The following is a 57,437-nucleotide window of genomic DNA, read 5'->3' on the forward strand; positions in this document are numbered from 1 at the left end:
ACCCCCCGGCCCCCTCTCCCTGTGCGCGGGAGAGGGGGGACACACGAGACTGTCGTTGCTCCCCCTCTCCCGCGCACAGGGAGAGGGGGCCGGGGGGTGAGGGCCTCCCGCGATGGGGGGTGAGGGCCTCTCGCGATGGGGGGTGAGGGCCTCCCGGGCCTGGGATGAGGTTACTCTCGCTTAGAAGTTCACCACCACGTTTGGCTCTTCGGTCAGGCTCGCGTAGTACGCCCAGCGCACCTGATACCCGACCATCGGCCCCTTGAACGAGGCGATGTCCTCCGAGCCGATCACCGCCGGCGTCCCGAGCTGCCGCGCCAGCAGGTTCGCGCGGGCCAGCCGCTCCAGGAAGATCGCGTTGATCGTCGCCTCTTCGACGGTCCGGCCGACCGCCACGATGCCATGATTCCGCAGGTGGCAGACGTCGCGCTCGCCGAGCGTCTCGGCCACCGCGTCGCCCAGCTCCTTCGAGGTGATCAGGCGCGGCGACTCGTAGATCGGCACGCCGTGCTCGACCAGCGGCGACTCGACGTGCAGCACCGGCAGGATCGGCGTCCCCGTGATGCCGAAGATGGTCGCGAGCGTCTGGTGGGTGTGGACCACGCCGCCGACATCCGGGCGGGCCTTGAGAATCGACGTGTGGATGTATCGCTCCGACGGCGGCGGGGCCGGGCCGTCGAGCATGTTGCCGTCGAGATCCACCGTCACCAGTTGATCGGGCGTGACGCCGTCCATGCCCTTCACGTCCTCGGAGTGGCGCGGCTTGATCAGCGCCGTGTCGGTGCCGGGGATGCGGGCGCTGGCGTGGCCCATGTAGTCCACGAGGCCGAGCCGGTAGAGGATCTTGCCGGCCATGACGACGCTCTCGCGGAGCTTCTGCTCCTCAGGGGAGATCGAGCGGGTTGCGCTCATCGGGAAGCCCTCCTTAGATCGGGAGACCTCTTCGGAACGCGGCCGAACTCTATGACGCGAACATCAACAGAATCAGGCCGTCAGCGGGCCAGCTCGGCGCGGGAGTCCGCCACCACGTGCGGAAACACCAGCGACTTGATCACGACGGGCACGACCTTCGCCTGCACCAGCAACTCGCCGATGTCGACGAAGTCCATCTCCTGCAATTCGATGCCGTCGATGGAGATCACGTCGTTCGTGATGCCGACATCCTCGCGCAGGATCGCCCCGACGTTCTTGCCGACGTCGCCGCTGAAGACCAGCACGATGGGCCGCCCGGCCGCGACGCTCCTGGGCAACGCCGCCACGATGCCATCGGCAAGCTCGCGGAGGCGCGCGTAGCTGGGCGTGCCCGCCCAGGACAACGCCAGCGCCACCGGATCCTCGCCCTCGGTCAGATCGAAGCGGCGGAACGCGTCGGCGATGGCCGCGACAAGCTGCTCCTTGCCGACGTCCTCGCGGACCGGCAGCCGTGGGAACAGTACCTGGAGGTTGTGAATCGGCAGCGTCCTCGGATCCGAGATCGAGATCGTGTTGCCGCTCACCTGGACGGTGAACTGGGACGCCCCGATCACCGTGGCCCGGATCCGCTGGCTGCCCTCGTGGATCGGCGCGGGCAGCTTGCCGCGGGCTGCGTGGCCCTGCATGGCCGCCGCCAGCGGCAGCGCCAGGTCGCCGAAGTCCCTGGTCTCCTGGTCGTACAGATACTCGGAGACGCCGCCAGACCACGTCACCGTGTCGATGGGCAGCGTCGACGCCAGCGGCGGGGTTACCCAGAGCTGCCGCCCCAGGTCAGAGAGCGTCTCACGGCGCATGGCCGCCAGCAGGCACGCCGCGAAGCCCTCGGCGATCCGTGCGCGGTCGGCGTCCGCCAGCGGCTCGTTCAGGTGGAGCGGCACGCCCAGGGCATCGGCCATCATGCGGGCGGCCGGCTCGATTCGGGTGACCCGCCCGTCCTGCCCAATGGCGATCAGCCGGCCGCCGACCTCCAATGAGGCCGTCTCCAGCACCTCGCCGCCGTGCACGATGGCGAGCTTGCTGGTCCCGCCGCCGATGTCGACGTTCAGGATCGTCTGGCCGCTCTCGCGGGACAGCGCGACTGCCCCCGAGCCGTGCGCCGCCATGACCGCTTCGAGGTTGTGGCCGGCCGAGGCGCACACGAACTTGCCGGCCTCGCTGGCAAACAGATCGGCAATGGCGCGGGCGTTGCTGCGCTTGAGCGCCTCGCCGGTCAGGATGATGGCGCCGGTGTCCACGTCGCCCGGCGAGAGGCCGGCCTCGGCGTACGCCCGGCGCACGAACGCCCCGAGCTGCTCGGCGTCGATGGTGTACTCCGGCGTGTACGGCGTCAGCAGGATCGGCGAGCTGTGGATCACCTCACGGCTGACGACGACGTACCGGCTCGACAGGTGCTGCCCCAGGCGGCGCAGCATCAGCTTCGAGAAGATCAGGTGGCTGGTGGACGAGCCAACGTCGATGCCGACGGTCGTCAGCTCGATACTGTCGCCCGAGTAAGCGTACGCCTCGGTGAGGGTGGCCGGGTCAAACCACTCGTCGTCATCCTCGCCGTGGTCGTGGATGTAGCCTGCCGAGCCGCCGCCCCCCAGCGGCATGCCCGGCAGACCATCGACGTGGTCGTGCTCTTCGTCGGTGTCGTGCATCTCGGCCGGCCTACATGTTGACCGTGACGCCGGCCTTCTCGCACGCTTCGAGGTACATCTTCCGCATGATCGGGTCTTCGTTCTCGAAGTCGATCTGGTCAATGCCGCCCTCCTCGCGCTGAATCGCCGTCGAGGCGTGGAAGGCGATGAAGCGGCACGGCTCGACGCCCGTGTTGTAGTGCTGGTGCCACTTGCCGGCGGCCGGCGACACCACCGTGCCCTCGTGCCACGGGAACGACTCCGGCTTGCCGCCCTCGTCCCACATCAGCGTGTAGCCCGTCGAGTCGAGCGTGTACACGTGCGCGCCGGGACCGTGGCGGTGGGCCTTCTTGTAGGTGCCGACCGGAAAGCGCGAGATGTGGGCGAACATCGAGCCCGCACCCATGTGGATGTACATGTTGCGGTTGCCCTTGCCACGCCGCTCGCGAGGCACGAGATTGATGGCGCGGATGTCCGGGATGAAGTTCGCGTGCAGGATGCCGCCGTAGTACTCGGTCAGGTACTGGCCGTCCCGCGAGAAGAACTCCTTGTCCTCCGGATCGAAGCGATCCTTGAAGGCGTGGTTCGTGTTGTAGATGAAGTCGTCGTCGCGGTACAGCTCGACGGCGACCGGCGCGCTGGTCAGCGAGAACATCCGGACCGGCTGGGTGCCGCTGGCGTTGAAGTGCTGGTACCAGGCGTTGAGCGGGATCGCGAAGAGGGCGGCCTTCTCCCACTCGAAGGTGTGCTTCGGGCCGTCGTTGTCGTACCAGATGGTGGTGGCGCCGCGCCCCTCCGAGATGAAGACCATCTCCTCGTACAGGTGGCGCTGCGGCTTGAGCTGGCTGCCTGGCGCGATCTCGACGATGTGGGCGTCGGCAACCATCTGATCGGAGAAGCTGAGGATCGCGCCCCGGCCGCCCTTGCGCTCCCACCAGCCCAGCTCGGCGGTCTTGACGTCCGGCACGTACTCGCCGCCGTGGATCGGCACGTTCTGGCGCTCGAGCCAGCGGCGGTACGGATCGTAGCGGTCCATCATGAACTGGACGTAAGGATGGACCTCGAACTCCTTGGTAGTCCTGGAAGCCATACACTCGCTCCACGGAGAAGGACGTAGGGCACGAGCAGGCCGAGACACGCCGCCGTGCGATCACATGCAAAATACCTCATGCACTGTTCAGGCGTCAACGCGACCGAGTTGTCAGTGGCGAGGGGTCAGTTCACAGTTCTCAGCTCTCAGTCCCCCGTCATCACCGCGCTCCACCCCCCAAACCCGAAACCCGAAGCCCAGAGCCCGCGACCTCGCCCGACCACGCCGACTGGAGCCGCGTGCCCGAACGCTGTATTCTTCATGCAATCCCCTGGTTCGGGCAGAGTCCGCCGTGTTTCCGCCGTGGGCGGCCCGCAGAAACGATTCAGTCGCAGGAGGCTTCTCTGTGAAGGTGCAGTTCGGGGTCCGCGTCCCCAACTCAGGTCCGTTGTCCAGCGTTGAGAACATGGTCCGCGCCGCCAAAGAGGCCGAGGAGATGGGCTTCGACTCCATCTGGCTCCACGACCATGTGGTCTGGAGCGGCGAGATGCACCGGCACCACATCTCCTCCGGCTCCGCCCACGCCATCAAGGACGACCAGAAGCCGGACTTCTTCGAGTCCGTCGCCGCGACCTCCTTCCTGGCCGCCCACACCAGCCGCGTCAAGATCGGCATCGCCTGCTTCGTGATGCCGTGCCGCAACCCGATCTTCCTGGCCAAGCAGACGGCCACCCTCGACCACCTGACCAACGGTCGGCTGATCGTCGGCATCGGCCTCGGCTCCAAGGCGTCGCTCGAGTCGAACGAGTTCGAGGTCTTCCAGGTTCCCTTCAAGAAGCGCGCCCCGCTCACCGACGAGTACACCGAGGCGATGCGGGCGATCTGGACTCAGGACAAGGCCACCTTCCACGGCCCCACCATCCAGTTCACCGACGCCGAGATGTTCCCGAAGCCGCTCCAGAAGCCGCACCCGCCGATCTGGGTCGGCGGCTGGACCGACAAGGCCGCCGAGCGCACGGCGAAGCTGGGCGACGGCTGGATTCCCGGCTGGCTCTCCCCGAGCGAGATGGCGCGCGGCGCGGGCATCCTCCGCGAGACGGCGAAGAGCGTGGGCCGCAACCCCGACGACATCACCATCGCCGTCGAGAAGCTGGCCTCCATCGCCGTCGACCGCGACACGGCGATGGCCCGCGCCCTGCCGACCGTCCGCACCAGCAGCAACACCTACGAGCGCGACGTGGACAACATCCAGTTCGCCCTGGACCGGCACATCTTCGGGTCTGTCGAGGATGTCCAACGGCGGGTCGAGGAGTTCGTGAACGCTGGCGTCTCCCACTTCGAGCTGAAGCTGATGTACAGCACGATGGACGAGCTGTCGGAGCAGATGACGCTCTGGGCCGAGCACATCATCCCGAACTTCAACTGACGACGGACCGGGCCGCCACCTGAACCCGTTCGTGGTGGCGGCCCACATCCCACGCACGCCTTGTTGTGCGTCGTTGCCTTGTCCAGGCCCAGACATCGCGGTAGGCTTCCCCACATCCTCATGACCGTCCCGGCCCCCGCCTCTACCCGCCTCCTCTTCGGCATCCCCCTTCCCGCGCTCCTCGTGGCCCTGGGGATCGTCCTCACCGTCTGCGGCATGAACGTCATCACGCCGCTGATCCCCGCCATTCAGGAAGAGCAGGGGATCGACTACGTGACGGCCGGCATCCTGGTGTCGGCGTTCGGGCTGGCGCGGCTCGCCGCCACGTTGCCGGTCGGCTTTCTCGAAGCGCGGATCGGCCGCCGGCGACTCGCGATCCTCGGGACAGCCATCCTGGTGGTCGGCTCGGTGGCGGCGGCGGTCGCCCCGACGTTCCAGGGCATCATCGTCAGCCGCGTCGTGATGGGCTTCGGCTCGTGCGTGCTGATCGTGATCAGCCTGACGGCCCTGGCCGATCTCGCCCGTGACGGCGCGCGCGCCCGCGTGATGATGCTGTTCACCTTCTCCAACAACCTCGGCATCGCCGCCTACCCGATGATCGGCGGCTTCATGGGGCAGGCGTTCGGGTGGCGCTCGACGATGCTGCTCAGCGGCGCGCTGGCGATCCTGGCCGGCCTGATCTTCCTGAAGGTGCTGCCGGAGGCCTCCGAGCGGACGCCGCGCAAGAGCAGCGGCGCGGCCAGCACCGGCCCCGAAGAGGCCGTCTCGCCGATGCGGATGGCGGCCATCATCGCCATCTACTTCGGCGTCGTGATCTACGTGACCAACCGGCTCGGCTTCCGCAACGCCGTGATGCCGCTGCTGGCGAACGACTCGATGGGCCTGACGCCGCTCCAGATCGCGACCGGGATCACCGTGTCGTCGGTGCTGGCGCTGACGGTGTCGGTCGGCGGCGCGATTGTTGCGGATCGCTGGAGCCGGCGCGGCGTCATCGTGGTCGGGTTCCTGGCGTTCGGGCTGGGCGAGCTGGCGTTCCTGGGCGCGTCGTCCTACACCACGTTCCTGCTCGCCTGCTTCCTGCTGGGCCTGTCTGACTTCTTCTCGGCCAGCCAGACGGCCGCGCTGACGGAGACGGTGCCGCCGTCGTGGCGGGGGCGGTCGCTGGGCATCTACCGCTTCTTCGTGGACCTCGGCGCGACGCTCGGCCCGACCGTCCTGGCGACGATCCTCCAGTTGAGCGGCCCGACCTGGACGATCCTGACGATGGTCATGCTGATGGCCATCGCAGCGGCCGGCGCGCTGCTCGGCGCGCTGGCCGACCGGCAGGTGCGGCTCCAGCGGGCCGGCCTAAAGCAGGCCGACGCCGTCAGCCGCTAGTCGGACCAGGCCATGCTGACCACGCACGAGAAAGCCTCCGCGCCATCGCTAGCCGCAGTGGCTCATGGAAGGCGACGGACGGATACAACCAAGCCGTCAGCTAGATCCCTTCGGCACTTCAGAGGGTCGGAGATCCTGAGTCTGGTTCAGGGTGCCCATCACCCGACTCCCGTGCTGGCGCAGGGTGAGAAGGTTGCGCGGCGCGCACTAACGCACTGCCGAGGTCAAGGCACCTGCGAAACCAGTTGACTGGCTGGACCACGTATAGCCGTTGTCGGATGAGTGACTGACACTGCCACCCGTGGGAATCCACCAACTCGACGGACTTGCCGACTCGAAACCCATACCGGCTGTCGGATTGACTGTCCCGGCCGCAGTGTATGTGACACCCCCGTTCTCTGACACATTGAGTCCCGCACCAGACCCGCCAGCGGATCCAGGACTATAGAAGACGAGGTGAGCCAATGAGTTACTGGCGAAATTTCCGTTGCCAGCATTACCGTAGCTGACCTGCGTTCCGGCCAAGGATGTCGGCGACGTTACGTCGATGCGATGGACTGGCCCGGAAGAATAGCCCATATACATGCGCGACTGGTCATAGCTCGGCCACAACCGGTAGCCTGGCCCGCCAGCGATGAAGGCGTAGCCGCCCCACCATGTCGCGCCGTCGTCGTCGGTATAGTGCATCAGCGTGTCACAGTTCGAGCCGTTTGAGTTCGATGTGGGGATCGTGCGACGGAACCAGACTCGAGTACTCCCGGGACCAGTCGGAAGCACGAAGCTATGCACTGAGCCCCACTGGTTCTTGTACCAGAAGCAGTGGGCTGGCACTTGGTACGATCCCAGCGCTGTCTGCGCCCAATTCCCGCCGTTCACCGACTTCCACAAGATGCCACCGGACAAGGCATATCGGGTATCAGAATCCGGACGAATTGCTATGGTGTTGGTTGATCCTGGTGTGTCAGTGATTTGCGTCCAGGTCAACCCGCTATCGGTCGATCGATATTCTTTCCGCGTTCCGGGAGATCCTGCTGTCCGTCCGATAATGTAGACCAAATGCGGTACTTGGGACGGAGCGAAGACCACGTCGACCTTCTGTAGATCGTGTCCGAGATTCGACTGGATCCATGTCGAAGAACCGTCCACGCCGCCGCGTGAAATGAGGCCGTCCCCATTTGTGCCGATGTATACAATACGATTCAAGCTACTCGGCGGTGGGCTAAGCCTGAATCGACCATTGCCGACGCGGAAGGTTTCACTTACACTCACTGGAACCGTGCTGTTCCGCGCTGCTGCGGCCAGTTGAGATCCGGTGAGTCCTGGCTGGCCTTGACGTAGTAAGGCAGCACCACCTGCCACCACAGGTGTCGAGGCCGAGGTACCCGTAAACGTTCGACCAGTGACGCTTATTCCCGTCAGCGTTACAAGATCCGGCTTGGGCCTGTTGTCAGTGGTCGGTCCACTTCCACTGTATGCTGCTACCTGATCAGTTGGCCCCTTTTCAATGGCACCGACCATCACGGCCCCGGATGCACTGGTGTCAGCAGGATGGAGTAGGCTGCCTGCAGGAAACTGAAGCTCCGGCACCATATAAGTGTCAGATGACGTGGAAAAGGCTAGATCGAAAACCATGTTGGCCGTTGGCCCTGCTTGCCATTTAATTTTGAAGAACTTTGCGAAGATGGGACTCGGCGGAGCGATATCTGGAATAATCTCAAGCGGATGCATCGCCGAAACTCCATCGACACAGTATTGTTGATCAATCGAACTACCAATCTCATTGAGTAACACATCATAGACGTACAGATCAAAGTCCGTGCAAGCAGCAGTCCAATCTGACATACCGTCAGAACCTGAATGGCGCCATCGTATCGCCATTGTGATCTTACCAGCCCCACCAGCCGTCAGACCAAGTTGGTTCCCATGATTTAATCCATCATTACCGGTAAAGTTCATCCATCCATCACTGTCGCTATCAACCCAGGGACCACTCCAGTGCCTTTGACCGTTGTTCGAAGTTCCTCCTACAAATGTCATCCCCAGAGCACTCGCCAAATTCACGGCATGGAGCGATCCGCCCACTGCGCCGTATCCATTTCCGGGTCCCTCGCCCTCGTCGTACAAGAATGCCATGGACATATTTATGATCTTCACACCCTTGCTATTTAAGCAATTTACGGCGGCCTCTAGCTGGCTTCTTCCTTCCACATACGCCAGGTAAAATTCAGCATCCGGGGCTATGGAATTGATTATCTCTGCTACGTCAGTTCCATGACGCTCACTCCCCCAAGATGTGGTCTCGCTACAACTCGTCATCTCTGTAGATATCGCGCCAAGATTTCTTGATCCATTAGTATAGTCATGAAATCCGCCATCGATTATACCTATCTTAACGCCAGTACCGGTAAAGTTATTGCCACTCCATATAGGGGCACCAATATCATTGAGCATCGCCTGATCGACCGTAGAAAGAATGGGGCGACTGGCACGATTGATCGAGACAATCGCGCTCTCCATTCCCAGCACCTCGATCTGGCGAAGTGGAACCATCGCCTCCAGATAGTCTTGCGTCCTGCCCACGACTCGAGACGAATACGCCTTTATGAGGCGCTCGACTTCAATTCCCCGGGTGGCTTGAGCACGAACCGAAACAAACACTGGTGAATTAAATGGAACGCCAAGAGACCGGGCCTCATGAGCCGGTATGAGGCCCTTCTCGGCCTTTATCATCTGCTCAAGCGTATGGCCGATTCGGTTTCGAACGGGCTTTCCAGATAGGAGAAGTCCGTTGCTGGCCTGACCTGGTACGCTCGGAGAGAGCGGCGAGTTAGGGGCTGGCACAGGCGACGCAAGTGGTCCGGTTGGCGCTGGCGATGCAAGAGGACGATTGGGCGATGGTGACGGACTTGGTGGAGTGCCCTGCATGATTGACCGAGACGAATCCTCCACTGTCTGAGGCCCGGCGTACGTTGACGGGACTGAACTCAAACAGAGCATGGATATGGTCAACGAGCCTATGACAAGCTGCCGCAGTTCGTTCCACCTACTCAACACGGTCAATCCCTTTATGGCAGAATCGGTGGTGTTTCAACCCTGACGCTGAGCACGTCTTCGTCGTTCGCAAGGTCACATAGGTCGCCGATCTGAACTCGACCGACGATGAATTGGTTTCGCGAGAAATGCACCTCAATATCGAACCGTTCAGTCACCGATGTATCAGTGCTCCTCAGTTGTATCCCTACGCGCGTTCGCTCGGCCTGGCTTTTTGAAAGCCGATACCGCGAGTAGAGGGCACTCTGTAGCCGTGGGCAGTCGCGAAAGTTGTCCTCACGTGTGGGTCCAGTTCCCGTACCCAAAAGCCGCATCAGAACATCGAATGCGCCGCCAAAATAGAGGACGCAAACAACAATTGCAGCACAACAGATCGTGACCACCGTCGGTCTAGTTGACATGATGCTTCCGCTCGAGTACGGGGTGCGGCAAGACCGTTCAACAGAGAGCGCACGAGTTCTTAGCCAACGCGAGGCGACTTACATTGCACGACACATAGAAGTACCGCATGACCGCAACGCAACGACGAACGCCGTCGCCTCAGATCACGACCCGGGTGCGTTGTGGACGGTGCCGCGCTGAAGGGGCCACACGCTTGATCACCATCTTCAACTCACCGACGTATTTTACAGAATCGATGGTAACGATACGACAGCGCCGAATCACTATCAATAGTGCAGGCAGGATTCAGGATATTCTTCCCAAGTTTGCACCACCAATTCTACTGTCGTAAGGGTGTCGGCGGGATGGGGCCTTCTCCAACACCAAGCCGGCGCTGAAGCGCTCCAACGCCACCGTAGGCTCACGTCCCGGGTAGATGCTCGCGGGAGAGCAGCCATGCTGACCGCAAACTCCGACCATCCTGCTGCGCCGTTGGCCTATCGCATCGTCCGCTCGATTCGGGCTGCCGAAGCTGGTGCCGTTTGGGTGCCCGAGTGGCGATACTATCCCTAGTGGGTCGGCAGGCGTCGATCGCAGGGTCGCTCGGTGCCCGTCTTCATCCCGACCGTAGCGAGGAACGAGCGGAGTGGAGGGATCCTTTCCAGGTGAGGCGCGACTGACGAGGAGGATCCCTCAACTGCGTTCGCACGCTCACGTCGCTCGGGATGACGCGGGTCGCGTCGGAAGTAGCCCATCTCGGTCGTTCACGACTGACAGGCCGCCAGGGCGCATCCAGGATCGGCCTCGGGAATGGAGCGCTCCCACGGGCGTTCCCCAGCGCGTTGCCTGGAGCAGTTCGCAGTTCTAGGATCTCACGCCAGCGTCTCGAGCACCAACTTCGCCACGATCTGCGCCTCGGCAACGATCTTCGAGAGCGGCAGATAGTCGATCCCCAACGGCCAGTCCCCGCCGCTGGCCCCGAACATGACGGACGGGATGCCATGCGAGGTCGGGCCGCCGGCGTCGTAGGTGCCGCCGGCGTAGAAGGTGCGGGCCGGCTCGCCGGTCACCGCCTGGTAGGCCGCCGACAGGTCCGTGATGAGCGGGTCGTTCGGGTCGATCAGCGAGGGCAGCATGTACACCCCGCGCTCGACGGTCACCTCGTAGGGGGCCACCTCGCCGATGGCCGCGCGGATCTCGGCCACCGCCTCGTCTGGATCGTCGCCCGGCAGCAGGCGGCGGTCCACCAACAGCTTCGCCGTCTCGGGCAGGGTGTGCGGCGCCAGCGGGTCATAGCTCACTTGATAGACCACCGCGTGCTGCCCGCCCAGGATCTCGTGCTGCTTCGTGAAGCGCATCGCCTTGATACGGTTGATGACCTCGTTCGCGCCGTCGATGGCGCTGTGGCCGAGGTGCGGCCGGCTGGAGTGGGTCGCCTTGCCCCGCACCGTGACGATGGCGTCCACCCGGCCACGGTTGCCCAACTGAATGCCAAAGTCCGACTTGGTCAGCAGGATGCAGGCGTCCGGCTTCCGATCCAGCGCCCCGACGATCGTGTTGGTGCAGGCGTGGCTGCTGCGGCCCTCGTTGTTGATCCCCAGGTAGAGCCGTCCGCGCAGGTCGATCCCCTCATCGCGCAGCAGCTTGAGGACGGTCAGCGCCACCGCCAGATGCGCCTTGTTCTGGCTGACCCCCTGCCCGAAGGCGCACGGCTCGTCGAAGCCGTAGGCCGCGCCGTTGGCGATCTTGCCGGGGAACGGGTCTGCCATCAGGTTGTGGTGCTGGGTCACGGTGTAGGTCAGCAACAGCAACGACCGCCCGCTCGTGCCCTGCCCGACCCGCGCCACGAGGTTGTTGCGGCCGGCGTCGATCAGGTCGTGCGCGCCGAGAGCGTACAGTTCCGGCCGCACGACCTCCTGCACGTAGTGCACGAGCTTCGGATCATCGGGCTCCATCAGCGTGGCGAGCCCGAGCGGCACGTCGGTGGGCACGGCCATCAGCCGCGGCAGCAGCGAGGTCAGGTACGCACGATCGATCGGTGGCAGGCTGCTCATCATCGCTCCGGGCCGGCGAGCCGGCTTGCAGTCGGCAACGGCGTTCAGTATATTGCATGCAATCTTCGAAAGACTATTGACGGGAGCGTGGTATGGGTGCAGTCGCGAAGCAGTACGGCCTGCTGCTTCCTCATTTTGGCGATCAGGCGTCGCGGGACAACCTGATCCGCGGCGCAAAGATGGCCGAGAGCTACGGCTTCGACTCCGTCTGGGTGCGCGATCATCTCGTCTTCCACCCACACGGCATGGAGGGCCAGGACCGGACGCACGTCGACCCCACCATCACCCTGGCGCTGATCGCGGGCGTCACCGAGAAGCTGATCCTCGGCACCGGCTCGCTGATCCCCTATCGCCACCCGATCAACATGGCGCTGGCGCTCTCGTCGCTGGAGTTCGTGGCGGGTCCGGGCCGCGTGATCGCCGGCTTCGGCATCGGCACCTTCGATCACGAGTTCACGGCGGCCGGCCTCGGCGGCATCGACCGCAAGGAGCTGCTCGAGGAGCAGGTCAAGGTCATGAACCTCGTCTGGAGCGGCGACGAGGTCAGCTTCGAGGGCAAGTACTACAACTTCACCGACGTGGACATTCACCCGTCGCCATCGGCCCCGGGCAGCATCCCGATCTGGTACTGCGGCAACTCGCCGGCCTCGGTGCGCCGCGCCGTCGAGTACTGCCAGGGCTGGATGCCGGGCCGCATCACCCTTCGCACCTTCGTCAAGCGCGTCGAGCGGATGCAGATGCTGGCCGAGCAGCACGGCAAGCCGATGCCGACGGCCGCCGCCATTCCGATCACTAGCCCGGCCAAGACCCGCGAGGCTGGCCTGGCAAAGGTCAACTGGCAGGGCATCCTGGCTGGCGCGGCCAAGGCCGGCTGGGTCACCCCGGCCTCGGGCGGCTGGACCGGCCCGGACGATCTCGAAGGCGCCATCATCGCTGGCGATCCGGACCACATCATCCAGGAGACGGTGAAGTACCACGAGGCTGGCCTCCAGCACATCGTGTACGACTTCCGCTTCCGCTTCGATGACTGGTTCGAGTGCATCCAGCTCATCGGCGAGGAAGTGCTGCCGAAGCTCCGGGCGATGGAGAGCTGAGCCGATCATGCAGACGATCCCGGTCGAGTTCCTGAGCGATGGCGTCACGCTGCGCGGCTTCCTGCGGACGCCTGACGTGCTCCCGGCCGAGCCGATGCCAGCCCTGGTCCAGGGGCCGGGCTGGCTCGGGATGGCCGAGGCCAAGAGCTACCTGTCCTGGCACGAAGGGCTGACGGCGGCGGGCTACGCCGTGCTGGCGTTCGACTATCGCGGCTTCGGCCGGAGCGATGGCGAGCGCGGCTGGGTCCGCCCCGACTGGCAGCTGAACGACTGGCTCAACGCCGTCACCTACCTGGAGACGCGCCCCGAGGTGAACCGGTACCGGCTGGGCGCGTTCGGCATCGGCGGAACGGGCGGCGGCAACGCCATCATGACGGCCGCCGTGGACAGCCGCATCAAGGCCGTAGTGGCGCAGTCCGTCGTCGCCGACGGCGAGGACTGGCTCCACCGCATGCGCCGCGAGTACGAGTGGGTGGCGTTCAAGCAGCGCGTGGAGGAGGATCGCCGCCGCTGGGTGTTGGAAGGCACCGGCGAGATGGTGGACCCCCGCCAGGATCTGATGGTCGAGACGCCGGAGCGCCGGCAGGTCGGCCACAAGCGCGACGTGGACGGTCTGATCGCTCCCGAGTTCTACCTCAAGAGCGCCGACTTCATCATGCGCTACCGGCCCATCGACGTCGTCGCGAAGATCGCCCCGCGCGCCCTGATGATCACCAGCGTGGTGGACGACGTCGTCACCCCGGAGGATCACGCCGTCGCGCTCTACGAGGCGGCCGGCGCCCCCAAGAAGATCATCCGGCAGGCCGAAACCACCCACTATCGCTCATACACCGAGTTCTATCCGGCCGTGATGCCGCAGATCGTCGACTGGTACAACCGCTATCTCGCCTACACGCCGATCCAGGCCCGTGAGACGGCGATCTCCACCGAGGAGGTCGTCTACCTGGAGCGGCCCGCGAAGGCCGAAGCATCCAGCTAGCGGAGGCGCGTCAGGGACGTTGCCGATGACACGTTCGCACGGATGACGGAGCCGGCGAGGGCAGACGCTGCCTCGCCGGCTCTCAACGCGTTCTGGCGCGTGCCTTGCACCCCCACGAGCGCAGGCCCATCCTGGCATTCCACCGCCTCTGCCCACCACACTCACTACCACGCCTGGGGGTCATCCGTGGCCGTCTCCACCGAATCGGCTGTGAAGCTCGCTACCCGCAACCTGTCCAAGTCGTTCGTACGCGGCGACGACGAGCTGCTGGTGCTCGACAACATCAACATCTCGGTGCGGGCCGGCGAGTTCGTGAGTCTGGTGGGGGCCAGCGGCTGCGGCAAGACGACGCTGCTGCGGATCGCGGACGGCCTGATCCCGCCGTCCGAGGGCGAGGTGCTGCTGAACGGCAAGCCGGTCCACGGGCCGTCAACGGACCGGGGCTTCGTGTTCCAGAGCGACAGCCTGCTGCCCTGGCGGACGGTCCTCGACAACGTGCTGTTCGGCCTGGAGCTGCAGCGCGTGCCGAAGAAGGAGGCCCAGGCCCGCGCCCGCGAGCTGATTGCGCTGGTCGGGCTGGAGGGCTTCGAGCACCATCACCCGCTGGAGATCTCGGGCGGCATGCGCCAGCGGGTCAACCTCGCCCGGGCGCTCGCCATCGACCCTGAGATCCTGCTGATGGACGAGCCGTTCGCTGCCCTGGACGCCCAGACCCGCGAGGTCATGCAGGGCGAGCTGCTGAAGGTCTGGGAGCAGCGGCAGAAGACCGTCATCTTCGTGACGCACCAGATCGACGAGGCCGTGCTGCTCTCCGACCGCGTCATCGTCCTGCGGGCGCGCCCCGGGCGGGTCAAGGAGGAGGTCGCCATCGACCTGCCACGCCCACGCCACCTGAAGGACAAGCGCTCAACCGCGTTTGTCCAGTACGTCGACCACATCTGGAGTCTGATCGAGAACGAAGTGGTCCAGAGCGTCAAGGCCGGCGAAGAGTAGCGCCGAGCAACCGCGCCGCCGCCGTGCGGACGCGCTGCCCGGCGGCTGTCCGGCCCGGCAGATGTCGCTCATCCTGCGTCAATCCTCCCCACACCCTCTGTGAAAACCTCTCTCGACGGCGCATCGTTCCAGCTTCCCGTTCCAGCTTCCTCAAGGAGGTCACCGTGTCCACCGTAGCTGACCGCTCACCCCTGTTCGGCCTGCGCCTGACCCGCCGACGCTGGCTGCTCGGCGTCACGGCCACGGCCGGCGCGATGCTGGCCGCCTGCCAGTCTGCGCCGGCCGCCGCCCCCACCACCGCCCCGAAGCCGGCCGAGGCCACCAAGCCGGCGGCTGCACCTGCCGCCTCGCCGGCCGCTCCAGCGGCCAGCCCGGCTGCCGCCAGCAGCCCAGCCGCGGCAGCCCCGGCCGCAAGCCCGGCCGCCTCTCCCGCGGCTTCGCCGGCCGCCGCCGCGCCGGCCTCGGCCCCGGCCGCCGCTGCGCCTGCTGCCGCCTCGAAGCCGGCCGGCCCGCTGGCAGCGTTCAAGCTGGCGGTCAGCGGCGAGGGTGAGCTGACGAACGGCCAGCAGAAGGCGACCAACTTCAACAAGGTGCCGAACGGCATCGCCATCGAGTCGCTGATCAAGGACGGCGTCAAGGTCGAGGCCTCGTACCTGAACGAGTCAGAGGCCCCGATGCAGGCCCTGATCCAGGGCAGCGTCCAGTTCGCGCACACCGCGTTCTCGTCGGCCATCTCGGCCATCGCGAAGGGCGCGCCCGTCAAGATCATCGCCTCGACGCGCCGCCCCGAGTACGTGATGGTGGCCCTCAAGGAGATGAAGACGGCCAAGGACTACGACGGCAAGCGGGTTGCCATCCACTCGAACGTGTCCAGCGTGGCCCTGATGACCCGCCTCTACCTCAAGGACGCCCCCGAGGCCAAGCCGAACATCATCGTCGTGCCCGGCTCCCCGAACCGCATCCAGGCGATGCTCGGCGGCCAGATCGATGCCAGCGTGGTCCAGCTTGGCGACGACGACGCCATCCTGAAGGCCCAACCGGACAAGTGGGCGGTCACCTTCAACTACGCCAAGGAGATGACCGACCTGCTGGACGCCGTGCTGGTGGTCCGCGACGACTTCCTCGCCGCGAACCGCCCGACGGTCGTCGAGTTCGTGAAGCGGCTGGTGGCGGCCCACAAGCAGGTCAACTCGAACTCGGCGTTCCTGATCGAGACGGCCAAGCGCATGGAAGTCGTGATCCCCAAGAGCGCGACCCTGGAGAACCACGCGCAGCGCTACGTCGATGCTGGCGTCTGGCCGAACGACGGCGGCCTGACCGAGAAGAACCTCCAGTTCAGCATCGGGGCCTCGAAGGATCTGGGCTTCTTCACGGAGGACGTGCCCATCGCCAAGGCCAGCGACCTGACGGTGCTGAAGGACGCGCTGGCGTAACAGGGGAGCGGGGGCAGGGCGATGGCATATTCGTCTGTGTTCCCGAAACGCCGTCAAGCGAGCGGTCGGGGACTGAAGTCCTCGCCCACCATACGGCGTCGCGCTGCGGCGCATCGAAGTGTCAGACACCTCGCAGGCGCCGAATCCCGTCGCAGCGCGACGGGATTCGGCGCGTCAGCGGGTGAGGTTCTTCATTGCGCTCGCAAGCTCGCTCCATTCAGGATGACATGCATGCTGTGACCCAGCCCTACTCCGCCGGCGGCGGACGGTCCATCCCCACCCGCGCCACTTCCGCGCCTGACGCGGCCAGGATGCCCGCCCGCAGCGCCTCCCAGGCCGCCTCGCGGATCTCGGCGAAGCGCGCATCGGCGCGCGCGCGGTACTCCCAGCGCGGCTTCGGCAGATCGACCTCGAACGTCGCGGCGACGGCGCCCGGCCGGGGCCGGAACACGATCACCCGATCCGACAGGTAGACCGCCTCGTCGATGCTGTGGGTGATGAAGACGACCGTCTTGCCCACCCGCGCCAGGATCTTGAGCAGTTCGTCCTGGAGCAATTCGCGGGTCTGCGCGTCGATGGACGCGAACGGCTCGTCCATCAGCAGGATGTCGGCGTGCGTCGCCAACGCCCGCGCGATGCCGACGCGCTGCTGCATCCCGCCCGAGAGCTGATGCGGGTAGTGCCGCTCGAAGCCGGCCAGCCCGACAAGCTCCAGGTATTCCAGCGCCTGCTGCCGGCGCTCGGTCTTGCCGACGCCCTGGATCTTCAGCCCGAACTCGGCGTTCTCGACGACCGTCTTCCAGGGGAACAGGTTGAACTGCTGGAAGACCACGGCGCGCTCGCGGCCCGGGCCGGTCACGCGCTTGCCATGCACCAGCACCTGGCCGTCGTCGTAGGTGGTCAGGCCGGCCAGGATCCGCAGCGTGGTGGTCTTCCCGCAGCCGCTCGGCCCGAGGATGCTGACCAGTTCGCCGTCCGCGATGTCAAAGGTCACGCCGGCGAGCGCCTGGACCTCCTGTGCCCCCTCGCGGCTCTGGCTGACGAACGTCTTCCCGACGCCGTCGAAGCGGATCGCCGGCTCGCTCATCCGAACGCCCGCTCCGATTCCTTCCAGTGTGCGAACCGCCGCTCCAGCCGCTTGACGATCTCCGTCAGGGCGACGCCCAGCAGCCCGATCACCAGCACCACGGCGAAGACGTAGTCCGTCTTGAAGAAGTCGCCGTAGTTGACCAGCAGCTTGCCCAGCCCGGAGAGCGCCAGGAACATCTGCGCCACCACCATGCCGATGACCGCCTGCCCGATGCCGAGCCGCAGCCCCGTCATGATGAACGGCACCGCTGCCGGCAGGATCACCTCGGTGAACAACTGGCGCTCGCTGGCGCAGAACGAGCGGGCCGTATCCACCAGGTTCGCGCTGATGTCGCGGACGCCGGCGTAGCTGTTGATGATGATCGGGAAGACGCTCGACAGGAAGATGACGACCACCTGCGCCTCAAACCCGATGCCGAACCAGATCAGCAGCAGGGGAATCAAGGCTACACGCGGCGTCACGTAGAGCGCGTTGGCGTACGGCTCGAGGATCGCCTCGGCCAGCCGGCTGCGACCCATCAGGATGCCCAGCGGCACCCCGACGATGATGGCCGAGGTGAACCCGAGCGCGATGCCCAGCAGGCTGATCCGCAGCGCCACGAAGATCTGACCGTTGCGGATCATGTCCGCCAGTGCCACCAGGATGCGGCTCGGAGTCGAGAGGAAGATCGGGTTGATCTGCCGCCCGACGATCTCCCAGGCCGCCAGCACGATGACCAGCGTGACCAGCCGCGCGACCAGGAAGCCGCGCGGCCGGGAGCCAGACGCTCCGGCCGGCGAGCCAGACGGTGCTTCGGCGGCGCTCATCGGGCCTCGGCCTGCTGGTGGCTCACGCCTTGTACTCGCCGAGCCGGCCCCGCGCCGCGTCCGAGAACTGGGTCGTCGCCCACTGGTCGAACGGCACGTACTTCTCGACGGCCTCGAACTCGGCCAGCGTCCTGGCGGTGAACTCGCCGCCGGCCTCGTTCTTCCAGCGCGCGGCGTTCGGATCCCAGATGTTCATCTCCTTGAGGATATCGTACGACTGCGAGAGCGTCGCCTCGTCGATCTTCCCCTCGAAGAACTTCTTGCCGTTGGTCATGTACTTGGTCTTGTCCTGGGCGTTGCGGTGCTCCTGCATCAGCGACTCCGCGAACGCCTGGATGACCGTCGGATGCTCCTGGATCATCTTGTTGGTGACCCAGTAGGCGCTGAAGAGGAGATTTGGGAAGTCCTTGCCGATCTCCGCAAACCGCTTGAACTTCGGATCCTTGATCAGCTCCAGCGCCGCGCCGACGGTCACCTGGCTGACGTCGATCTTGCCGGCCTTCATGGCGTCCACGCGGGCCGGGACGCCGCGCACCGTGACCCACTCGATGCTGTTCGGGTCCACGCCGTTCTTCCGGAGCTGCAGCAGCGTGGTGTAGTACGACGAGTCGCTGGTGGCCGTGATGCCGATGCGCTTGCCGGCCAACTGCTTCCAGTCGGTGATGTCGTTGGTGACGACCATCGTGAAGTACGGCGCGTGCGCGGCTGGCACCGCTGCCTTGATCGCCTGGCTCTGACCGACCGCCAGGATGCCCGAGGCCAGCGTCGAGAGGGCGAACTCGGCCTGCCCGGCGATCAGCGCCTTGATCGAGGCGTCCGCGCCGGTGATCTCCTGCACGTCGCACTCGACGCCGAACTCGTCCTTCATGCGCTGGTACGCACTCAGGTCCGGCACGAACGTCGGATCCTGCGGCACGTTGAACAGCACGCGGACCTTCGACATCGTCGGCTTGACGGCCGGAGCCTGGGGCTTCGCCTCGGCAGCCGGCTTCGGGGCCGGCGAGCCAGACGTGGCCGGCGAGGCGGCTGCCGCCGGCGAGCCAGACGGGGCCGGCGAGGCTCCAGCGGCCGGCGATGCCGCGGCGGCAGGCGACGCGGCCGCGGGCGGCGCGGCCGGGGCAGGAGTCGGCTTGGGAGCCTCGGCAGGCTTCGTGGCGGCCGGCGCCGGCGCCGACGATCCACACGCCGTCAGGAGTACCATGGCCGAGGATCCCACCGCGAGCGAGAGAAAACGTCGTCGCGGCAGGCGGCGAGTCGGGGACGTGAATACGTCCGACGAGGTGGCGTCGTACACTGAGTCCTCCGGCGAATCGAAACCGCCGCGAAGTATACTGCATGCAATGTTCAATGCAGCCCCGACACGGACGGGCTAGACGATCTCACCTGGAGTGGGGGTGACGGTGCAGGACGATCAGGACGTACAGATCGGGTCTCTGGCGGGCGCGTCGGCGGTACGGGAGCGCCGCACAACGCAGGAACTGGTCTTCGAGTTTCTGCGAGACGCCATCCTGACTGGACGGCTGACTGGCGGGGCCCGGCTGGTTCAGGACAAGATCGCCGCCGAGCTGAAGGTCAGCCGCGTGCCCGTGCGCGAGGCCTTGCTCCAGTTGGAAGCCGAGGGGTTCGTCCGGATGGAGGCCCACCGGGGCGCGTCCGTCGTCTGGCTCTCGCCGGAGGAGGTCGCGGAGATCTTTGACATCCGTGTCATCCTGGTCTCGGCAGCCGTCAAGCGCTCGGTGCCCCGCCTGACCGACGAGGACATCGCACGGCTCGAACAGATCGCCCATCTTCAGGGCGCGGCGACCGATATGTCCATGCGTGTCCGCCTGAATCATGACTTCTACGCCGTGCTGTTCAGCGGCCTCGACCGCCCCCGCTGGAAATCGATGATGGACAAGCTCGAGCGCGAGGTCGAGCGGTTCATGCAGCCCATCGACCGCCCGCATCTCGGGCACTTCAAGCTGGTCGAGGCCTGCCGCGCCCGCGACGCCGACCTGGCCGCGCAGTTGGTCGGCGACCATCTCGCGCACGTCGGACAGCGGGCCGTCGAGACGCTGGCGCAGGCCATCGAGCGTGGCGACCTCGTCCGCCCCGATGACGACGGCGCAGGCCCGCGCACGACGGACACGCCGCTGGCCCGGGCGTCCGGTTAGACCTCCGCCACGCTCCAGACGGTGGACTCTCTGTCATCCCACCCCCGCAAGGCACGAGCACTCCCCCGCCATCCCGAGCGGAGTGAGCGTGCGAACGAAGTCGAGGGATCTTCCTCTACGCCACAGACGGGGCAGATCCCTCCGCTTCGCTCGTTCCTCGCCGCGGTCGGGATGACGGTGGGGGCAGGTTCCTCGCCGCGGTCGGGATGACGAAGCCAGGCTGCTGGCCCCTCACACCCGTGCGCGAGAGCCGTCAGGCGGGCGGGTCGCGCCGCATGCCGTAGACGGCGATGCCCGTCAGCGGATCGTGCGCCTCGGCCGCCAGCCGGAAGCCGTGACGCTCGTAGTAGGCGACATTCTCGGTGCGGCCGGTGTCCAGGTAGGCCGGCAGGCCGGCCATGTCGAGCCTTGCCAGCATCGACGCCAGCAGCGCGCTGCCCAGGCCGGTCCGCTGCCGCTCGGGCCGCACGCCCAGGATGTTCAGGTACCAGTGCGCCTCGGAGATCGCCTGCGCGTGGACGTCTCCGACCATCCAGCCGATCTCCAGCGACTGCTCCCACACGTCGATGCCGAGCACGGCCGGCCCCTCGTCAAAGCCCACGTAGGATGCCCGCGCGGCGCTCGGCATGACGAATGGCGGCGCCCACCAGATCGCCACCGCGTCCAGGCTGTCCACGGCCCAGACCTCCCCGAACGCCAGCCCATACCGCGCGATGGCTGAGAAGTACCAGCGTGCCTTCGACGCCCGCTTCGACGGGTCCGGCGACAGCAAGCCCGTGAGTGGGTCGTCCGCGAACGCCTCGGCCAGCATCGCGGCGGCGGCCGGGATCTCGCCGTCGAGCAGCGGCCGAATCTCGGGCTGGATCACGGGACGCGGTCCGTCACGTCCGTTCGAGCCAGTGGCGGACCGTCTGCGCGAAGACCTCATACGAGATCGGCTTTGCCATGTAGTCGTCCATGCCGGCGTCCAGGCAGCGCTGCCGGTCCGCTGGGAAGGCGTTCGCCGTCAGGGCGACAATCGGCGTCTTTGCTCCGGGAACGGCGAGCTGGCGAATGCGCCGCGTGGCTTCGAAGCCGTCCAGCTCTGGCATGTGGCAGTCCATCAGGATCAAGTCGTAGGGCGAGCGTGTGGAGACGGCGTCGATGGCCGCCAGCCCGTTGTCCACGATGTCCAGCCCGTAGCCCAGCCGTTCGAGCATCATCGTCACCACGCGCTGGTTCATGAAGTTGTCCTCGACCAGCAGCACGCGCCCGCGCAGCAGCCCATCCGTCGATGTGTCGGGGGGGCCGCTGCTTCCCGCGACGGCGCCGGCCGGCGCCGTCGCGGGAAGCAGCGAATCTGGTACAGCCGACGGCAGCGCGAGGCGGACCGTAAAACGGAAGGTGCTGCCCTCGCCCGGCGCGCTGGTGACGCTGATCTCGCCGCCCATCAGCTCCACCAGCCGCTTCGAGATCGCGAGGCCAAGTCCGGTGCCGCCGAACCGTCGCGTCGTCGAGCTGTCAGCCTGCACGAACGCCTGAAAGAGCGACCTCTGGATCTCCGGTGAGATGCCGATGCCCGTGTCCGAGACGCTGACCGACAGCACTACGGCAGCGGGGCCATCCGCCTGCGCTCCCACCTGGACCCGCACCTCGCCCGTCTCTGTGAACTTCACGGCGTTGTTCACGAGGTTGCCAAGCACCTGGCTCAGCCGGCCAGCGTCGCCCACGACCAGCGGTGGCAGCGTCGGGGCCAGCGCCGTCACCAGCGTGAGCTGCCGGGCCTGCGCGGCAGCCCGATTCAGCTCGACAACCGTCTGGATCGTCTCGCCGAGGGCGAACGGCAGCGACTCGAAGTCCATGCGCCCAGACTCGATCTTGCCGAAGTCGAGCACGTCGTTCACGATGGCCAACAGCAGCTCGCCGCTGGTGATGATCGTCTGCACCAGATCATGCTGATCGGGGGCGATCTGATCGGTCGCGAGCAGCTCCGCGCTGCCGAGGATGCCGTTCAGCGGCGTCCGAATCTCGTGGCTCATCATCGCCAGAAACTCAGATTTCGCCCGGTCAGCGGCACGCGCCGCCCTGGAGGCCGCCGCCTCGGCCTCGAAGAGACGGGCGTTGCGGATGGCGGCGGCGGCCTGCGCGACCAGCCCATCCAGCAGACTGTAGTCGTAGGGGCTGAACCGGAACGCCTGCCGGCCGTTGAGAGAGAGGACCGCGACCACCCGGTCATCGCTCATCACGGGCGTGGTGTACGCGCTCACCAGGCCATGCTGCCGGTACCAGTCCAGCCCACCGACCCGCCCATCCACGAAGACGTTGTCAGCCTGCATCGGCTGGCGATGCTCGGCCACCCAGCCGGCGCTGCCCACGCCGTAGCGAGCCTTGCGGAACGTCTGGCCGGCCCCGACGATCTCGTTCGAGAACGCCCGCAGCTCCAGGGTACGGCTCTCCTCGTCCGTCACCCAGAACGAGGCGACGGCTGCGCCCATGAGAGTCGCCGCCGCCTGGGCAATCGCCTTGAGCACGTCGTCCATGTCCAGCGACGACGAGATCAGCCGATTGAGCGCCGTCAGCAAGCGCTGCCGACCGAGGCGCGGCTCGACTCGCTCAGGGGAGCTGGCAGGCGGATGCGGCCTCGCACGGCGGTACGCGCGGTTCAACGGCCGGCGGGCCGCCCCGACCACGACGTTGAGTCGCTTGCCCGTGGCAGGCGGCACTGGGGGCGGGGGATCGGCGCGATCTACCACAGCACGCCCTCTCGCACCTGAGGCATTCCGGCGCTGGTGCTGCTCCGCAGCAACGCAGCCGCGCCCACCAACGGGCCGTCCGACCCGAGCGACGAGAGCACCACCCGATCCTCACTTCCCACCATGAAGCTGATCCGCGTCTCGGTGGCCAGCGTGCGTCGCAGCGGCCCCAGGAACAGCTCGCCGGCCCCGAGCGCCACGCTTCCACCGATCGCGACACGGTCCAGATCGAGCAGCACAGCGGCCGCGGCGATCCCACGCCCAACCGCGATGCCCGCCTCTTCCACCAGCCGGCTGGCTGTCGGCTCGCCGGCCCGTGCAGCCGCGACCACGTCGGCCCCGGTCGGCTCGGGCGGCAAGCCTGGCAGCAGGCCCTCACGCCGGGCAGCCCTGGCCCGTTTCGCCAGCCCCGTCCCTGACGCCACCGCTTCCACACACCCGAGCGCGCCGCACTCGCAGGGCGGGCCGTCGCGGAAGGCGATGACGTGCCCGATGTGACCGGCGTTGCCGCTCGCGCCGTGTAGCAGCCGTCCGTCCACGACGATACCGCCGCCGACGCCCGTCGAGACGGTCATCCCCATCAGGCAGCGCGCCTCCTGGCCCGCCCCGATCCAGGCCTCGGCCAGCACCAGCGCCTTGGCGTCGTTGTCCACGACCACCCGGCAACTGAAGTGATCCGCGAGCCGCTCGCGAAGCGGGAAGTCGCGCCAGGCCGGGATGTTGAGCGTCGAGACGCGGCCTTCCGGGTAGCGCATCGGGCCGCCGCATCCGACGCCGATACCGTCGAGGTCGGCGGCCCGGACCCGCCCTGCCGCCAGCACCCGCTCGGCCAGATCGACCACGTCGGCGAACAGCGCATCGGCCGGGCCGCGCGCCTGCGAGGGCCGTCGGTCGGCGCACAGCACCACGCCGGACGGGCTCACCAGCCCGGCCGCGATCTTCGTCCCGCCGATATCGAGCGCCAGCATCATCGCGCGCAGACCCATCGTCAGCGGAGCTTCAACTGCCCCGCGCCCTCTCACGCCGCCGGTATACTACACCCTCACCATGCGTCGGTTGACCGCGCGATTCCTGCTGGTGCTGATCGGATTGGTGCTCGGCGCGGTTTGCGTCGAGACCGCGTTCCGAGTCGCCGGACCAAACGTCCCGCTCGACCTGACGATGGCCCGGTTTCAGGCGTACCACCCGGTATACGGCTTCTTCCACACTCCCGGAGTGAGTGGCTGGGTCCGCACCGAAGAGTTCACGAGCTTCGTGAAGTTCAACACCCAGGGCCTGCGCGGACCCGAGGTGAGCGTGCCGAAGCCGCCCAACACCTTCCGGGCGCTGATCCTCGGTGATTCGGTGGTGGAGGGGGCGCAGGTCGCCGAGGACCGGACGATGGCGGCGCGGCTCCGCGACGAGTTGACATCCGTGGCCGGGGGGCGGCGCGTCGAGACGGTCAACGCCGGTGTGGCCGGCTTCGGGACCGGCCAGCAATTGCTGTTCCTCCAGCGGGCGGGGCTGGCCTACCAGCCAGATGCCATCGTCCTGGTGGTCACTATCGCCAACGACGCCGCCGACAACAGCATCGACGTGGCGAAGCGTTGGAAGCGCTCCACGGATCGCCGGCCGTTCTTCGTGCTCCGCAATGGACAGCTGGAACAGCTCCCGTTCCAGGCGCCGCCCGAGGAGGCGTGGTCTGGGCCGCGGACGTTCCTGCGGAACACCTCCGTTGTGTTCACGGCGCTGGAGCTGTGGTGGATCGGCAAGGATGTGGCACGCGCACAGGGCGCCGTGGTCCCCACGCTGGACGCCGAGCGCGAGGTCTACCTCAACGAGACCGGCGAGGACTGGACGCGCGCCTGGGAGATCACCGAGGCGTTGCTGGCGAAGGTCCAGGAGACGGCTGACACGGCCGGCGTGCCGCTGCTGGTGGTGCTCTCACCGTCCGAGTGGCAGACCTACGACGACCTCTGGCCGAAGCTTGTCGGGACCGGCGATCAGGCCCGGCGGCGGTTCAGCCCGGACGCGCCCAACCAACGCCTCGCCGAGATCGCAGCACGCCACCAGATCCAGATGCTCGACCTGCGCCCGGTCTTCCGCGCCGAGGTCGAGCGGGGCGCGCCGCCGGTGATCTTCCGCAAGGACGGGCACTGGACCGAGCACGGCCACGAGGTCGCGGCGCAGGCCGTCGTGCAATCGATCCAGGCACACGGGCGGACCGACGCATCCGCCGGCGGCCGCTAGACACCCATCCTGCGCTGCCGGTCAGGACCGTCGTCGCAGGCCCCGGCCCTCGGACCGCTACGCCGCCGTCACGATTGCGCTGCGCCGACTGCCAGGGCCCGTTGGAACGCCGAAGATGGCCACCAGCGACTCGCACACCGCACACTGAACGCGGCATTCTTCTCTTGACGCCGCTTCACACGACGGGGAGTCTCCAAACACCAGTATGGACACAGCGTTCGCGATCTTACTCGCGGTGATCGTTCTCGCGCTGGCATTCGACTACGTCAACGGGTTTCACGATACCGCCAATGCCATCGCAACAGTAGTCGCAACTCGCGTGCTCTCGCCGGTGCAGGCGATCCTGATGGCTGCAACCCTCAACTTCGTCGGGGCGCTCTCGGGCACAGCGGTCGCCACGACGGTCGGCAAGGGCATCATCGAGCCGGGCGCGGTCACGCAGCAGCTGGTGATCTCGGCGCTGCTCTCGGCCATCGTCTGGGATCTGGTGACCTGGTACTACGGCATCCCCTCCAGCTCGAGCCATGCGCTGGTGTTCAGCATCGTCGGGGCCGGCATCGCCTCCGGCGGGATGGGCGTCCTGGGCTGGGTCGGCATCGAGAAAGTCCTGGCCGGCCTGATCACCTCGCCGATGCTCGGCCTGGCCTCGGGCTTCCTGTTCATGGTGCTGCTGTTCCAGATCTTCGCGCGGATGCACCCGAGCTTCGTCAGCCGCTTTTTCGGCCGGGCCCAGCTGCTGTCGTCGCTCTACATGGCGTTCAGCCACGGCAGCAACGACGCGCAGAAGACGATGGGCGTCATCACGATGTCGCTGGCGGCCTACTACGGCTGGACCGGCGACAACTGGGAAGTCCCCCTCTGGGTCATCGTCGCGGCGGCGACGGCGATGGGCCTGGGCACAGCCTCCGGCGGCTGGCGGATCATCAAGACGATGGGCCACAAGATCGTCGAGCTGAAACCGATTCACGGCTTCGCCGCCGAGACGACGGCCGCGACGATCATCGAGCTGGCGACGCGCCTCGGCATCCCGATCTCCACCACCCACGTCATCAGCAGCACCATCATGGGCGTCGGCGCGACGGGCAACCGCCGGGCCGTCCGCTGGGGCGTGGCCGGCAACATCGTGACGGCGTGGATCGTGACGATCCCGGCCTGCGTGGCGATGGGCTGGCTGTTCAGCTGGGTGCTGCACTTCGTACTGCCGTAGCCCTTCCCGCGACGCCCCACTCCGGGCAGTCGTTGTGACGCGCGGACGATGGTCTGCCCGAAACGCCGTGATGCGGTCGTTACGTCGAGCCTGGGCCGAACGTATGATCGTCTCCCCGCCACCGGCTGGTGGTCGGAGTCCGCCCCAGGGATCGGCGGCGATCGTGCCACGGCAACCCACGCGCCCACCTCGCTCCGCGCTGCACCCGCTTGACGGCTCCGCGCTGGATGGGCTGCCGCACACGCAGCTCTGGACCGACGGCCAGGACGCCACCGCACCGCTGACGTTCTCGGTGGTTGACCTGGAGACGACCGGCGCGAGCGCCATCTACGACCGCATCCTTGAGGTCGCCGTCGTCAAGGTCGTTGGCGCGGAGATCGTGGATCGGTACACGCAGCTGGTCGATCCGCGCGCCCCGATCTCGGCGTTCATCACCCGGCTGACGGGCATCGACGCGCGGATGGTGCGCGGCAAGCCGACGTTCCCGGAGATCGCGGCGGATGTCCAGGCAGCGCTCGGCGAGGGGCCGCTGGTCGCCCACAACGCCAGCTTCGACGAGGCGTTCCTGCGCCACGCCTACACCCGCCTGGGCCAGAAGCTGACCCTCCCGAAGCTCTGCACCCTGCGGCTGGCCCGCCGGCTGCTGCCGCGCCTGCCGAGCTACCGGCTGGACGCCCTGACGTCCTACTTCGGCATCAAGATCAGCAACCGCCACCGCGCGCTCGGGGATGCCGAGGCGACGGCGCTGGTGCTCCTGCGCCTCCTGGACCTTGCGGCCGAGCGTGGCGTCGAACGCCTGGACGATCTACTGGCGCTCCAGGGCAGCCCCGTCGGGAAGCGCCCGCGCGGCGTGGACGAGAGCGTCATCCAGGCGTTGCCGTCTGGGAACGGCGTCTACATCCTCAAGGATGCTGACGGGCATGTCGTCTACATCGGCAAGTCCGTCCACGTCCGCCAGCGGGTCCGCGAGCATCTGCGCGGTGGCAGCCCCGATCAGCCGCGCCTGCGCCGCCACCTCTCGCGGATCGTGGACGTGGAGGGCATCCCGACCGGCTCCGAGCTTGAAGCGTTGTTCCTCGAATCGCGTCTCATCAAGCGCTACCTCCCCGAGGGCAACCAGCAGCAGCGCAACGACCGTGACTACCCGTTCATCCAGGTGAACACGGCTGACCCGCACCCGCGCCTGGAGTACACCCGCGAGTCGCCATCCGACCAGGGCATCCTGCTCGGGCCGTTCCGCCGGCGTGGGGCTGTGGCCAGCGCTGTCGATCTCCTGACCGAGCAGCTTGGCCTGCGCCAGTGCAGCGAGCCGCTCAAGGAGGGGATGTCGGCGTGCGCGCTGCTGGACCTGGGCAAGTGTCTGGGGCCATGCGTCGGGGCGGTGGACGGCGTCGCCTACCGCGCGGCCGTTGAACGGGCCCTCGGCGCGCTCCAGGGCGCCGACGAGACGGTCCTGGCCGAGCTGGTGGCACGGCGCGACGCCCTCGCCGAAGACCTTCGCTTTGAGGACGCAGCCCGCCTGCGGGACCAGATCCGCGCATTCGAGCACGTCGTCAACGTCCAGCGGCGGCTGCAGAGTGTGGCGGCTCGCAACCTCGCCATCGTCGCGCCGTCCGTCGAGAGCGCGGCCCGCGAGGTGTTCTGGATTCGGCGCGGCCAACTGGCGGGGCAGGCTCGCGTCACCCGCCAGACGCGCCAGGTGACCGTCGAGCGGGCGCTCGGCATGATCTACGGCGACAGTGCGGCCAGCGCACAGCTCCCGATCCCCCGGGAGAAGGTGGACGAGATGCACCTGCTCGACACCTGGCTTCAGCGCAACGACGAGCGCCTGACGGTGATCCAGGTAGACGCCGCCGATCCGGCCAGCGCCGCCCCCGCGATCCTGGCGGCCGTCCGACAGGCGACGACGTCGGCATCAGGCACAGCCCGGCGGGCGCGAGCCTCGTAGACGCTCGGGGCCATCGCACCCCGATCCTGCTACACTGTGCGCGCCATGCGGACGTTGAGCGTTGTCGGGCCGCGCACCCTGCGTAGCGAGCTGGAAGCGAAGGTCCGGCGGCATCCCAACCGGACCTGGATCATCTTTGAGGCCGCCGATGGCTCGGTGGTGCAGGTCACCTTCGGCGACTTCGAGCGGCGCGCCCGTCAGGCCGCCCACGTCCTGACCGATCTCGGCGTGCGGCCCGGCGACAAGGTCACGTTGCACCTGACCAACAGCCTGGAATTCCTAGAGCTGTGGTTCGGTGCGGCCATGTGCGGCGCGGTGATCGTGCCGGTCAACACGCTGTCCTCGCTCGACGAGCTGGAGTACCTCGTCAACCACTCCGAGAGCGTGGCATTTGTTACGGAGGGCACCGAGCCGCCGCTGCTGGAGGTGGCTGAGCAGCTGCTGCCGCGCTGCCCGAATGTCCGCAACCTGCTGGTCTGCCGGACCATGACCGATCTCGGGCGGGCGCGCAGCTACAACCGGCTGCGCGAGGCCGCCCCGGACCAGCCAGTCCCACACCAGCCGCGCCCCGAGGACGAGGTCGCGATCCTGTACACGTCAGGCACGACCAGCAAGCCGAAGGGCTGCCTGATCACCAACGCCAACTATATCCACGTCGGCGAGTGCGTCGCGCGGGAGCTGCGGGCCGCCCCAGACGATCGTTGGCTGACCGTCTTGCCCTTCTTCCACGGCAACAGCCAGTACTATTGCACCATGCCAGCCCTGCTGGTGGGCGGCAGCATCGCGATCGTGGAGCGCTTCAGCGCCAGCCGCTACTTCATGCAGGCCACGCGCTACGACTGCACGCTCGGCAGCCTGTTCGCCGCGCCGATGCGGATGCTGCTCGGGCAGCCGCACTCGCCGACGCACCGACAGCATCGGCTGCGGCTCGTGATCTTCGCGCAGAACGTCACCGAGGCCCAGCTCGCCGAGTGGGATCAGCGCTTCGGCGCGCCGCTGCTCCAGATCTACGGCATGACGGAGCAACTAGGCCACCCGCTGGCGAACCCGCTCGACTACCCGCGCGACAACATGTCGGTTGGCCTCCCGGGCCTGGGCTGGCAGGTGCGGCTGGTGGACGAGCACGGCCACGACGTGCCGGACGGCGAGGTCGGGCAGATCCTGGTGCGGGGCGAGCCGGGCGTCTCGTTGATGAAGGGGTACTTCAAGAACCCCGAGGCCACTGCCGAGGCGATCCGCGATGGCTGGCTCTGGACCGGCGACAACGCCCGCGTGGGCGAGAACGGCTACGTCTACTTCGTGGACCGGGCCAAGGACATGATCAAGCGCTCGGGCGAGAATGTCGCGGCGAGCGAGGTCGAGGCGGTGCTGAAGGCGCATCCCGCCGTATTCGACGCGGCGGTGGTCGGCGTGCCCGACCCGATCCGCGACGAGGCGATCAAGGCCTTTGTCATCCCGCGGCCCGGCCTTGCCATCACCGAGGAGCACCTGATCGGCTGGTGCGCCGAGCGGCTCGCGAAGTTCCGCGTGCCGCAGTTCGTCGAGTTCCGCACGGAGTTCCCGCGCACCTCGGTCGGAAAGATCCAGAAGCATCTGCTGCGCGCCGAAGCGCAGGCCAGCCCGCCGGACGCCGCCACGTCAGCACGGTAGCCCGTGCCCGCCATACGAGGGCTGCTCTGGCCGGGCATCCTGCTGGCAGGGGCCGTCGCGGTGGCGGCGGTGCTCGGGCAGTGGCTCGCGGGAGACGGCTTCACTGGCGGATTCGGTCGATTGGAGCCGCCGACCGATCTCGCCTACGAGGCCGTTGACGGACGGACCATTGCGACGCAGGTGACGGCCACCGTGCAGACGCTGGCAACGTCCTCCGCGCTGGGCGCACCCGGCGCGAGTCAGGCGGCCCCCAGGCGTCCCCGCTTCGCCGTGTGCGTCCAGGATGCCAGCGGGCGGCGACCCAATCCCGAGCAGTTGACGACCCAGATGGCGCTGGCCATCAGCGAGGCGCGGCGTCGAGCGAAGCAGCCACAGGTACCGGGCACGGCCCACCTGATCGGAACACCCTGCCCGCTCGATCCACCGCTGCTGGCCCCCGACGTGACGGGCGTCGTCAGCGGGACCCTGATTGGCCGCCGGACCATGACTGAGACGCCAAACCCGAGTCCGTTTGAGGTGTTCGTCTACATCGTGGCGGACGAGGTCGTGCTGCGCTTCCTGCCCTCGACCGACCCGATGCTGAGGCGCTTCCCGCACGAGGGCCAGTGCCGAGGGGACGTCTGCTTCGGCTACAGCCTTGCGTACTACGTCGCGCCGAACGAGTTCCGGGACACGGCCTACCTCGCGCAGCTCATCGGCGACGGTTTCGGCTACTTCCCGGTCGTCCCCTGACCGGCGAGCAGGGCGTGGGCGCGGTCCTGAACGTGTGGGGAAAGGCCCTCAAACCTCGTCACCCCCCGGCGGCTGCTGGCGGCGCGCAATCGTACAGTTGCTCACCGACCCGGCCGACCGGGCCGTCGCCGTTCGACGGCTCCGACGCCGCCGCGCCGTAGACCGAGGGATCGACCACCGAGCAGTGCGCCTGCACCCAGGTGGTGCGCTCGTTGCCACCACCGGGGCCGCCAGGACCGCCGCCCGGGCCGCCGCGCCCGCCCAGCATCACGAAGCGCAACCGTCCGCTGCTGACCAGATCGGCCAGCCCGGCAGCCGTCGGGGCCGGGTCGCCACCACTGAAGCCACCCATCGCGATCACCGGCAACCGCGTCTCGAGGATGATCGGCGAGGCCGCCATCGCGCTGTTGACCGCCACAAGATACTCTGCCGAGCCACGATTCGCCAGCAGATACTGCAGGATCGGCTGGCTGACGCGCCCGCCCGGACCGCCAGGACCGCCCGGTCCGGGCGGGCCGCCAGCGCCAGGGAAGCCACCATCCGCCGGCACACCACCCCGCGGGGCGGCGTCCTGCGGGCCATCAACGGGGCCGTTCGCGCCGCCGTTACGGCCCTGACGGAACCCCGGCCCCATGCCGACCTGCCCCGGCCCGCCCGGCCCCGGCCCGCCCTGCGGCGGCGCAAGGCCCGGCGGTGGGCCGCCAGGACCGCCCCCCGGACCGCCCCGCCCGAACCCAAATGAGTCCTGTGGTCCCGCCTGCGGGTTGGCCGTCATCCCGGAGCCGTTCAGCGGCGTCACTGCCCAGGCGGCCGGCCCGGCCAGCACGCCCACCAGCGCCACGGTCAGACCGGCCAGCGCCACCGACCGACCGACCGCATGCCGCATCACCCGCGCCAGCAGCAACAGCGCCCCGCCGAGCGCCACCGCGCCGACAATGCCCGGGGCGAGCCACGGCAGCCACGTGCTGCGCGACACCAACAGCACGCAGACGGCCGCCGTGCCGGCCAGCGCGAGGGGCAGCCACGGCGCGAGCCACCAGCGTCGGCGATACCCCTGCCAGAGGGCCAGCACACCAGGGCCAGCCAGCGCCGCCACGCTCGGGCCGAGGGCCGAGGTGTAGTACGGATGCAGGATGCCTGAGGCGAAGCTGAACACGACCGCGTGGGTCACCAGCCAGCCGCCCCAGAGGAGATACCACGCCCGTGCCGGATCGGTGCGGGGGCGGCGGGCAGTGGCCACCAGCCCGGCCAGCAGGCCAGCAGCGGCCAGCGGCAGCAGCCAGCCGATCTGCCCACCAAGCTGCTCGTTGTAGAGGCGGAGGATGCCGGGCTGCCCACCGAAGCCCGGGCCACCACCACCAGGGCCGCCCGGGCCACCACCAGGGCCGCCGTTTGTGACGCCATTTGGCCCGGTCGCCACGCCAATCGTCCCACTCTGGTCTGCCTCGGTTGGCAGCAGCCGTCCGACGACGCGTGTCACGACCTCGGTCGTGCTGCTGCCGCGCGCCAGCCCCTGCCCGAAGACGCGACCCAGCCCGTTGTAGCCGAGCGTCAGCTCCAGCACCGAATTGTCGGAGCTGCCGCCGATGTACGGTCGGGACTGGGCCGGAATGCTGTCCACCACCAGCATCCACGACGCCGAGACGCCGAGCAGCATCAGCCCGGCCAGCGTCAGGTGCCAGACCCGACGCAGCAGGCCGCCGGGGGCCGTCAGTAGGTACGTGCCGAAGACCGCCGGGGCCACCACGAACGCCTGGAGCATCTTGGCGTTGAACCCGACGCCGATCATCGCCACGCCGAGCAGCAGGTAGCGCAGCTGCCCGCGCCGGATCGAGACCAGCGTGGCCCACGCACCGAGGGTCATCGCCAGAATCAGCGCGCTGTCGGGCAGGTTGACCCGCGCCACCGCCACCGTCACCGGCGTCAGCGCCAGCACCAGGCCGGCCAGGATCGCCGCTGGCCCACCAAACTGCCGCCGCGTCATCGTGAGGACGGCCAGCAGCGTCCCAAGGGCCAGCATCGCCTGCGGCAGCAGCACGCTCCACGAGGAAAGGCCGAACAGCCGCACCGAGAGCGACTGGACCCAGACGCCCACCGGCGGCTTGTCCACCGTGATGAAGCTGCCAGGATCGAGCGCCCCGAAGAAGAACGCCTTCCGGCTGACCGCGCCGCTCAGGGCTGCAGCCGTGTAGTACTCGTTGCCCCAGCCGTTGCGGCTGAGGTTCCAGCAGTAGAGCACGGCCGCCAGCAGCAGCACACCGGCCATGCCGAGACCGGCCCAGAGCGCCGAGCGGTCAGGGCGAGCAGCCGCATCCGGATCGCGCCCGGAGCGGGCGGCGTCGGGCAGCGCGTCAGCCGGGGCGCTCACGGCGCTCGGCGGCGGAACCACCGGCGGCTGGTCGGGGGCCGCCACCGCGCGCGCCATGCTCCCCTCGCCGGCCCGCGCTCCAATCACCGCCCTCATCTCCCGAGCACCCGCATTCCAAGATTCCACCTGCTGCCGCGGCGTCCGACGACGCCCAGCCCGGAACACGAAGCGGTCGCCCAGGACGTAGTTGCCGGCCGCGCCCGCCAGGATGCCCAGGATGGCGGCCAGCCCCTGCGGCAGGACCGTGACCGTCATCGCAAAGACGGCCATGTTCAGGAACGCCGTGCCAAGAATACCCCCATGAAAGCGGGCCAGCCGCGTCGCCACGCTCGCCGCGGTGAGATCGTCGCCCCGGTCACGCCAGGTGAAGAGCTGACTGAGCCAGAAGTTGACCTGCGCAGCCAGGAGAAACGCCAGGGCATTGGCCGCCAGGGACGGCATCCCACGTGCGGCGAACAGCTCCAGCAGCAGGAGCTGGGTCAGCGCAGCGACGCCGCCGGTCATGGCGAAGCGGAGCAGCCGGCCGCGCTCGCCGAGCAAGGCGGCCAGCGGCGAGCGCGCCAGGGTCAGCGCGGATGTTCGGATCATCAGGGCGGCTCCCGTTGACTAGGCCGCGGACCGCTGTCGGGCAGCGGGTGCGCGGCCAGCCAGCGCCGCGCGGTCGTCGGCCAGCTCGTCGTCGAGGTGCCGCCAGAGCTGAAACAGCTCGCGAAACGCGCGGAGGATAACATCCGGGCGGGCGCCCGTCGCGCTGCCGACCGTCCGGGGCAGGTGCCGAACCGGCAGCTCCCGCATCTGGAACCCCAGGCGGCGGGCCTTGATCAACAGCTCGGCGCTGAACGTCGCGCCACGGGCGTGGACCGTGACGCCCTGCCAGACGCGCCGCCTGAACAGCTTGAACGCGCAGTCCACATCCCGGGCGGTGTAGCCGAACAGGCCGTTGACCAGCAGCTTCCAGCCGAAGGCATTCAGCAGGCGCATCGGCGGATCGGCCCGCTGTTCCCGCCAGCCGATCACCATGTCGATGGACGGATCGAGCGCCGGCAGGAACCGCCCAAGCTCGACCACGTCGAACTGGCCGTCGGCGTCGGTCATGAAGATCAGCTCTTTGGTGGCGGCGTCGAAGCCGCTGGCGAGCGCCGCGCCATACCCCTGGTTGCGCTCGTGGACGACGGCACGCAGGGGGATCTCCGGCGCGGCCTCGATAAGCTCCATCAGGACGACGCGGGTGTCGTCGCGCGAGCCATCGTCCACCACGATGATCTCGTAGTCGTCGGTGAGGGCGCGCAGCACGACATCCACATCTAGCACCGTCTGCTCGACGATGCCGGCTTCGTTGTAGGCTGGCAGCACCACCGAGATGCTCGGCGCGGCGCTGACACCCGCACGGGTCGGGGCCGCCGTTGGCGACCGGTCTGCCTGCTGCATGGTGTGGGCCTCCGGAGATCGCGGCGCTCGCCCCGGTGGGCCGCCATCGGAGGCCGAGCGCCGCGGGAATGTCGGGGAGACAGGCCAGATGCTGGCCCGGAGCGATGGGCCGGTCCGGGATCAGCACGGCCCATCGCTTACAGTCAGTCTAGGCATCGCCCAGCGGCGCAATGGCCATTGTTGACTGACATCCGGCTGACAGTGCGCGGGTCGATCGCCTGACCACGGACGCGCCAGCTTGGCACGAGCGAGGCAGAGAGCACATACGATCGTCGGCCGGTCACGCACTCGGGCTACCGGATACCATGCAGGCACAACGCGCACGGCGATCTGTGCGCTGCCCCGCAGAGAGGCGCGTGGACACAGACAGCATGCCGCCAGCAGATCGTCGTGAGGATGGTCCGACCTGGGATCCCGAGGGCCGCGCCAGGTTCCTGGCTGGCGTGCGCCTGTTCCACGACATCCCGCCGGCGATCCTGGCGCAGATTGCCGCGCGCCTGCACGTGCGCGCCTACAGTCGTGGCGAGCTGGTGTTCCGGGCCGGCGAGCAGGCCCAGGCGATGAGCCTGCTCGGGGCCGGCCGTATCAAGCTGATCCGCGAGACCGAGGACGGCCGCGAAGCCATCGTCCGCCTGATCACGCCGGGCGAGATCTTCGGGGCGGCCGGCGGCTGGGGCGCAGCCTCCTATCCCGCCAGCGCGATGGCGCAGGGCGATGCCGTCGTCCTGCGGCTGCCGGCAGACGAGATGATGGCGCTGCTCCGCTCGCAGCCGGACTTCGCCCTGGCCGTCATCCGCGAGCAAGGGCTGCGGCTGGCCGAGGCGGCGGCTCGCATCGAAGACCTGCGCGTCGAGCGAGTCGACCGGCGGCTCGCTCGGACGATCCTGCGGCTCTCGGAGAAGTTCGGGACCGTCGTCCCGCGCGGCATCGAGCTGGCGCTCACCCGCCAGGATCTGGCGGAGCTGGCGGGCACGACGCTCAGCACGGCCAGCCGGACCGTCAGCGACTGGTCGCGCCGGCACATCGTCGCGGGGGGACGCCAGCGGATCACCCTGCTGGACGCCGAAGCGCTGGCCGTCATCGCCGGCTCGGACCCCCCGGCCGTTCCCAACGCCGAGCCAACGGTACGCTCGGGCCAACAGCGCGCCGCCATTGGCGCCGCCACTAACAATGGGCCGGCCGCCGGCCCATAGGCGAAGGCAGCCCTTTCCACCGCCTTCTTTGTTCCACGGCAAGGACGCCGTGGGCCAGGACCGCCGACACTGACAGCATCCTGAAGCGGACGGCAGACGCCATGACGCTCAACCCCTTTCTCCTGATGGCGGCCCTCTTCGTGGCGCTGGCCGCGCTCGCAGCAGTCGAGACCGCCCTGATCAGTCTTGGCCTCGCACCAGCCTTCAGCGGCATCCGCTGGCTGCGGGTCCACCTGCTGACCCTGGGTATCCTCGCCGAGACGGTCTTCGGGCTGACGCCCCTGCTCGTCAGCCGGCGGGCCGGCTGCCGCGCGCCTGCTATCCGCTGGGACATCTGGCTCACCCTCAATGCCGGCCTGCTGACCCTGCTCGTCGCCATCCCCCCGATCAACGGGCCGCTGATCGTCGGCGGCGGCGCGCTGATCTTCGCCGCCGCTGTGCTGCTCATCAACCAGTTGCGCGCCCTGGCGCCGCCATCGGACGGCACGGACCCGGCCGGACGGCCCTTCTACCTGCTCGGGCTGGGGTTCCTACTCGTCGGCATCGTCATCGGCAGCGGGCTCTGGAACGGCTGGGCCGAGCCGCTCCGCATCGCCGTCCCGCTCGAAGCCCACATCCACGCGAACGTCTTCGGCTTCCTCGGGCTGACCGTGGCCGGGCTGCTGCTCGACCTCGTGCCAACCTTCACCGGCCGCCAGCCGCTCCGTCCGCGCCCAACTGCAAAGCTGGCGGCGATCATGGGCAGTGGCGGGCTGCTGCTGGTTCTCGCACCGTGGACCGGCCTGATGCCGCTCAACGTGGTCGGCATCCTGCTGTACCTGACGAGCACCGTCTGGCTGCTGGTGACCGTCGCCCGGCCGCTCCTCGGCGACCGACACGCCTGGACGCCCGGTGTCCTCCACCTGACGACCGGCTACTTCTGGTTCCTGGCGCCGCTGTTCGTCGCCCCGATGGTGCTGTCAGGCATTGCCGGCGAGACGGCAGCCACCATCGAGCAGACCGCGCCCCAGGCCCTGATCTTCGGCTGGGCTGCCCAGGTGGGGTACGCGCTCGTTCCCGGCCTGCTGGGATGGCTCCTGCACCCAGGCGGGCAGCCCCGGCTGGGTGGCTCGTGGGTGAGCCTCGGGGCCGCGCATCTCGGCGGCGTCGCCATCTGGGCCAGCATCCTGATCGCTCCCCTCCAAGCCACCCTGTACGCCCTCGCCTACGGGTTCTGGTCCGTGGCCCTGCTGGTCACGCTGCGGCAGGCCTGGAGCACAGTCACCCTGGACGAGCGACAGGCGCAGGATGAGGATGAGACGGCGGTCCCCGTTCGGACAGCCGTCTGACGAGTGGCATCGTTCTTCCTGACAGACATGGCATGACTTGTGCGTAGAGAGGGAGTACGCAGATGAACGGCTCCAGGCTCTACGAACAGGAGGACCGGGCGATGGTCTTCATCGTGCTCTGGCTGCTCGGAGTTCCGCTGGGACTGATCGTCCTACTCTGGCTGCTCGGCGTCTTTTCCTGATCGCGCGCGCAGTCGCAGTCCGCAAGCAGTTCTGTCACGCTCACTCTCACGCTCAAATACGCGCCGAGCACTCGACGAGGGGCCGGTGGCCGGGCGGCCACCGGCCCCTCGTCGAGTGCTCGGCGCGTCGGGAGCCGCGGCGCATTGCGGCTCGCGGCTTGCCCCAGGCGACGCCCTGCGGCTCAGCCCAGCAGTCTCACCTTCGGGATCAGCGACCGGTCGAACTCGCCCAGGCGGTCCCGCCCGAGCTGCCGCACCTGCTCCAGGCACGGCCTCGCCCGCACGACCAGGTCGGCCACGTCCACGCGCTGACAGGTCGGCCTGAACCAGTCGAGCATCTCGATGCCGGCAGAGAGCTTCGCCTGCGTCCCGTGAAAGTTGCCCTGCTCCAGGTGGTAGAACCCGACCCCGATCAGCAGGATGCCCTGATAGAGGTAGCGGATGTCGGACTCGGTCAGCCGCCAGAGCGTCTCCAGCGTCTCGTGCTGCTCGAAGAACTCGCCAGCATTGAACTCGTGGATGCCCTTGAGCAGCATGGCCGGCGGCTCGCCGCCGCAGTCGTCGGCGGCGTACGGTCCCTGGCGCCGCTTCTTCACCTTTGGGAAGGCGAGCGACTCATCGGCGGCGGCGGCAGAAGCGGCATCGACTGAGGCGGCATCAGCCGGGCCGTCGTCGGCGACGTCCACCTCGGACTCGATCGGCGTGCGCCGGTCGTCAGGCATCACGGGCCGCGCCGTTCGCCTTGACCACGTCGAGCAACACCTTCGGCAGCGGAAACGACACGTCCTCCGCTACGATCACCCGCTCCTCGACCTGCTGGACGCCCAGCGCGCGCAGGCGGGCGACGGTCTCCTGCACCAGGTACTCGGGCGCGGACGCGCCGCTGCTCAGGGCCACCGTCTTGACGTCCGTCAGCCAGGACGGGTCGATCTCCTCGGCGCTCTGGACGAGGTAGGCCGCGCGGCCCTTCGCCCGGGCCGTCTCGACCAGCCGGTTCGAGTTGGACGAGGTCTTGGAGCCAACCACCAGGACCAGATCGGCGGTGTCGGACAGCTCGGACACGGCGGCCTGCCGGTTGGTGGTGGCGTAGCAGATGTCCTCAGTGGGCGGCAGCTCCAGCTTCGGGAAGCGCTCACGGAGACGGGCGAGGATCGCCTGGGTGTCCTGGACCGAGAGCGTCGTCTGGGTCAGCACGACGATCTTCTCCGCGTCGGGCGCCGTCACCGTGTTCGCCTCGTCAAGCGTCTCGATCAGCGTCCCCTGATCTTGACCGATCTCGCCGAGGGTGCCGATTGGCTCGGGATGGCCGCGATGCCCGATGTACAGGACGTGGTAGCCGCGCTTCGCGTAGCGGATCGCTTCCAGGTGAACCTTGGTCACCAGCGGGCAGGTCGCGTCGATGACCTTGAGGCCGCGCTGCTTCGCCAGATCCCAGTCCGACGGCGGCACGCCGTGGGCCGAGAAGATCAGCGGGCTGCCGACCGGCACCTCGTCCAGCGTCTCGACGAAGACCGCGCCGCGATTGCGAAGATCGGCCACCACCTGATGGTTGTGGATGATCTCGTGCTTCACATAGACGGGCGGTCCGTAGATCTCAAGAACGCGCTCGACGATCTCGACCGCACGGGAGACGCCAGCGCAGAATCCGCGCGGCCCGGCCAGGAGTAGCTGCATATTCGGAGTATATCCAGCGTGGTATCCTGCCCGCATGTCCGGACAGACCGTTCCGAACGCCTCGATCTGGCGACTGCTCATCCTTGTCGGGCTGGTGCTGCTGACCTCCGCGCTCGGAACCGGCGCGGGCCAGGCGCAGGAGGCCGCCCCGCCGCCGATCTTCCCACCGGCGCCGCCGGCCACTGCGCCAACCGGCCCGGCTGCCTCAGCTCCGGCCCGAAGCGTCGAGCCGGGTGAGGACGAGGTGGTCCGTGGCGACCCGAGCCGGCCGCGCGTCTCACTGGTCATCAACGTCGGGGCCGGCAGCGAGCCGGCCGTCTCGATGCTCGACACGCTGCGTGAGAAGAACTACCGAACCACCTTCTTCGTGCTGGGCTGGTGGGCTGACAAGCGGCCGGACATCCTGAAGCGCATCGCCGACGACGGCCACGAGGTCGCCAGCCACGGGCACAGCGTCTTCGACCTGACCTCGGTCTCGGATGCGGCCGTCCGCGAGGATCTGCTGCGGGCCGACGCCTCGATCAGCGCGGTGACGGGCAAGACGACCCGGCCGCTCTGGAGCGCATCGGCCGGCTACCGCAACGCCCGCGTCCACCGCATCGCCGCCGAGCTTGGCTACCGCCCGATCTACCTGACGGTGGACAGTCTGGATTGGACCCGCGAGGCGACCGCTGACAGCGTCTACACCCGCGTGATGGAGCGCATCGTCAACGGGGCCATCGTCGTGCTGCACTTCGACAGCCCGACGACGGTCACCTCAACGGCCGGCGCGCTGCCGCGCCTGATCGACGACCTGCGCGCCGCCGGCTACTCGCTGGTCACCATCACCGAGCTGCTCACCGAGTAGCACCGAGCTGCTCGCCGAGTAGCACAGTCGCGCCGGCTACCAGCCAGCCTGTTCGAGACGGGCGTTGCCGCCGCAGACCAGCACCCCGATGCGCGCGCCCTCCGGGATGCGCGCCTTGCCGCTCAGCAGGCCGGCCAGCGCCGCCGCGCCGCCCGGCTCGGCCACGAGCTGCACCTCTTCCCAGAGGAAGCGCTGCGCCGCCCGGATATCGTCGTCCGTCACCAGCTCGACGCGCGCCACATGCCGCCGCGCGAGGGCGTAGTTCAGCTCCCCGACCCGGCGCGCCCCCAGGGCGTCCGAGGCGTAGGAGTCAAGGCGGCGGATGTCCGCCGGTTCGCCGGCCGCCCAGGCGGCGTGCAGGGTGGCCGCGCCCTCCGGCTCGATGCCGACCACCGTCAGCCAGGGCATCTCGCTGACGGCCGTCGCGATGCCGGCGATCAGCCCGCCGCCGCCGATGGCCACCAGCAGGTAGTCGAGCCAGGGCGAGCCAGCATCCTCGACAAACTCCAGCGCCACGGTGCCCTGCCCCGCGACGATCGGCGGGTCGGCGTAGGCGTGGAGATACGGCTTGCCGTTCCGCTCGGCATCGTCGTGGGCTGCCTCAGCGGCCTCGGCGTACTCCGTGCCCACCAGCCGCACCGCGGCGCCCCACGACGCGATCCGCTCACGCTTGACGGCGGGAGCCGTCTTCGGGACGTACACGGTGGCCGGCACGCCGAGCGTCCGCGCGGCGTAGGCGACCCCCAGCCCGTGGTTCCCGCCCGAGGCTGTCACCACCCCGCCTGCGATCTCGGCGCGGGGCAGCGTCAGCAGCGCGTTGAGCGCGCCACGCGGCTTGAAGGAGCCGGTCACCTGGAGGCTCTCCAACTTGAGAACCACCTCCCACGGCAGCCGCGCCCGGGTCGTCTGGGCCAGCGAGAGCAGCGGCGTGCGTCGAATGTACGGCCGGATGCGCCCGGCAGCCGCCTCGACATCCGAGACGGAGAGCGAGAGCGACGAAGACATCAGCCGGCGGCCTGCCTGGGCGTGCCACCGCCAACCCGGCCGGGCAGCGCCTCGCGGAGCCGCTCCGAGGCCAGCCCGAGCAGCGTTCGACCGGCCTTCGCAGCGAGCGCACCGCCACGGCGCACCAGCCAGATCGTCGTCGCGCGGAGGGTCACCAGATCCCGTTCGAGCGTCCCCCAGGACAGGCCCGCGTCCGCAAGGTGACGGTCGGCCACCTCGGTCGGCGCGCTCTTGAGCGCGGCCCGGATCGCCAGCAGCAGCACGGCCAGGTCGTCGAGCTGCCCGAGGACCGGGATGAACCCCGGCACCGGGTCGATGGGCGAGATGGCATAGGCAAGGCCGCCCGCGAGCGCCGCCTTCCCCGTGCTGGACACGGTCTGATCCCGCATCAGTGCCCAGCCGAGACGGAGGTAGCGGGGCACCCGCGTCACCACACCCAGGAAACGCGTGAGCACTTTGCGCCCGTCGATCTCCGGCCCGGCCGCCCGGCGCGCCCGTTCGACCACGCCGCTGACCGCGCCACTCGCAGGCGCAGAGCCACCAGTTGGCCAGCCAGGAATCTTGACCATGGCCTCAAGTATACGGGCCGTCCAGCGCGATGACGTGCGTTTTGCAGCCACCGCTCGGCTCCGTATCCCGGCCCTGTCTACTCGCCGGGGCGGTGGAAGATCGCCTCAAGCTGCGAGAGGCCCCGCTCGAAGTAGCGCGCCCGCCGTCCGATCAGTTTGTCAGTCTCCCGGCGCGCGGCGTCGGTCCCGATAAGCTGGGCGTACCAGTCACCGCCCTGGCGGAAACGCTGTGGGACCGTCCAGGAGAGCGGATCGTCCAGGCGGTCCGCGAAGGCCACGTAGGCCCCCGCCTGCGACCACTCGGCGTCGCCGGCCCGGTTCAGCACGACGGCGTACCGCTGGAGATAGGTGTTCCAGTGAACCGTCGGTCCCCAGAAGCCGTTGGCGTCCGCCCGGTGCCAGTCCACCGTGACCGGGTAGACCATCGCGCCGCGCCCGCCGAGGCCCGGCGCGCGCCAGTCGTCGCCGGTCCAGAGCCAGACCCGCTCGACCGGCTGGCCGAGGTCCGCACGGCTGATCCGCGCCACCCCGATCCCCTGCTGCTCGATCTCAGGATCGAACGACGTGTACAGGACGTACAGGTAGCGCTCCTCACGGTCGGCCAGCACCGAGAAGTCGCCGACACCGCCGGCAAAGTAGCGATTGGCCGTACTGCACGCGCCGTCCCAGGAAGGCGCCTCCAGCACGATGCCGAGGTCGCGCCAGTGCTCGCCGTCGTCCTCCGAGAGCAGGGCGCCGATGCGTGGGGCAGTCAACGCCGGCCCCCGCTCCTGACTCTGCCGCACGGGCATCTGCTGGCCGAGCGGCAGCCGCTGCTGTCCGTCGAACAGCGGATCGGGCAGCGACGGATCGTCGCCACACACGCCCGACGGCTCCTCGTGGTACCAGCCGTAGAGCGTCCCATCGGCCGCGCGATAGGTCGCTTCGATCCAGCGCATGCCGCTGATCTGGTCGCCGTCATGCTCGCCGTGAATCACCACCCGCGAGCCAGCGCTCAGCTGCTCCAACGACGGCCCACCGCCCAGCCGGGGCCAGCCCACCGAGGTGAAGACGTACAGCTCATCGCCGCGCCAGTGAACCGGGCTGTTCGAGTCGGCGGGAAACCGGTCGGCCGGCTCGTCCAGCAGGTCGTTGCGGGCCAGCCCCGGCAGCGCCAGCTCGGGCGCAGCACGCAGCTCGAGACGCGGCAGCAGGGCCGCCTGAAGCGCCCGCGTCAGACCTGGGATGACCCGCTTGAGGCCGCCAGTCGGCTCAACGCTCGGGAGGGTGAGCGCCACCGAAGCCGCCGTGCCGCCGGCGAGCAGCAGCGGCCTGACGGCCCGGTCGGCGGCGTCAGTGGTGGCGTCGAGCTGCACGGCGGGGGTCAGGCCGCGCCCGTGGAGCCAGTCCTGCGCCAGGGCCACCAGGCCGGGCGGGAGTCGGTCCGGTCGGAGCGCCACGGATGCGACGTCCGCCGGCGGCTCGCCGTCCGGATGCCAGCCGTCGAACCAGCGACCGAGCGCCCGCAGATAGCCCGAGCGCCCAGCCGGACGCTCGGCGTCCACGCCGTCGAACGGGCCGACCACCACCTGAAGCTGCCGGGTGGTCGTCAGCTCCCGCGCGAGCCGCCCCACCGTCCGCGTGGCGGCAGCCGCCGCCTCTGGGCTGACGGGGCGCTCGGAGAGGTCGAGGCGCAGCGCGGCGACCGGCAGATCGGGGCCGAGCGCCGTCCGGGCCCGGGAGACCTTGCCCGCGAGCGCGGACGGATCGTCCGGCAGCGCCTCCGAGCCGGTCGGCCGCACGAGCAGGCAGACCGGCAGACCGCTGGCGGTCAGGGCCGGGCGCAGCCGGGCCTCGATCTGCCGTCGCTGCTGATCGTCGGCTGCGGCGAGCGCGTCCAGGGAGAGGCACACGCCGGCCGCCGGCCGGCCGGCAGCGGCGGCATCCTCCAGCGCAGCGGGGACGGCGGCCACGCTCGCAGCGTCCCCGGCGACGAGCACGATGGTGGTGGCAGGCTGGCCCACAGGCGCGCCCAGCGCCGCCGGCGCGTGACGGAATCCAGACGTACATGCGAGCAGCGCGAGCAGTGTCGCCAACAGCAGTCGGTGCATGCTTGCCAGAACGAACCGAATCCTGGTGGGTCTCGCAGGACGGTGCTAGACTGGCCCATGTCCCGGATGCGGCGCAGCCTCCTGGCGCTGGCGCTCTGGCTGCCGATTGGCGCGGCGGTCTGGCTGCTCGACGCCGGCCGGCCGGCGAGCGCGCAGTCGCTGGCGCTCCCGACCACGATCACCTCGGTCACGCTGGCCGCCCGGTTCCTGGACGAAGCGCCGTCAGATCGACGCTGGGTCTTGCGCCGCCGCCACCCGCTCAACGACGACGCCCACGCCCACGCGCCAGGATTTATCTACGCGGCGTCTGGCAGCTCGTACCTGGTGATCGACGATGGCCAGGGCCTGCTGATGCCCGAGGGCACGGCGGCCTGGGTCCCTGGCGGGATCGGCCACTTGCACACCTCGTCAGCCCGTGCCACCAGTGCGGGCGGCGACCCCGCGGCGGGCCTCGAAGTGTGGGCGATCTTGCTGGAGCGGGACACGGAGGCCAGGGCGCCGGGGGCGGCGGTGGTCAGCCCGCCGGCCATCGGGCTGGTGGCCGGCCCGTACGAGGCCCGCCTCACGACGATGACCTTCGCGGCCGGGGCGATGATGCCGCTCGCGCGGCGGACCGGGCCGGAGTTGGCCTACGCGCTGTCCGGCGACTGGGAGCTGGAGTACATCGGGGTGCCGTTCACGCTCGGCCGCCAGCAAGGGTACGTGGCGGATCCTGGCGTCCCCTACCGGCTCCGGAACGCCGGGGCGTCGCCAGCCCGGCTGCTGTCGGCGCAACTGGTGCCGGCCGGCCAGCCCGCCGCCATCCCGTGAATGAGAGCGGCGGGCTGGCCGGCCACGGCAAGCACTGGGTGCAACTGAGGTCACGCACGAGACATCCATTCACAAGGATCCCGCCGCGCGTGCAGGCACGCGACAACGACAATCACATCGTCCTCTATTCGGTATTCGGAAGAACAGGCCGAACGGGAAGCGTCGCGGCAGCAGCGCTCGACGTAGACCGCGCTCCAGGATCGGGAAGCTCTGCGGAAACTCAAGCACGCGGCGTTGCGTCGCAGTGAGTGCGGCGAGAAACTCCTCGCCAAGCCCTTCGCGTGCCTGTTCGTACCACTGGTACGCATCGCGAATTGTCCGCAACGGCAGCAGCGCGAACGATGAGACGACTCACGCTCCGGGGCGCCGCGCCTCACGCAGGGCATCAGCCCACGACACGCCAACCGCCCCTTCGCGGTCGAGCGCATCGAGCCGCCGATGCAGCTCGATGCGCTGGGAGTCGGTCAGTGAGACTGCATCGTCGTCAGGGGACAGACGTTCCCAGAGCCATTCGAGTAGGTCCAGGCGCTCATCGGTCGACATGGCTGCGATGTCGTGGTCAGAGACGTGCATGCACCCACTGTAGGGCACACGAGTGTAGGGTGTAGGGCACACGAGGCGCGTGTCGATAGATGAAGGCAAGCAGAGCACTCACGTGCCGCCGCGCAGCCTCGGGTTCCGGCTACGATGTCCCCTGCCGGCGAGCCCAACCTGCCACGCGTCCGCCCGCCGGCGACCCGACCTCGCTGGAGGCCTCCTCTGATGACCAGCTACGAGTCGCTCGGCGTACGGCCCATCGTCAACGCGTCGGCAACACTGACCCGCCTGGGCGGCTCGCGCATGCCGCGGCCGGTGCTGGACGCGATGGCCGCCGCCGCTGGCTCGTTCGTCGATCTGGTGGACCTCCACAAGCGCGCCGCCGCCCGCATCGCCGAGCAGACCGGCAACGAGGCCTGCTACATCTCGTCCGGCGCGGCCGGCGGCATCAGCGTGGCGGTGGCGGCCTGCATCACCGGGACCGACCCCGCGAAGATCTCGAAGCTGCCCCACTTCGACGGCCCGCCCGCCGAGGTCATCATCCACCGCGGCCACCGCAACGGCTACGACCATGCCGCCCGCCAGACCGGCGCGCGGCTGGTCGAGATCGGCATGGCGCACGCGACGCAGCGCTGGGAGCTCGAGGCGGCCTTCACACCGCAAACCGCCTGCGTCCTCTACTTCGCCGGCGCGAACTGGGCCGCTGGCGCGCTGCCGCTGCCCGACGTCATCGCCATCGCCCACGAGCGCGGCGTGCCGGTTCTGGTGGACGCCGCCGCGCAGATCCCGCCGATCTCGAACCTCTGGCACTATACGAAGGAGCTTGGCGCGGACATCGCCATTTTCAGCGGCGGCAAGGGCCTGCGCGGGCCGCAGTCGAGCGGGCTGGTGCTTGGCCGCCAGACCATCGTCGACGGCTGTCACGCCAACGGTGCGCCGAACCAGAGCATCGGCCGCCCGATGAAGGTCGGCAAGGAAGAGATGCTCGGCGCGCTGGCAGCCGTCGAGTGGTCGCTGCAGCAGGACGAGCCGGCCCTGCTCGCCTCGTACGAGCGCGTGGTGCAGGGCTGGATTCGGGCGCTGGAGGTGGTCCCTGGCGTGACCGTCGAGCGCGGCTACCCCAGCGAGGCCGGGCAGCCGCACAGTCGGGCCATCGTTCATTTCGCGGAGCCGTGCCCGTGGACGCGCGACCAGATGGTGGCGGCGCTCTGGGACGGCTCGCCGCGCATCGCAGTCAGCCCGGTCGGCGCGGACGCCATCGCGCTCAACCCGCAGACGCTGGAGCCGGGCGAAGATCAACTGGTGCTCGACGCGCTCCAACGGCTGCTGACCCGCGACCCTGCCAGATAGTGGCGCGCTGCCCCGAAGGCCAGGTCGCACCGAGAGCGATTGCACGCTCGTTGGTGTCCCCACAACGCGGTAAGACGCGCAGTCTCGCACCTTGTCGAGCATCCCGCGCGCCGTTAACCTACCGGTCGGACTGGGTGATGCAGCAATGACGCAGCCACCAGGAAGGCGGGACCCGTGAAGATCACGCACGTCACCACCCGCGCCGTCGTCACGCCGGCCGACACGACACTCCTGTTCAATCGCGCGCCGTCGCCGGCCACCATGGACTTCGTCACGCTGGAGCTGGGCACCGACGACGGCCTCGTCGGCATCGGCGTCACGTTCTTCGGGGCCGCCCTCAACAATGCGCTCCGGCAGGCCGTGGACGACCTCGCCCGGCTGCTGATCGGCGACGATCCTACCCAGGTCGAGCGGATCGCCGCCAAGCTGCGGCTGGCCGCCGGCTCGGCCGGCCCCGGCGGCATCTTCACCCTGGCGCTGTCCGCCATCGACATGGCCTGCTGGGACTTGAAGGGCAAAGCCGTCAATCAGTCCCTCAGCGAGCTGCTCGGCGGCCTCCGAGACCGCGCGCCCACTTACGCCAGCGGCGCGCTGATCCGGCCGTTCCCCGCCTCGTACCTCGCGGAGGCTGGCCCGAAGCTGGTCGAGATGGGCTTCCGGCAGATGAAGATGCAGTGCGGCTCCGAGGCGACCATCGCCGAGTCAGTCGAGCGCGTCCGCGTCATGCGCGAGGCCATCGGCCCCGACATCGATCTCATGTGCGACATCAACCAGTTGTGGAGCGTCAATCAAGCCATCGAGATCGGACGGCAGATCGAGCCGTACCACCTCTACTGGCTCGAGGACGCCACCGTGCACGACGACTACGCTGGCCTGGCACGGATCGCCGACGCCCTGACGACGCCCATCGCGGCCGGCGAGTACCACTACGGCATCGTGCCGTTCCGCCACCTGCTCGAAGCGCGCTCCATCGACATCGTGATGATCGATCTGGTGCGCGTCGGCGGCATCACCCAGTGGCTCAAGGTGGCCGGCATGGCCGAGGCGTACAACCTGCCCGTCGTCAGCCACCTGATCCCCGAGGTCCACGTCCACCTGATCTCGGCCATCCCCAACGGGCTGACGGTCGAGTACATGCCGCGCCTGCACCTGCTGATGGAGGAGACGCCGGCCATCGAAGATGGGCAGATCGTCGTCCCGAAGAAGCCGGGCCTCGGACTCACGTTCGATCGGGCGGCGCTCAAGCGCTACACCGTCGGGTAGAGCGCCGGTCGACATGGGAGCAGGGGGACGAGAACGGTCACGGCGCCGCGCCGGCCATGCGCTACCATCTCGGCGTGGCCGCTCCCGCGCAGCGCGCCCCACGAGCAACCACGCGCAGCAAGGACGCGCATGAGCATCGACCGTGGCTCGACGAACCCCGACCACATCAACGAGCGGCTCGCCGGCACGATGGCTGGCTTCCTCGGCATCAAGGTGGTGGAGGCCAGCCTCGACCGCGTCGTGACCGAGCTGGAGATCCGCCAGGAGATCCAGAACGGCAGCGGCATCGTGCACGGCGGCACGCTGATGGCCCTGGCCGACACGACCGGAGCCGTCGCCACCGTCGTGAATCTCAAGCCCGGCGAACACACCACCACCATCGAGTCGAAGACCAACTTTCTGGCGGCCGGCCGGGCCGGCATCATGCGTGCCACCGCGACGCCGCTCCACAAGGGCCGCCGCACGATGGTCTGGCAGACCGCGATCACCGACGAGAGCGGTCGGCTGCTCTCCCTCACCACCCAGACCCAGCTCGTCATCTCCTGAGCGCACTGGCACATCACCCAACCTGACGGCCGTACCACCCCTGCGAGAATGCATTCCGGACACTGCACTGGTGATCGAGCGATCGGCGCATGCTCGACAGATCGCCACCCGTAGCGTGCAGGAGGACATGCCGATGCTGCTCACCTCTGGGTCGGCGATAGGACCGTATCGGCTGATGGAGCCCGCTGGGGCCGGCGGGATGGCGCAGGTCTGGCGTGCGTACGACACGCGCCTTGACCGGTACGTCGCCATCAAGTTCCTGTCGCCTCAGTACGCGACGGACCCGACGTACCTCGAACGATTTCGCCGCGAAGCCCGCGCCATCTCCCGGCTGGACCATCCGAACATCCTGACCATCCACGACTTCGGCGAGCAGGACGGCTGGACGTACATGGTCAGCCCGTACCTGGGCGGCGGCACACTGGCGGGACGCCTGCGACGCGGGCCGTGGAGCATCGCCGAGGCGCTCCACAGCCTGGAGCCACTCGCGTCGGCGCTCGACTACGCACACGCGCAGGGCATCGTCCACCGCGACGTGAAGCCGTCCAACGTCCTGCTCACCACGGATGGGCGCGTCGTACTCAGCGACTTCGGCATCGCGCGGATCGTCGAAGGCAGCACGATGCTCAGTCAGGCCGGACTGATCGTCGGCACGCCGATGTACATGTCGCCGGAGCAGGCCGACGGACAGCCAGCCGGGCCGCCGAGCGACCTGTACAGCCTGGGCGTGGTGGCGTACGAGATGCTGACCGGGCGTCCGCCGTTTCTGGGCGAGACGCCGCTGGCGCTGCTCCGCGCCCACCTCGACAAGCCGCTTCCGCCGGCGCGCTCGCTCAATCCAGCGCTGCCCGAAGCGATCGAGGCGGCCCTGTTCAAGGTCATGGCGAAAGATCCGGCAGACCGCTACGCCTCCGGGGCACACTTCATCACGGCCCTGCGGGCCGCCGCGCACAGCCCCACCCCAGCCAGTCAAGTAACGACACAGGTCGCACCCCCGCCGCCCCTGCCGCAGCCGGCCCCCACCGCGCCCTTGCGAGCAGCGGTCGAGACTCCACCACCGACTCGCGGACAGCCGACCGTCGCGACAGATGAGCCACGTCGGGTCACGCGGAGGCGGGCGCTGGCCGTGGGAATGGGCGTGGCCGCTGCCGGGATCGGCGTCCTGGCGTTCCAGGCGGCCGGCATCCCCATGATCCCAACGACCTCGAGCGCGACGCCCACGCCGAGGCCCCCGGCCACCGCCCCTGCCGCCCGTGCCGCCCCTGCCGCCAGTGCAAAGGACGCCGCCTCGCCCACCCGCGCGCCGGCCACGCCCTCCCCGACGCCCCCAGCCGCCGACCCGGTCAAGGGACGAGAGCTCCAGCTTGACGGATACGCCCTCGCCCTCTCGCCTGACGGAAAGACGCTTGCCGTTGGCGATTCTTATGGCAAGCTCAGCCTCTGGAACACCGCCGACGGCAGCCAGCTCTTCAGCTTCCCCACGGCGGAGCCGCTGGTCTCCAGGCTGAAGTTCTCGCCGTCCGGCGATGTCCTGGGGATCGTCCGTGGATCCACGGTGCAGCTCTGGAACGTGGCCCAGCAGCAGCAGATCGAGATCCTGGAGCTTGGACTTGGCGTCGGGGGCATGGCCTTCTCCCCGGACGGGCAGACGGTCGCGGCCGGCCGGTTTGACGGCGTCATCCACCTGCTGCGGGCATCCAACCTTGCCAAGATCGGCGCGCTGCGCGGGCACGCAACCGTCGTATCGGGGATAGCTTTCTCGCCCGACGGCCAGACGCTCGCCTCGGCCGCCGGAGACGCCACCGTCCGACTCTGGCGCGTTTCTGACGAAAGCGAGCTTCATCGCCTGTCCGGGCACACGGACCAGGTCTGGCATGTCGTGTTCTCGCCAGACGGCCAGACGCTGGCCTCGGCCAGTCGCGACGCCACGGTGCGCCTCTGGAAGGCGGCTGATGGCAGCGCCATCCGCGTCCTCAAGCCAGAGCAGCCAGACGCGGGAACGATCTACGGCCTGGGATTCTCTGCCGATGGGCGCACCCTGGCTGCAGCGTCGAACACTGTCGGCACGGTGCTGTGGCGCGTGGCCGACGGTGCAGTGTCGGGCATCCTCGGTCCGGAAACAAGCATCCGCGCCATGGCCGTGTCGGCTGACGGCCATACTCTGGCCGTGTCAGGCAGATCCGTGAACCTCTGGCGACTCCCCTGGCGCCGACGCGACTGACGCCGAGGCCGTACCCGCACATCCACCTGACGGATATCCGCGGCCCACGACGCCACGATCTCAGATCCCACAACGGGGTAGTCATCACCTGAGAACGCCCCCGCTCGTTCCCATTGGGCGAATGGACAACAGGGCGGCTGACGCGCCGCTACTTCACGAGACGCCCCGTTCGCGGTACCATTCGGGGCAGGATCGGGAAGGCGAATGCAGGAAGCGCACCCAGCAGGGGCCGGAGCACCGCCGGCATCCACGTCGCCGACAGCGCACGTCAGCACGGCAATCGACCGCTGGCAGCGCGAACTGCTCGACCTCTCGCGGAACAACCGGCTGCTCCACTTCCAGCCAGCCGGCGGGGGCGGCGGTCGGAGCGGTCAGCGCGGCGTCCCCGTCGCCCAGCCCGCCGCCGCCGAGCTGTTCGACCGGCTCGCCAACCGCGAGCGCAAGCAGACCATTGCCCGGCCTCCCGTCGCCGCGCAGCAGCCGCTCGACCTGACCGACACTGTGGAGGACGCCCCCCACCCCCAGCCCGGGGGAGACACCCCGCTCCCGCGTACGGGGAAGGGGCTGGGGGGCGTAACGCTCAAGCGCGACGAGATCCTGCTCGACCACGATCCCGCCCGCCTCGAAACGCTCCTCTACCGGCTGCGCCTGCGCGCCCGCTCCGCCCTTCAGGAGCAGGGCATCGACATCCTCTACGTCGCCTTCGGGCTGCTGGAGTGGACCCTCCCGAACGAGGCCGACCGGCCGATCAGTCCATTGTTGCTGCTGCCTGTCAGGCTCGACCGCAAGCGGACCGGCGATCCGTACACCCTGACGCCGCTCGACGAGCCGCCGATCCTCAACCCCGCGCTGACGTTCCAGTTGGAGCAGACTTACCGGCTGACACTGGCCCTGCCCGACACCGAGGCCGACCTGGACTACACCGTCACCCTCGACGCACTCAGGCAGAGCATCGGCGAGGCGACGGTTGCGCGGGATCACGGCTGGGAGATCCGCGATGGCGCCTTCCTGGGCCTGTTTTCCTTTGCGAAGCAGGCGATGTACGCCGATCTGGAGGCCAACCGCGCGCGCTTCGGCAAGCACCCGGTCGTGCGGGCGCTCGCCGGCGATCCCGGCGGCCTGACCAGCCTGACACTCCCCGATCCGGTCCACCTGGACGAGCAGGAGCACCCGCACGAGACCTTCCAGGTGCTCGACGCCGACGCCAGCCAGCGCACCGTCCTGGCGGCGATCCGCAAGGGCGGCAACCTCGTGGTACAGGGACCGCCAGGGACAGGCAAGTCCCAGACCATCGCCAACGCCATCGCCGAGACGCTCGCGCGCGGCAAGACGGTGCTCTTCGTCAGCGAGAAGCTGGCCGCGCTCCAGGTCGTCGCGAAGCGGCTGCGGGCAGCCGGCCTCGGCGAGTTCTGCCTGGAGGCGCACGGGCACGGCGGCGACAAGAAGGCCGTCGTCACGGCGCTGGCCGGCGCGCTTCCACAGACGATGCACCACCCGGCACCCGTCCCGACCGACGACCTCACCCTGCTGGCCGAGCGCCGCGCCGCCCTCAACGCCTACGCCCGCGCCCTGCACGACCATCACAACCCGCTCGGCGCGTCGGCCTTCGCGCTGCACGGCGAGCTGGCGAAGCGGGCGTCCGCCCCGCGCGTCCTGTTCGACGTGCCCACCATCAGCGCGTTGAGCGGCGAGAAGACGATGCGGCTGCTCGACCTCGGCCGGCGGCTGGTCCCGCTGGCCGGCGTCGTCACCGCGCCCGAACAGCATCCCTGGTTCGGCTGCACGGTCCAGCGCTGGAACCCGCTGGTGCAGGCGCAGCTCCAGACCACGCTCGACCGTCTCGCCACGGCATCCGACGAGCTGGCCGAGGTCCACGCCCGCGCGAGCCATCGCTGGGGCCTCGCGCCGGAGCCGACGCTGAGCGGCGCGCGCTGGCTGCTCCAGGCGCTCGCGCTGCTGGAGGAGCGGCCGGCCACCCTCGGGCGCTGGCTGGAGCGGCCAGACCTCTCAGCCCTGGTCGAGCGCGTCGGTCTGTGGGGCGGGCGCTGCCAGGGGCATGTCCAGCGACGCCTGACGCTCCTGTCGCACTACCACGAGACGCTCTTCGCGCTCGATCTGTCGAGCATCGTTGCCGCCATCGAGCGCGTCGAGCTTGGCGCGATCGCCCGGCTGCGCGGCGAGGGGCCGGCCGTGGACCGTGCCCTCGGCGCCCGCGCCGCCGTCGAGCAGAGCACGGCACGCGTGCTGCGCGCCATCCCGGCCGCACTCGACGCCGCCGCCGAGCTGGCGAGACCACTCGGGATGGCCGCCCCCGAGGCCCGCGGCGAGCTGGAGCGTGCGCTGCGAGTTGCCGACGTCATCGGCACGGCTCCCCATCCGACGGCCGAATGGCTCCAGCCGGGAGCCGCCGGCCGTCTGATCGGCCAGGCTGAGGAGGCCGCGCGCCAGCACGAGCGCGCTCGCACCAACCGTCTCGCGCTGCTGGAGCGCTTCGACGAGGGCGTGCTGACGGCGATCACCCCCGAGATGGCCGAGCGCTTCGCGTCCGGCTACGGCTCCTGGCTGCGCGCGCTGCGGCCGTCCTGGTACGCCGACCTCGGGACGCTCAAGCATCACCTGCGCCCGGAGCACGCCGCCGCCGGCCTTGACTACGAAGCCGCCCAGGCAGCGATCTGGCACTGGCGCGAGCTCTGCGCCGCCGAGGCGTGGCTCGGGCAGGCGGCAGGCGCGCTCGCGAACGTCTTCGGACGGCACTACCAGGGCGAGCGGACCGACTGGGAGGCCCTGCACCGGTCGCTTGGGGCCGTACAGGCGCTCGAAGCCCTGCTCGGGAACGTCTCCCGCTGGCCGCGCGTGCGTGCACTGCTGCTCGACGAGGACGACCCCGGCCCGCTGCGCCGGCCCACCGAGTCGCTGCGGGCCGCCCTGGCCGAGCTGGACGCCGCCATGACGATCCTCGAACGGGTGGCAGGCCGCGATCTGGCGACGCAGAACCCGGTCTCGGGGGCGGAGCGTGGGGGCGGCGGCCCGGACTACCACGTTCACCCGCTGCCGGCCGTCGCCGCCGACCTCCAGCACTGGCTGGAGGCACTCGCGCCACTCTGGGCGGCGTCGGATCAGCTCCACGCCAGCCGCAAGCTGACCACCACCTCGGCCGCCACCTTGCTGGCCGAGGCCCGCGACGCCCTCGCCTGCCTCACCTTCGAGGCCGAGTTCGGGGCGGCCATGCCCGCGCTGGCGGACGATCTCGGCCCGTCCTTCCAGGGTCTCCGCACCGAGTGGCCGCGCGTCCTGACCGCCCTCTCCTGGACGGAGCGGATGGTCGCCTGCTTCGACGGCCGACCGCCAGCGGCGTTCGTGGCCGCCGTCGAGCGCGAGCCGATCGGCCCTGTTGCCGAGCGCGCCGAGCTGCACCGCGCCCTCGGGCGGATGCAGGAGCTGCGCGCCGAGATCGGGGCCAGCTACGGCGACGGCGGCCCGGCCATCGGATCGCGGCCCATCGACCGGGCGACGTTGCCGGCCATCGCGGCCTGGGCGCGGGATCGCCACGCCGCGCTGCCCCGGCTGGCCGAGTGGATCGACGCCCGCACCGTGACGCGGGAGCTGGAATCGGCCGGCCTCGGCGGCTTCGTGCAGGCCCTGATGCAGGAGACGCCGCCGCCCAACCTCTGGGTTGACGCCTTCCTCAAGCAGCTGTTCACGCTCTGGCTGACCTGGCGCTACGATCACGCGCCGGCCCTCGCCCGCTTCCGCCGCGAAGGGCACGAGACGCTGATCCAGGAGATGCGCACGCTCGACCGCAAGCAGTGGGAGATCGCGGCGCGACGCATCGGCGAGCGGCTGCTGGCGCAACGACCGCCGGCCTCGGGCGTAGCGAGCAGCCAGTCGGAGGTCGGGCTGCTGCTCCGCGAGGGGCGCAAGCAGCGGCGCTTCAAGCCGCTCCGACGCCTCTTCGCCGAGATGCCAACCCTCCTGCCCCGCGTAAAACCGTGCCTGCTGATGAGCCCGCTGTCCGTCGCGCAGCACCTGGGCGAGTCTGATGTGACGTTCGACCTCGTCATCTTCGACGAGGCCAGCCAGATCCTGCCGGCTGACGCCATCGGCGCGGTCGGGCGGGGCAAGCAGGTCGTGGTGGTCGGGGATCGCCGCCAGTTGCCGCCGACGCGCTTCTTCCAGGTGACCAGCCTTCAGACGGCTGACGACGACCTGGACGAGGAGCCGCCCGAAAGCGTGCTCGACGCCTGTCTCAACGCCGGCGTCCCCGAATGCTCGCTGCTCTGGCACTACCGCAGCCGCCACGAGCACCTGATCGCCTTCTCGAACGCCGCCATCTACGGTGGCCGCCTGCAAACGTTCCCCAGCCCCGACGCCGACGAGCGCGTGGTCAGGCTGCATCACGTCCCGAACGGCGTCTACGACCGTGGCCGCACCCGTGCCAACGCCGTCGAAGCCGCCACGGTGGCCGACCTGGTGGTGGCGCACGTCGAGGCCCAGGCAGCGGTGCCGCCCGAGCAGCGGCAGAGCCTCGGCGTGATCGCCTTCTCCGAGGCCCAGATGCTCCAGATCCTGACCGAGCTTGAGGCGCGCCGACGGGCCAACCCCGACCTGGAGCCGCTGCTGGCCGACGACGGCGCGGACGAGGGGCTGTTCGTCAAGAACCTGGAGGCCGTCCAGGGCGACGAGCGCGACGTGATCCTCTTCTCGGTCGGGTACGGCCCGGACGCCGACGGTCGCCTGACGATGAGCTTCGGGCCGCTCAACCTGCCCGGCGGCGAGCGGCGGCTGAACGTCGCCGTCACGCGCGCCCGCCAGCAGTTGACCGTGGTGTCCTCGGTGCGGGCGCACCAGATCGACGCCAGCCCGCAGCGCCCGGCCGGCCTGCGTCTGCTGCGCCAGTACCTCGACTACGCCGAGCGCGGCCCGGCCGCCATCCTCGACTCGCCCATCGGCGCGGCAACGGGCGGAGGGGCAGCGTCGCCGTTCGAGGGCGCGGTGCAGGCCGCTCTCGCGGCCGAGATGCGCCGCACGCCGGGCCTGGAGCGGATGGAGGTCGTGGCGGGCGTCGGCGTCGGGTTGCAGCCGGTCGACCTGGCCGTCCGCGAGGAGTCGGGCCGCTACGTCCTGGCCATCGAGTGCGATGGCCAGACGTTCGGCGCCCTGCCCACGGCCCGCGACCGCGACCGTCTCCGCCAGGAAGTGCTGGAACGGCTGGGGTGGCCGCTGCACCGGGTCTGGTCAACCGACTGGCTCACCGCTCAGCGCGACGAGGTGAAACGCCTGGTGGCCGCCGTGGAGCGCGGACGCCAGCAGCGCGACGGCCTGCTGCTGGACGACGAGCAGCCGCTGGCGGTGCTCAAGCCGGCGGATCAGCCGGCAGCCGGACGGACGCGACCGGACGTGCGCGGCGCGCAGACCGCGCTCACGGGCGCCGGCCCGGCCACGCCGCCGACCGGCCTCACGATGCCGCCGACCGGCCTCACGATGCCGCCGACCGGCCTCACGATGCCGCCGACCGGCCTCACGATGCCGCCGACCGGCCTCACGATGCCGCCGACCGGCCTCGCCGGGCAGACTCCCACCGTGCCGCCGGCGTCTCAGCCCGCCACACGGCTCATGCCCCCGGTGGTCGCTCGTCCTATCGAGCAGGTGGACGACGGCGAGATCGCCGAAGCCATCAAGGCCGTCCTGCGACGCGAGCTGGCGATGCCGCGCGATTCGCTGGTGGTCGGCGTGGCGCGCGCGCTCGGCTACCAGCGGACCGGCAGCAAGATCAGGGCCGCGGTTGGCAGCGTGGTGGATCGGGAGCAGCAGCGCGGCGCACTCGCCGAGGTCGGCGGCAACCTGAGCCTCGCCGGCGCCTGAGACGCCTGAGGTACGTCCACGGCAAATTGCAGTCGGGCCATCGCCGGCTCTACAGTTCGCGCATGCCCTGTCGATTCTCCCCTGCATGGGTCTGACACTGTGCGCCTGACAGCATGCGCCTGACGATCCTCGGAGCAGGGTCGTCTCACGGCACGCCGGTCATCGGCTGCACCTGCGTGACCTGTACGTCGCCGGACCCGCGCAACCATCGCATGCGAGCCTCGGCGCTGATCGAGGCGCATGGCCGGGCCTTCCTGGTGGACACCGGTCCAGAGGTGCGGCTGCAGGCGGTGCGGGCGGGCATCCGGCAGATCGACGCGGTGCTCTACACCCACTTCCACGCCGACCATGTCCACGGCATCGACGATCTCAAAGCGTTCAACGTCCCGCTCAACGGCGAGCTGCCCTGCTACGGCAATGCCCAGACGGCCCACGTCCTCCAGACGCGCTTCGACTATGCTTTCGCGGGCACATCGTTGCTCGGATGGATTCCCCATCTGACCTTCAAGGTGGTCGAGGAGCCGTTCGACCTCCTCGGCGTGCCGGTGACGCCCGTCGATCTCCAGCACGGGCGCATCCGCTCGTGCGGCTGGCGGATCGGCGGCATGGCCTACCTCACCGACGCCAACGGCATCCCCGAGTCGTCGCTGGCGCTGCTGGGCGGGCTGGATCTGCTGGTCATCGACGGCCTGCGTCCGCGCCCGCACCCCACGCACTTCTCGATGGACGAAGCCATCGCCATCGGCCGGGCGGTCGGCGCAAAGCAGACGCTGCTGACGCACATGAACCACGACGTGGAGTACGTCCGCGAGAGCGCGAGCCTGCCGCCGGACGTGGCCCTTGCCTACGACGGCCTCGTCGTCGACCTCCCAGACCCGTAAAGGTCGCCCACGGATCTACGCTGAGCTTGGCTGGGCCGCCTGAGACGGTCGCGAGCAGAGCTTCCGGCGCACCCCACAGTGTGTGGTGTCCGCGACGATGGCCGGTACGTTCCGCATGTGCACCACGCCCCCACACAACGGCCATCTCCGCGATGTACGTCCCAGGGCGATTGCATGTTGATGTCGTCGTGCCGCCTCGACGGGGCTTGAAAGCCCCGCCTACCATCCTGCAGTCGCTGCGCGACGCTCCAGTCGCACCAGTGCCGGCCGTTCCCGACGGCCGTCGCGCAGCGACGGCGTGACGGTAGGCGGGGACTTCAGTCCCCG

The 57,437-nt window shown here is 69.0% G+C and carries 41 protein-coding genes; 22 read left to right on the top strand and 19 right to left on the bottom strand.

Annotation, left to right across the window (positions count from 1 at the left end):
* Positions 1-180 precede the first annotated feature (180 nt).
* The 3 genes from IT306_13760 to IT306_13770 all read right to left on the bottom strand — a co-directional run bounded on the left by IT306_13760 (position 181) and on the right by IT306_13770 (position 3,681).
* Complete coding sequence (locus IT306_13760; protein MCC7369489.1) at positions 181-912, bottom strand: class II aldolase/adducin family protein; 732 nt, start codon at positions 910-912, stop codon at positions 181-183.
* Positions 913-992: 80 nt separating this feature from the next.
* The gene (locus IT306_13765; protein ID MCC7369490.1) at positions 993-2,612 is read right to left on the bottom strand and encodes an ethanolamine ammonia-lyase reactivating factor EutA; all 1,620 of its coding nucleotides are present in this window, start codon (positions 2,610-2,612) and stop codon (positions 993-995) included.
* A 10-nt stretch (positions 2,613-2,622) separates the two neighbouring features.
* A complete protein-coding gene (locus IT306_13770) occupies positions 2,623-3,681 on the bottom strand; it encodes an ethanolamine ammonia lyase-activating protein (protein MCC7369491.1) in 1,059 nt (352 codons plus the stop codon).
* Positions 3,682-4,027: 346 nt separating this feature from the next.
* Between IT306_13770 and IT306_13775 the strand changes: the two genes are divergently transcribed.
* Together IT306_13775 and IT306_13780 are read left to right on the top strand one after the other, a co-directional pair.
* On the top strand, positions 4,028-5,047 hold the full coding sequence (locus IT306_13775) for a TIGR03619 family F420-dependent LLM class oxidoreductase (protein ID MCC7369492.1): 1,020 nt from the start codon (positions 4,028-4,030) through the stop codon (positions 5,045-5,047).
* A gap of 120 nt (positions 5,048-5,167) precedes the next feature.
* Positions 5,168-6,424, top strand: a complete 1,257-nt coding sequence (locus IT306_13780) for an MFS transporter (GenBank protein MCC7369493.1) — start codon at positions 5,168-5,170, stop codon at positions 6,422-6,424.
* A 207-nt stretch (positions 6,425-6,631) separates the two neighbouring features.
* Here IT306_13780 and IT306_13785 read toward each other — a convergent pair whose 3' ends face one another.
* Both IT306_13785 and IT306_13790 read right to left on the bottom strand, forming a co-directional pair.
* Positions 6,632-9,154, bottom strand: a complete 2,523-nt coding sequence (locus IT306_13785) for a S8 family serine peptidase (GenBank protein MCC7369494.1) — start codon at positions 9,152-9,154, stop codon at positions 6,632-6,634.
* A gap of 1,574 nt (positions 9,155-10,728) precedes the next feature.
* On the bottom strand, positions 10,729-11,910 hold the full coding sequence (locus IT306_13790) for a M20/M25/M40 family metallo-hydrolase (protein MCC7369495.1): 1,182 nt from the start codon (positions 11,908-11,910) through the stop codon (positions 10,729-10,731).
* 92 nt (positions 11,911-12,002) lie between these two features.
* On the opposite strand from IT306_13790, the gene IT306_13795 reads away from it, so the two are divergent.
* From IT306_13795 to IT306_13810, 4 genes are all read left to right on the top strand, one after another.
* Positions 12,003-13,004 (top strand): LLM class flavin-dependent oxidoreductase, encoded by a 1,002-nt coding sequence (locus IT306_13795; protein ID MCC7369496.1) that lies wholly within the window; start codon positions 12,003-12,005, stop codon positions 13,002-13,004.
* Between the two features lie 7 nt (positions 13,005-13,011).
* Complete coding sequence (locus IT306_13800) at positions 13,012-13,983, top strand: alpha/beta fold hydrolase (GenBank protein MCC7369497.1); 972 nt, start codon at positions 13,012-13,014, stop codon at positions 13,981-13,983.
* Between the two features lie 42 nt (positions 13,984-14,025).
* Entirely contained in the window at positions 14,026-14,976 is a 951-nt protein-coding gene (locus IT306_13805) for an ABC transporter ATP-binding protein (protein ID MCC7369498.1), read from the top strand.
* A gap of 164 nt (positions 14,977-15,140) precedes the next feature.
* Positions 15,141-16,409, top strand: coding sequence for an ABC transporter substrate-binding protein (locus IT306_13810; protein ID MCC7369499.1), 1,269 nt, complete (start codon positions 15,141-15,143; stop codon positions 16,407-16,409).
* A 247-nt stretch (positions 16,410-16,656) separates the two neighbouring features.
* Here IT306_13810 and IT306_13815 read toward each other — a convergent pair whose 3' ends face one another.
* From IT306_13815 to IT306_13825, 3 genes are read right to left on the bottom strand one after another with little or no spacing between them, the layout of a single operon-like run.
* On the bottom strand, positions 16,657-17,496 hold the full coding sequence (locus tag IT306_13815) for an ABC transporter ATP-binding protein (protein MCC7369500.1): 840 nt from the start codon (positions 17,494-17,496) through the stop codon (positions 16,657-16,659).
* Positions 17,493-18,305 (bottom strand): ABC transporter permease, encoded by an 813-nt coding sequence (locus tag IT306_13820; protein MCC7369501.1) that lies wholly within the window; start codon positions 18,303-18,305, stop codon positions 17,493-17,495. The genes IT306_13815 and IT306_13820 overlap by 4 nt, the downstream gene beginning before the upstream one ends.
* A 22-nt stretch (positions 18,306-18,327) precedes the next feature.
* Positions 18,328-19,506: an ABC transporter substrate-binding protein gene (locus IT306_13825; protein MCC7369502.1), complete on the bottom strand. Its 1,179-nt coding sequence runs from the start codon at positions 19,504-19,506 to the stop codon at positions 18,328-18,330.
* A gap of 199 nt (positions 19,507-19,705) precedes the next feature.
* On the opposite strand from IT306_13825, the gene IT306_13830 reads away from it, so the two are divergent.
* Complete coding sequence (locus tag IT306_13830; GenBank protein MCC7369503.1) at positions 19,706-20,458, top strand: GntR family transcriptional regulator; 753 nt, start codon at positions 19,706-19,708, stop codon at positions 20,456-20,458.
* A 253-nt stretch (positions 20,459-20,711) separates the two neighbouring features.
* On the opposite strand, the gene IT306_13835 is transcribed toward IT306_13830, so the two are convergent.
* From IT306_13835 to IT306_13845, 3 genes are read right to left on the bottom strand one after another with little or no spacing between them, the layout of a single operon-like run.
* Positions 20,712-21,326, bottom strand: coding sequence for a GNAT family N-acetyltransferase (locus IT306_13835; protein ID MCC7369504.1), 615 nt, complete (start codon positions 21,324-21,326; stop codon positions 20,712-20,714).
* Positions 21,327-21,339: 13 nt separating this feature from the next.
* Complete coding sequence (locus IT306_13840; GenBank protein ID MCC7369505.1) at positions 21,340-23,190, bottom strand: response regulator; 1,851 nt, start codon at positions 23,188-23,190, stop codon at positions 21,340-21,342.
* Positions 23,184-24,176 (bottom strand): ROK family protein, encoded by a 993-nt coding sequence (locus IT306_13845; GenBank protein ID MCC7369506.1) that lies wholly within the window; start codon positions 24,174-24,176, stop codon positions 23,184-23,186. Before IT306_13845 ends, IT306_13840 begins: the two co-directional genes overlap by 7 nt.
* Before the next feature lie 70 nt (positions 24,177-24,246).
* Here IT306_13845 and IT306_13850 point away from each other — a divergent pair, with 70 nt between their 5' ends.
* The 5 genes from IT306_13850 (at position 24,247) to IT306_13870 (ending at position 30,956) form a co-directional block, all read left to right on the top strand.
* Complete coding sequence (locus IT306_13850; GenBank protein ID MCC7369507.1) at positions 24,247-25,419, top strand: SGNH/GDSL hydrolase family protein; 1,173 nt, start codon at positions 24,247-24,249, stop codon at positions 25,417-25,419.
* A gap of 205 nt (positions 25,420-25,624) precedes the next feature.
* Positions 25,625-26,626, top strand: a complete 1,002-nt coding sequence (locus IT306_13855; GenBank protein ID MCC7369508.1) for an inorganic phosphate transporter — start codon at positions 25,625-25,627, stop codon at positions 26,624-26,626.
* Positions 26,627-26,789: 163 nt separating this feature from the next.
* Positions 26,790-28,574: a GIY-YIG nuclease family protein gene (locus IT306_13860; protein ID MCC7369509.1), complete on the top strand. Its 1,785-nt coding sequence runs from the start codon at positions 26,790-26,792 to the stop codon at positions 28,572-28,574.
* 45 nt (positions 28,575-28,619) lie between these two features.
* Positions 28,620-30,224, top strand: coding sequence for an AMP-binding protein (locus tag IT306_13865; protein ID MCC7369510.1), 1,605 nt, complete (start codon positions 28,620-28,622; stop codon positions 30,222-30,224).
* Between the two features lie 3 nt (positions 30,225-30,227).
* The gene (locus IT306_13870; GenBank protein ID MCC7369511.1) at positions 30,228-30,956 is read left to right on the top strand and encodes a hypothetical protein; all 729 of its coding nucleotides are present in this window, start codon (positions 30,228-30,230) and stop codon (positions 30,954-30,956) included.
* 58 nt (positions 30,957-31,014) lie between these two features.
* On the opposite strand, the gene IT306_13875 is transcribed toward IT306_13870, so the two are convergent.
* Both IT306_13875 and IT306_13880 read right to left on the bottom strand, forming a co-directional pair.
* Positions 31,015-33,912, bottom strand: coding sequence for a glycosyltransferase family 39 protein (locus tag IT306_13875; protein MCC7369512.1), 2,898 nt, complete (start codon positions 33,910-33,912; stop codon positions 31,015-31,017).
* An 18-nt stretch (positions 33,913-33,930) separates the two neighbouring features.
* Positions 33,931-34,752: a glycosyltransferase family 2 protein gene (locus IT306_13880; GenBank protein MCC7369513.1), complete on the bottom strand. Its 822-nt coding sequence runs from the start codon at positions 34,750-34,752 to the stop codon at positions 33,931-33,933.
* A 371-nt stretch (positions 34,753-35,123) separates the two neighbouring features.
* Between IT306_13880 and IT306_13885 the strand changes: the two genes are divergently transcribed.
* Together IT306_13885 and IT306_13890 are read left to right on the top strand one after the other, a co-directional pair.
* Entirely contained in the window at positions 35,124-35,945 is an 822-nt protein-coding gene (locus IT306_13885; protein MCC7369514.1) for a Crp/Fnr family transcriptional regulator, read from the top strand.
* 101 nt (positions 35,946-36,046) lie between these two features.
* Complete coding sequence (locus IT306_13890) at positions 36,047-37,273, top strand: NnrS family protein (GenBank protein MCC7369515.1); 1,227 nt, start codon at positions 36,047-36,049, stop codon at positions 37,271-37,273.
* A gap of 364 nt (positions 37,274-37,637) precedes the next feature.
* On the opposite strand, the gene IT306_13895 is transcribed toward IT306_13890, so the two are convergent.
* Positions 37,638-37,991: a DUF309 domain-containing protein gene (locus IT306_13895; GenBank protein MCC7369516.1), complete on the bottom strand. Its 354-nt coding sequence runs from the start codon at positions 37,989-37,991 to the stop codon at positions 37,638-37,640.
* 178 nt (positions 37,992-38,169) lie between these two features.
* Positions 38,170-39,129, bottom strand: a complete 960-nt coding sequence (gene ispH, locus IT306_13900; GenBank protein ID MCC7369517.1) for a 4-hydroxy-3-methylbut-2-enyl diphosphate reductase — start codon at positions 39,127-39,129, stop codon at positions 38,170-38,172.
* A 34-nt stretch (positions 39,130-39,163) separates the two neighbouring features.
* Between ispH and IT306_13905 the strand changes: the two genes are divergently transcribed.
* Positions 39,164-39,976, top strand: a complete 813-nt coding sequence (locus tag IT306_13905; GenBank protein ID MCC7369518.1) for a polysaccharide deacetylase family protein — start codon at positions 39,164-39,166, stop codon at positions 39,974-39,976.
* Positions 39,977-40,012: 36 nt separating this feature from the next.
* Here IT306_13905 and IT306_13910 read toward each other — a convergent pair whose 3' ends face one another.
* The 3 genes from IT306_13910 to IT306_13920 all read right to left on the bottom strand — a co-directional run bounded on the left by IT306_13910 (position 40,013) and on the right by IT306_13920 (position 43,640).
* On the bottom strand, positions 40,013-40,981 hold the full coding sequence (locus IT306_13910) for a serine/threonine dehydratase (GenBank protein ID MCC7369519.1): 969 nt from the start codon (positions 40,979-40,981) through the stop codon (positions 40,013-40,015).
* The gene (locus tag IT306_13915) at positions 40,981-41,370 is read right to left on the bottom strand and encodes a DUF1232 domain-containing protein (GenBank protein MCC7369520.1); all 390 of its coding nucleotides are present in this window, start codon (positions 41,368-41,370) and stop codon (positions 40,981-40,983) included. The genes IT306_13910 and IT306_13915 overlap by 1 nt, the downstream gene beginning before the upstream one ends.
* Before the next feature lie 257 nt (positions 41,371-41,627).
* Positions 41,628-43,640, bottom strand: coding sequence for a hypothetical protein (locus tag IT306_13920; GenBank protein MCC7369521.1), 2,013 nt, complete (start codon positions 43,638-43,640; stop codon positions 41,628-41,630).
* 66 nt (positions 43,641-43,706) lie between these two features.
* Between IT306_13920 and IT306_13925 the strand changes: the two genes are divergently transcribed.
* Positions 43,707-44,450 (top strand): cupin domain-containing protein, encoded by a 744-nt coding sequence (locus IT306_13925; GenBank protein ID MCC7369522.1) that lies wholly within the window; start codon positions 43,707-43,709, stop codon positions 44,448-44,450.
* A 351-nt stretch (positions 44,451-44,801) separates the two neighbouring features.
* Here IT306_13925 and IT306_13930 read toward each other — a convergent pair whose 3' ends face one another.
* Complete coding sequence (locus tag IT306_13930; protein ID MCC7369523.1) at positions 44,802-45,023, bottom strand: addiction module protein; 222 nt, start codon at positions 45,021-45,023, stop codon at positions 44,802-44,804.
* Between the two features lie 189 nt (positions 45,024-45,212).
* Between IT306_13930 and IT306_13935 the strand changes: the two genes are divergently transcribed.
* The 6 genes from IT306_13935 (at position 45,213) to IT306_13960 (ending at position 57,110) form a co-directional block, all read left to right on the top strand.
* Positions 45,213-46,337: an aminotransferase class V-fold PLP-dependent enzyme gene (locus tag IT306_13935; GenBank protein ID MCC7369524.1), complete on the top strand. Its 1,125-nt coding sequence runs from the start codon at positions 45,213-45,215 to the stop codon at positions 46,335-46,337.
* 174 nt (positions 46,338-46,511) lie between these two features.
* Positions 46,512-47,600 (top strand): mandelate racemase/muconate lactonizing enzyme family protein, encoded by a 1,089-nt coding sequence (locus IT306_13940; protein MCC7369525.1) that lies wholly within the window; start codon positions 46,512-46,514, stop codon positions 47,598-47,600.
* A 189-nt stretch (positions 47,601-47,789) separates the two neighbouring features.
* Positions 47,790-48,146 (top strand): PaaI family thioesterase, encoded by a 357-nt coding sequence (locus IT306_13945; GenBank protein ID MCC7369526.1) that lies wholly within the window; start codon positions 47,790-47,792, stop codon positions 48,144-48,146.
* A gap of 133 nt (positions 48,147-48,279) precedes the next feature.
* Complete coding sequence (locus tag IT306_13950; GenBank protein ID MCC7369527.1) at positions 48,280-50,367, top strand: serine/threonine protein kinase; 2,088 nt, start codon at positions 48,280-48,282, stop codon at positions 50,365-50,367.
* A gap of 204 nt (positions 50,368-50,571) precedes the next feature.
* A complete protein-coding gene (locus IT306_13955; protein MCC7369528.1) occupies positions 50,572-56,229 on the top strand; it encodes a DUF4011 domain-containing protein in 5,658 nt (1,885 codons plus the stop codon).
* Positions 56,230-56,342: 113 nt separating this feature from the next.
* The gene (locus IT306_13960; protein ID MCC7369529.1) at positions 56,343-57,110 is read left to right on the top strand and encodes an MBL fold metallo-hydrolase; all 768 of its coding nucleotides are present in this window, start codon (positions 56,343-56,345) and stop codon (positions 57,108-57,110) included.
* Positions 57,111-57,437: the final 327 nt, after the last annotated feature.

Source organism: Chloroflexota bacterium, assembly GCA_020850535.1.
Classification (GTDB): Bacteria; Chloroflexota; UBA6077; order UBA6077; family JACCZL01; genus JADZEM01.

Coding starts and splice junctions, on each gene's coding strand:
- IT306_13760 (MCC7369489.1), bottom strand. CDS start 912: ATGAGCGCAACCCGCTCGATCTCCCCTGAGGAGCAGAAGCTCCGCGAG.
- IT306_13765 (MCC7369490.1), bottom strand. CDS start 2,612: ATGCACGACACCGACGAAGAGCACGACCACGTCGATGGTCTGCCGGGC.
- IT306_13770 (MCC7369491.1), bottom strand. CDS start 3,681: ATGGCTTCCAGGACTACCAAGGAGTTCGAGGTCCATCCTTACGTCCAG.
- IT306_13780 (MCC7369493.1), top strand. CDS start 5,168: ATGACCGTCCCGGCCCCCGCCTCTACCCGCCTCCTCTTCGGCATCCCC.
- IT306_13785 (MCC7369494.1), bottom strand. CDS start 9,154: ATGATAAAGGCCGAGAAGGGCCTCATACCGGCTCATGAGGCCCGGTCT.
- IT306_13790 (MCC7369495.1), bottom strand. CDS start 11,910: ATGAGCAGCCTGCCACCGATCGATCGTGCGTACCTGACCTCGCTGCTG.
- IT306_13795 (MCC7369496.1), top strand. CDS start 12,003: ATGGGTGCAGTCGCGAAGCAGTACGGCCTGCTGCTTCCTCATTTTGGC.
- IT306_13800 (MCC7369497.1), top strand. CDS start 13,012: ATGCAGACGATCCCGGTCGAGTTCCTGAGCGATGGCGTCACGCTGCGC.
- IT306_13805 (MCC7369498.1), top strand. CDS start 14,026: ATGACGGAGCCGGCGAGGGCAGACGCTGCCTCGCCGGCTCTCAACGCG.
- IT306_13815 (MCC7369500.1), bottom strand. CDS start 17,496: ATGAGCGAGCCGGCGATCCGCTTCGACGGCGTCGGGAAGACGTTCGTC.
- IT306_13820 (MCC7369501.1), bottom strand. CDS start 18,305: ATGAGCGCCGCCGAAGCACCGTCTGGCTCGCCGGCCGGAGCGTCTGGC.
- IT306_13825 (MCC7369502.1), bottom strand. CDS start 19,506: ATGGTACTCCTGACGGCGTGTGGATCGTCGGCGCCGGCGCCGGCCGCC.
- IT306_13845 (MCC7369506.1), bottom strand. CDS start 24,176: ATGGGTCTGCGCGCGATGATGCTGGCGCTCGATATCGGCGGGACGAAG.
- IT306_13855 (MCC7369508.1), top strand. CDS start 25,625: ATGGACACAGCGTTCGCGATCTTACTCGCGGTGATCGTTCTCGCGCTG.
- IT306_13865 (MCC7369510.1), top strand. CDS start 28,620: ATGCGGACGTTGAGCGTTGTCGGGCCGCGCACCCTGCGTAGCGAGCTG.
- IT306_13875 (MCC7369512.1), bottom strand. CDS start 33,912: ATGATCCGAACATCCGCGCTGACCCTGGCGCGCTCGCCGCTGGCCGCC.
- IT306_13880 (MCC7369513.1), bottom strand. CDS start 34,752: ATGCAGCAGGCAGACCGGTCGCCAACGGCGGCCCCGACCCGTGCGGGT.
- IT306_13885 (MCC7369514.1), top strand. CDS start 35,124: ATGCCGCCAGCAGATCGTCGTGAGGATGGTCCGACCTGGGATCCCGAG.
- IT306_13890 (MCC7369515.1), top strand. CDS start 36,047: ATGACGCTCAACCCCTTTCTCCTGATGGCGGCCCTCTTCGTGGCGCTG.
- IT306_13895 (MCC7369516.1), bottom strand. CDS start 37,991: ATGCTGCTCAAGGGCATCCACGAGTTCAATGCTGGCGAGTTCTTCGAG.
- ispH (MCC7369517.1), bottom strand. CDS start 39,129: ATGCAGCTACTCCTGGCCGGGCCGCGCGGATTCTGCGCTGGCGTCTCC.
- IT306_13905 (MCC7369518.1), top strand. CDS start 39,164: ATGTCCGGACAGACCGTTCCGAACGCCTCGATCTGGCGACTGCTCATC.
- IT306_13910 (MCC7369519.1), bottom strand. CDS start 40,981: ATGTCTTCGTCGCTCTCGCTCTCCGTCTCGGATGTCGAGGCGGCTGCC.
- IT306_13915 (MCC7369520.1), bottom strand. CDS start 41,370: ATGCGGGATCAGACCGTGTCCAGCACGGGGAAGGCGGCGCTCGCGGGC.
- IT306_13920 (MCC7369521.1), bottom strand. CDS start 43,640: ATGCACCGACTGCTGTTGGCGACACTGCTCGCGCTGCTCGCATGTACG.
- IT306_13925 (MCC7369522.1), top strand. CDS start 43,707: ATGCGGCGCAGCCTCCTGGCGCTGGCGCTCTGGCTGCCGATTGGCGCG.
- IT306_13930 (MCC7369523.1), bottom strand. CDS start 45,023: ATGCACGTCTCTGACCACGACATCGCAGCCATGTCGACCGATGAGCGC.
- IT306_13935 (MCC7369524.1), top strand. CDS start 45,213: ATGACCAGCTACGAGTCGCTCGGCGTACGGCCCATCGTCAACGCGTCG.
- IT306_13945 (MCC7369526.1), top strand. CDS start 47,790: ATGGCTGGCTTCCTCGGCATCAAGGTGGTGGAGGCCAGCCTCGACCGC.
- IT306_13950 (MCC7369527.1), top strand. CDS start 48,280: ATGCTGCTCACCTCTGGGTCGGCGATAGGACCGTATCGGCTGATGGAG.
- IT306_13955 (MCC7369528.1), top strand. CDS start 50,572: ATGCAGGAAGCGCACCCAGCAGGGGCCGGAGCACCGCCGGCATCCACG.
- IT306_13960 (MCC7369529.1), top strand. CDS start 56,343: ATGCGCCTGACGATCCTCGGAGCAGGGTCGTCTCACGGCACGCCGGTC.